Genomic DNA, 56,608 nt, shown 5'->3' with positions numbered 1-56,608 from the left:
GCGCCTGGGGCTGGCGCATTCCGTTCGTCGTCTCGATCCTCCTGCTGGCCGTGTCGGTGTGGATTCGCCTGCAACTGCATGAATCGCCGGTATTCGAGCGTATCAAGGCCGAAGGCAAGACCTCCAAGGCGCCGCTGACCGAAGCCTTCGGCCAGTGGAAGAACCTGAAGATCGTGATTCTCGCGCTGATCGGCCTCACCGCCGGCCAGGCCGTGGTCTGGTACACGGGCCAGTTCTACACGCTGTTCTTCCTGACGCAGACGCTGAAGGTGGACGGCAGCAGCGCCAACATCATGATCGCGATCGCGCTGCTGATCGGCACACCGTTCTTCCTGTTTTTCGGCTCGCTGTCGGATCGTATCGGCCGTAAGCCGATCATCATGGCCGGCCTGCTGATCGCCGCGTGCACGTATTTCCCGCTGTTCAAGGCGCTGGCGCACTACACCAACCCGGCGCTGGAAACAGCGACCGCGAAGGCGCCGATCGTCGTGATCGCGAATCCGGACGAGTGCTCGTTCCAGTTCAACCCGGTCGGCACTTCGAAGTTCACGAGTTCCTGCGACATCGCCAAGAGCGCGCTCTCGAAGGCCGGCTTGAACTACGAGAACGTCGCCGCGCCGGCGGGCACGCTGGCGGAGATCAAGGTCGGCGATACGGTGATCAACACGTATGACGGCAAGGCCGCCGACGCCAAGGATCAAGGCAAGGCGTTCGACAAGACGCTCGCGACCACACTGAAGACCGCGGGCTATTCGCCGAAGGCCGATCCCTCGCAGATCAACTGGCCGATGACCGTGGTGATTCTGACGATCATGATGATCTACGTGACGATGGTCTACGGTCCGATCGCGGCGATGCTGGTGGAAATGTTCCCGACGCGCATCCGCTACACCTCGATGTCGCTGCCGTATCACATCGGCAACGGCTGGTTCGGCGGCTTCCTGCCGGCCACCGCGTTCGCGATCGTGGCGGCGAAGGGCAATATCTTTTCGGGACTGTGGTATCCGATCGTGATCGCGCTCGTCACCTTCGTGATCGGCATGCTGTTCGTGCGGGAAACCAAGGACTCGGACATCTACGCGAAGGACTGAAACGTCTGATGACCGGAACAACTTCTTGAAAAAGTTGCGCGCCGGGGGTTGACAGCCTCCCGCGCCATCCGCATAATCTCGCTTCTTTCGGCGAATTAGCTCAGTTGGTTAGAGCGACGGAATCATAATCCGCAGGTCCGGGGTTCGAGTCCCTGATTCGCCACCAGTTGCAAGAAAAAGCCGCTGATCCGCAAGGTTCAGCGGCTTTTTTGTTTTGGCATCCCAAATCGCAACTTCAAGGAGGTTTCTTGATGACGTTCCGCACCGCCACGCTCGCCGTGGCCACCGCTTCTATCGCGCTTCTCAGTGGCGCCGCCGCATTCGCCGCTCAGGCCCAGACATCGCCCGACAGTCAGTGGCGCGCCAGCGCGACCACGCTGTCCACGCTGCTGCAGGACGGCTACAAGATAGTCGCCGTCGTGAACGGCGCCCATGGCAGCGCTGGCCCGGCCGACACGATTTTCGTCCAGCGCGATCAGAGCGCCTTCAAATGTATCGACCCGCAGCAGCCGGACGGGAAAACGAGAACGTCCGTCGCGCCACCGGCATGTTTCGAGCTGGTGCCGCCGTCGGGTGCGTCGGGGACTCCCGAGTCGAAGTAGTCGGCACGCGGCGGGTGCGCGCGTGAGATCGAGCTTCCTGCCGGGAAGCCAACAGTCCGGCATTCATGGTTCTGGGACCCGCGCCGCAAACGCCGCACTGCTCAACTCACCTGCGCGCCGCCTGTCACCGGTCCACCAACCGGCTCAGATTCCCACGCACCCGCTGCAACAGCGCAATCAACTGCTTCGCTTCTTCGTCGGTGAAGCCGTTCAGCGCTTCGCGCGCGACTTCGTCGCCGACCTTGCGCGCCTTGCCGAGCGTGCGCTCGGCCTTCGGCGTCATGTGCACCTGGCGCTCGCGACGGTCCTGCGGATTGGCAGTCCGCTCGATCCAACCACCCTCTTCCATCCGGTCGAGCAAACGACCCGCTGAAATCGGCGCGACTTCGAGCAGGTCCGCGAGCCGCGCCTGATTGGTGTCGCCGTAATGCGCGAGATAGGCCAGCACGCGGCACTGCGCGCGCGTCAGATCGACCGAAGACTTCGCGAGGTCGTCGAAACGCTTGCCTGTCAGACGGCCGACATCGGAAATCAGAAAGCCGAAGCGCTCATCGAGTTGGGTTTTCATGCGCGGATTATACGAAAGGCCTTCGTTTTCCAGTGCTGAAACGGGCGGGATTCAGTCTCCGCATAATTCCGGATGGCAGGCGCGTGCACAACCGATATACTAAGCATGCTTACTATATCGACGACCCCGCTCACTCATGTCTTCCGACACCCCGGCGGCCAGTTCCGCCGCGCCGCTCAACCGGCCGATGATCACCGTCTCGATCATGCTGGCGACGTTGATCCAGACGCTCGACAGCACGATTGCCAACGTGGCGCTGCCGCATATGCAGGGCACGCTGTCCGCGTCGCAGGATGAGATCACATGGGTCTTGACTTCGTACATCGTCGCCGCCGCGATCGCCACGCCGCTCACCGGCTGGCTGTCCGACCGGCTGAGCGTCAAGCGCCTGCTGATCTTCGCGATCGGCGGCTTCACGGTGTCGTCGGCGCTGTGCGGTATGTCGGAGACGCTCACGCAGATCGTCGCGTCGCGCTTGCTGCAGGGGATTTTCGGCGCGTCGCTGGTGCCGCTGTCGCAGTCCATCCTGCTCGACATCAACCCGCGCGAGAAGCAGGGCCAGGCCATGGCGGTGTGGGGCATGGGCGTGATGGTCGGACCGATTCTCGGGCCGACGCTCGGCGGCTGGCTCACCGACAGCTACAACTGGCGCTGGGTGTTTTTCATCAACGTGCCGATCGGCGCGTTCGCGCTGTTCGGCGTGGCGACCTTCCTGCCTTCGCGCGAGCCGAAACACGACGCGAAGTTCGACGCGTTCGGCTTCGCCACGCTTGGGCTGGCCATCGGCGCATTGCAGGCCATGCTCGATCGCGGCGAGCAACTCGACTGGTTCGGCTCGAACGAAATCATCGTCGAGGCGCTGCTCGCGTCCATCAGCTTTGCGTTTTTTCTCGTGCATACGGCCACGGTCGGCAAGAAATCGTTCTTCAAGTACGAACTGCTGAAAGACCCGAACTTCGCCACGGGGACGTTTTTTATCTTCGTGATCGGCGCGGTGATGTATGCGACGCGCGCGTTGCTGCCGCCCATGCTGCAGAACCTGATGAACTATCCGGTTGCGACCACCGGCCTCGTCACCGCGCCGAGCGGCGCGGGCACGATGGTCGCCATGCTGTTCGCCGGACGCCTGCTGAAGCGGATCGACGCGCGGCTCCTGTTGCTCGCGGGCTTCCTGATCTCGGCATTCGCGCTATGGCAGATGATGCATTACACGATCGTGCTGTCGGAATCGGACATTGTCTGGCCTGGGGTGATTCAGGGCTTCGGGCTCGGTCTCGTGTTCGTGCCGCTGAGCGCGCTGACCTTCTCGACGCTCACGCCGGAACTGCGCGCGGACGGCACCGCGACGTACAGCCTGATGCGCAATATCGGCAGCAGTATCGGCATTTCGATCGTGCAAACGCTGATGACGCGCAACACGCAGGTTTCGCACGCGGACCTCGCGGCGAATATCACGCCCTTCAATCCCACCATCCAGCCGATGCTCAGTAGCGGCTCGAACTACGACATGGCCGCACTGAATGCGTCGATCACACAGCAGGCGTCGATGATCGCTTATCTGAACGACTTCAAACTGATGTTCATGGCAACGCTGCTGGTCATTCCGCTTCTGTTGTTGATCCGCCCCGCGCATAAGGCGGCGGATGCGTCAGTGGCGCATGCCGCGATGGATTGAAAACGCAATGGCCGATGTGCCGCGCTTATTCCGGGGCGGCGCGCACTGGCAATGCAGGAAGATTTCGACGCGGCGCCGAGCCGGATCGCCACCGCCTGACCACGCGAGCGCCACCGTGGCCAGCCGCCAGGCCGTCGTCTAGCCTTCGATCCGGCCGCGTGTCACAGCCAACAGTCCTGCCATCGCCGCACGCGCCGCAGCAGCGTCGCGATCGCGAATCGCCTCGAACACCGCCGTATGCTCGGCCAGCGATGCATTGAACACGTCCGCGCGTTTCGCGTTCAGCCGCAGTTGCGCTTCGAGCGTGCGCTCGATCAGCGTGCCGAGCGGAATCAGCAATTCGTTGCTGCACGCGGTCAGCACGCTCAAGTGGAACTGCAGATCGGCGCGCACCCATTCGTCGACATTGCGCGCCGCCACCATCGCGGTATGGGCCGCCGCGAGTGCGTAGAAGGTGTCGTCCGTGTGCGAGGCCGCCGCCAGACTCGCGGCATACGGCTCGATCATCTCGCGCATTTCCTGCAACTTGAGCGCGAACGCCATCGGCTCCGCGACCCGCGAGTACCAGTCGAGCACGTCGACATCGAGCAGATTCCACGCGTGTTTCGGCCGCACTCGCGTGCCCACGCGCGGACGCGATTCGATCAAGCCTTTCGACGTCAGCGTGCGCAATGCCTCGCGCAACACCGTGCGGCTCACGCCGAAGGTCTCCATCAACTCCGCTTCGCGCGGCAGGATCGAATCGGGCGCGTAGTCGCCGCGCAGAATCGCGGTCGCCAGCAGATGGGCGACACGCCCATGCAGATCGTGCTGAATAGCTTTCTCCTAGCGGCCTTGCGGCGCTTGTCGATATTGGAACTGAGGCCGAACGAGGCGCGATTATCCAGCATCGCGACTTCGACACCCACGGCCTCGGCCGCGCCGTCGTGGGACAAACGTGCTCACCACTATCTGGCAAATAGTACTATTAATAGTACTTAAACGCGCTTTTGTTGTAGCATGTGAATCCTCGAAATATTTCGCAGACGCCCAAGGCCGATGCTTTGCATGGGGCCGGAGTAAGCGCTAAAGCGTTAACTCAGGGCGACAAAGGAGACGCACACCATGAAAATCACCAAGCTCGAAACCTTCATCGTTCCGCCGCGCTGGTGCTTCCTGAAAATCGAAACCGACGAAGGCATCGTCGGCTGGGGCGAGCCGGTGATCGAAGGCCGCGCGCATACGGTGGCGGCCGCCGTGGAAGAACTGTCCGACTATCTGATCGGCAAAGACCCGCTTCTGATCGAAGACCATTGGCAGGTCATGTACCGCTCGGGCTTCTATCGCGGCGGCCCGATCACCATGAGCGCGATCGCCGGGGTCGACCAGGCGCTGTGGGACATCAAGGGCAAGCATCATGGCGTGCCGGTTCACGCGCTGCTCGGCGGCCAGGTGCGCGACAGGATCAAGGTGTATTCGTGGATCGGCGGCGACCGTCCGAGCGACGTGGCCAATAACGCGCGCGCCGTGGTCGAACGCGGCTTCAAGGCCGTGAAGATGAACGGCTCGGAAGAGCTGCAGATCATCGACACCTTCGACAAGGTGCAAGGCGTCATCAATAACGTCGCGGCCGTGCGCGAGGCGGTCGGACCGAACATCGGCATCGGCGTGGACTTCCACGGCCGCGTGCACAAGCCGATGGCCAAGGTGCTGGCGAAAGAACTCGACCCGTACAAGCTGCTCTTCATCGAAGAGCCGGTGCTGTCGGAGAACGCGGAAGCGCTGCGCGACATCGTCAATCAAACCAACACGCCGATCGCGCTGGGCGAGCGTCTGTATTCGCGCTGGGACTTCAAGCACATTCTGTCGGGCGGCTATGTCGACATCATTCAGCCGGATGCGTCGCACGCGGGCGGCATTACGGAGTGCCGCAAGATCGCGTCGATGGCCGAAGCCTACGACGTCGCGCTCGCGTTGCATTGCCCACTCGGACCGATCGCGCTCGCTACCTGCCTGCAGATCGACGCGGTGAGCTACAACGCGTTCATCCAGGAACAGAGCCTGGGCATTCACTACAACCAGGGCAACGACCTGCTCGACTACATCAGGAATCCGGAAGTCTTCAAATACGAAGACGGCTTCGTGTCGATTCCGCAAGGCCCGGGCCTCGGCATCGAGGTCAACGAAGAGAAAGTGCGGGAGATGGCGAAGGTCGGCCATCGTTGGCGCAATCCGGTGTGGCGTCACGAAGACGGCAGCGTCGCCGAATGGTGATTGCGTGAAGAGACGCCGCCCGTGGCGGTGATTCTGTTCATGGCGGTCGAAATCGAGCGGATCGGTTGAAGCAGCCCCGCCCAGCGCTTCGCGGTGCGGCCCGCGCGTTACGGCGACGTGACGCGCGGGCCGTCGCAGTAACGTGACATCCCGGACCAAATGGACTGAAACAGGTGGTTTTCCGGGCGCTTTCCCACCTCGCAGCTATCTCCGCAAAGCCTTATCCGGAAAGGCTTTCAAGCCATTTGTTCGACATCAGACATACGTATGGCCCGTTCCTTGCTGAAATGCATTCAAACGAAAATGCATCGGGGAAAATATGGGCGAATTCCTGCCAGACTATCTGCTCCGCGAACAGGCCGCCGTCGGCGCGTTGGTGGTCTTCGGCGTGCTGCGGATCATCGGCGCGGCACTCGCATTCGAACGCGGCTGGCGCATCCCGGTCGTCGAGAAATGCTTCATCGGCGCCGCGGTGGTCTACTGCCTCCCGCAACTGTTCGATCTGCTGACGCATATGTACGGCTCGCGCGCCGCGGCGGCCGAACTCGAAGGCAAAGCCGCGGGCTGCGCCATCGCGCTCTTTTGCGCGCCGATCCTCGGACATCGGCTCGGCCTCGAATAAACGGATGCCATCATGCGACTGGACAAGCGGCTCATGAGGCGAGGCAAGGCCGCGTTTCGCACGGGCGACGTACTGAAGCTCAAGTCAGGCGGCCGCCCAATGACCGTGACCTGGAGCGGGCCGGTGCTGTTCGCGCCGGGCAACTGGCTGATCTGCCAGTGGTTCAGCGACGCCGGCGAGTTACAGCAGGAGATGTTTGCGGAGGAGACACTGGAGCGGACCAGCCACGCGCTCGCCGTCTGAAAAGAGCAGCAACGGATTGCTGGTCACCGCCACGCGACCGTGTGTATTGCGCCGCACGCCGTTTGCTGTGCGGCGCTTTTTTGTGTGGCTGATGTCGCGCTTGCGAGACGTTGCAGATCTGAACCGCTACGGACGCGGTTGCGATTCAGGTCCCGCCGATCATGCCGCCCGCCCCGCGCGACCGCGTGCCATGCATGGCATCAGCCGAGCGCGGCGAACGCCGGCACGCTATGCGACAGCGCGGCCGCCGTGACGAACACGCCGATCATCGCCAGCGCTTCGAGATACAGCACGTTGACGAAGGTGTGAGCATCCATCGTCGAGGCCGTGCGGCGCAGGCGCGGCAGCGCCAGAAAACGGTTGAGTCCGCCGAGCACGAGCGCGAGCGCGACCAGCGCAAGCTTGAGCATCAGCACGTGACCCCAGGTGCTGAGTTCGATCGCCTCCAGCGAGCCACCCGAACCGCGCACCGCGTTGAAGATGCCGGACAGCAGCACCAGCGCGACCGCCACCACTGACACATTCGACACCTGAGTCGCCGTGCGGATCAACATGCCGCGTGCGGTCGAGGTGCCGAGCGCCGGCAGAACCGAGAGCCCTGCTGCCATCGCCAGACCGCCCCACACGCTGGTGACGAGCACGTGCAGCGTTTGCATGGCGATCGCGGCCGAGGCGGGCCCGGCATCGGCGGCGTGACCTAGCGACGCCTTGCCCGCGGCGATCGCGATCACGGCGAGCCACAGCAGCGCATTGCGCAGCATGCCCGTATGACTGGCCATGGCCGTGCCCAGCAGCACCAGCGCGCCGGCAAACGCAAGGCTCCAGCCATAACCGACATGGGTTTGCGTCAGCACGGTTGGCACCACGCCGATGGCGGCCGGCAACGCGACACCGCTCATCGACGCCGCCTGATACAGCAGCCAGCCGAGATCCGCGAGCACCAGCACGACGGTGGCCGTCAGCATCGAGCGTTGCGCGCGCAACCAGGCGGGGCGCGCGGGCGACACCTTCTGCCGGGCGTCCTTCGCAAGCCACGCGCCGAGCAACGCCGAACCGACGGCAAACGCAAACGCGACGTTCATGAGCGCGGCCATGGCGACCTGCCCGATCCAGAGTCCGTCGATGCTCATTTGACGATGAACGCGAAGTCGCCTTGGGTGCGGTGGCCGTCCGTGGCTACCGCGGTCCAGTGCACCGCATAGCGGCCGGCGCTCAGCTGCGGCAGCGGCAGATGCATGACCTTGGCGTCGTCCTTATCCACCAGCGACTGAGCCGGCGCAGCCGCCTTGCCGCTCATGTCGGCAAGCGCGATCTTGCTGAAAGCCGGCTCGAGCGGCTCGGTGAAATGGATCGTCACTTCTGTGGGCGCGACGACTTCGGCGTTGGCCGCCGGCTCGCTCGACGCCAGATGCGCGTGAGCGAATGCCGTGGACGTCACAACCAGCGCCACGGCGCCGAGCATCGACGCTCGCAACGCCGGACGGGAAAAATTGAGTAGCTTCATGTAGGGCCGATAGCGGATGATCAGGAAAACGGCGGGCGTCGGACCGGGCACGCGGAGTCGGACAAAGGCCGGCGCGCCCGGAAGTGTACGCTTCGATGGTTCGCGCGGGCGTCGGTTCAACCTGGTTTATGGATAGATTGCCCGGGCCCGAGGCTTGCACCGTTGATCACGCAGACAAATTTGCGATGGCACGCGGGTCGCTTGAACCAGATGACTGCGGCAAACTGTCGCGTGGCTGTGACAACGGGAACCTTCTCGCATGCGTCAAATAGTCACCATCACCCTTCGATGATAGAATGCTGCGTCGCCGCAGCGCCGGCTGCCCTTCACACCGAGCCGCTCGAAGTTCGGTCAGGTCCCCGATTTTGATGGAGTTACGCGTGTCTTCAAGACGCATTTTCCGCCCGTTGCTCGCCCTTCTGCTGATCGGCTCTGCGGGCGTTTATAGCGCTGCGAAAGCGCAGACTCAACCGAAGGCCCCTGACACGATGGAAGCGCGCGTGCAAGGCTGCACGGCCTGCCACGGCTCGCATGGCCAAGGTACGGACAACGACTACTTCCCTCGCCTCGCGGGCAAGCCGGCCGACTATCTGTACAACCAGTTGCAGAACTTCCGCGAAGGGCGCCGCAAGTACCCGCCCATGAACTACCTCGTCACGTATCTCTCGGACGACTACCTCCATCAGATCGCCACGTACTTCTCGCAGCAGCGGCCTCCGTATCCGCAGCCGGCCAAGCCGACGGTGTCGTCGAGCACGCTTGCGCGCGGCCAGCAGATCGTGCTGAACGGCGACGCCTCGAAGCAGATTCCGGCTTGCGCGGCCTGCCACGGCAAGACGTTGACCGGTATGCAACCCGCTATCCCGGGTCTGGTCGGTCTGCACTCCGACTACATCAGCGCACAGCTCGGCGCATGGCGCTCGGGGTCGCGCCATGCCATCGCGCCTGATTGCATGCACACCATCGCCACGCGTCTGACCGACGAAGACGTGAACGCCGTTGCCGCCTGGCTTTCCACGCAACAGGCTCCACAAAACCCCGTGCCGGCTCCGGCCCGCTCGATGAAGACTCCGCTTGCCTGCGGCAGCGAACCGCAATAAGGCACCGGGAGAGACACTCAAATGAAACGCAAGTCTTTGTTCGCCCTCTCGGCAGTCGTCGTCGTTGCGGCTGCCGCACTCGTTCCCGTCCTGTGGTCGGGCGGCGACAACCTGCATAACGGCACGGCCATGGCGGCAACGCCCGCCGACCAGGCCGCGCTGATCAAGCAAGGCGAGTATCTCGCCCGCGCCGGCGACTGTATCGCCTGCCACACGGTGCGCGGCGGCAAGCAGTTTGCCGGCGGTCTGCCCATGGCCACGCCGTTCGGCACGATGTTCACGCCGAACATCACGCCTGACGATCAGTACGGCATCGGCAAGTGGACGCAGGACGACTTCTACCGCGCCATGCACACCGGCCGTTCCAAAGACGGCAGCCTGCTGTATCCGGGCTTCCCGTTCACCAGCTACACGAAGGTCACGCGCGCCGACTCGGACGCGATCTACGCGTACCTGCGTTCGGTCACGCCGGTCAACGTGCCGAGCCGTCCGCACGAACTGAAATTCCCGTTCAACCAGCGCAACATGCTGATCGGCTGGCGCACGCTGTTCTTCCGTGAAGGCGAGTACAAGCCGGATCCGACCAAGTCGGTCGAATGGAACCGCGGCGCGTACCTGATCGAAGGCCTCGGCCACTGCGGCATGTGCCACACGTCGATCAACGCCATGGGCGGCCCGGTGAGCTCGGCGGCGTTTGCCGGCGGCCTGATCCCGCTGCAGAACTGGTACGCACCGTCGCTCACGTCGAACAAGGAAGCCGGCCTCGGCGACTGGGAAACCAAAGACATCGCCGATCTGCTGAAGACCGGCGTGTCGAACCGCGGCGCCGTATTCGGTCCGATGGCTGAAGTGGTTCACAACAGCCTGCAGTACATGTCTGACGCGGACATCAACGCGATGGCCACGTACCTGAAGACGATTCCGCAGAAGAGCGAAGCACCGGAACAGCTGCAACTCGAAACGTCGGAAAAGTTCGGCGGCGAATTGTTGAAGCAAGGTCAGAAGATCTACGCTGACAACTGCGCGAAGTGCCACGCGGACAATGGCCTCGGCATGCCGCCGAACTTCCCGCCGCTCGCGAACAATCAGTCGATCCAGATGCCGTCGGCGGTCAACCCGATCCGTATGGTGCTGAACGGCGGCTACCCGCCGAGCACGGATGGCAACCCGCATCCGTACGGCATGCCGCCGTTCGCGCAAGCGCTGTCGAATCAGGAAGTCGCGGCGGTTGTGACGTACATCCGTATGTCGTGGGGCAACCACGGTACGGCGGTGTCACCGCAGCAGGTGTCCGATCTGCGTTCGGCGCCGCTCGACTAAGCAGCGTTCGTTGCACCCGGGGCGCGGCCTGCGAAATTCGCGGCCGCGCCCTTCGTTTTTTCAGGACCGGTATCATGGGCATGATTTAGCCTCGTGAGAAAACGCCGGGTCGCCCCAAGTTTCTCACACCCCCTCGGGGGGCCTGCCGCGAAGCGACAGGTTTGGGGCGCCCATTATTCCGCGCAGGAGAGAAGAGTCGTGCATATCGGGGAGCGTTTCAACAGCATTACCCACCTCGTCGGCGCCGTACTGTCGGTGGCGGGTCTTGCAACGCTCGTGACGATGGGCGCGCTCGAAGGCGACGCGTACAAGGTGGTCAGCTTCAGCGTGTACGGTGCGATGCTGTTCGTGCTGTATGCTATCTCGACGCTTTACCACAGCGTGCGCAATCCTCGCGTGAAAGCGGTTCTGCAGAAATGCGACCATTCGGCGATCTACCTGCTGATCGCCGGCAGCTACACACCGTTCACGCTCGTCACATTGCGCGGACCGTGGGGCTGGTCGCTATTCGGCGTAAGCTGGGGGCTTGCCGCTCTCGGCATCGTGCAGGAATTAACGCTGGGGCGACGCACCCGCAGCGTTTCGATGGTGCTGTATGTCTTGATGGGATGGCTCGCGCTCGTTGCCGTCCGCCCGCTGGTGCAAGCCTTACCGGCAGCGGGTACCGCCTGGCTCGTGGCCGGCGGAGTCATCTACAGCGTCGGCATCTACTTCTTCATCAACGACGAGCGCATCCGGCACGGACATGGTATCTGGCACCTGTTCGTACTGGCGGGCAGTCTGTGTCAATTCGTCAGTGTTGCGCGCTACGTCGCGTGACACCCCACGGCGGCGAAATGCAACTTAAGGCCAGTCAACGTGTCTGCATAGCGCGTTGAAGCATTCGGCACGCGTTTCCCGCGTGCCGCCGATTTCTCTGCGACCGGAACAGGGCTTCGGCCTCGAACACGCCACACCGGCGTGTTCATGCCGCCTTTGTGGCTGGCTGGGCCATGTGTGCCGTTCGCGAAACTGCATTGCAAAGAGTTTTTATGTCTTTTGATTCCCTCGGCTTGTCCGAACCGTTGGTCCGCGCTGTACACGAACTCGGCTACACCACTCCGACTCCGATCCAGACGCAAGCGATTCCCGCCGTGCTCAACGGCGGCGACCTGCTGGCCGGCGCGCAAACCGGCACCGGCAAGACCGCCGGCTTCACGTTGCCGATCCTGCAACGTCTGAACTCCATGCCCGCCCCCGCGACCGGCTCGGGCAAGCGCGCGGTGCGCGCGCTGATCCTCACGCCCACGCGTGAACTGGCCGCCCAGGTCGAAGAAAGCGTGCGCGCCTACGGCAAATATCTGAAGCTGAAGTCGACCGTTATGTTCGGCGGCGTCGGCATCAATCCGCAGATCGGCGCGTTGCGCAGCGGCGTGGATATCGTCGTCGCGACGCCGGGCCGCTTGCTCGACCACATGCAGCAGAAAACCATCGACCTGTCGCATCTCGAGATTCTCGTGCTCGACGAGGCCGACCGCATGCTCGACATGGGCTTCATCCACGACATCAAGCGCGTGCTCGCGAAGCTGCCGCCGAAGCGCCAGAACCTGCTGTTCTCGGCCACCTTCTCCGACGAGATCAAGACGCTCGCCGACAATCTGCTCGACTCGCCGGCGCTGATCGAAGTCGCGCGCCGCAATACCACGGCGGAAACGGTCGCGCAGAAGATTCACCCGGTGGACCGCGACAAGAAGCGCGAACTGCTCACGCATCTGATCAAGCAGCACAACTGGTTCCAGGTACTGGTGTTCACGCGCACCAAGCACGGCGCCAACCGTCTTGCCGAACAGCTGACCAAGGACGGCATCAGCGCCCTGGCGATTCACGGCAACAAGAGCCAGTCGGCCCGTACGCGCGCGCTCGCCGAGTTCAAGGACGGCACGCTGCAGGTGCTGGTCGCGACCGATATCGCCGCGCGCGGCATCGATATCGATCAGTTGCCGCACGTGGTCAACTACGACCTGCCGAACGTGCCGGAAGACTACGTGCACCGCATCGGCCGCACGGGCCGGGCGGGCGCGACGGGCGAAGCGATCTCGCTGGTATGCGTCGACGAACTGCAGTTGTTGAAGGACATCGAGAAGCTGATCAAGCGCCCGGTGCCGCAGGAAGTGATCGCCGGCTTCGAACCGGACCCGACCGCGAAGCCGGAACCGATTCTGCGCCGCGGCCAGGGCGGCGGCGGCGGTGGCGGTCGTTCGCCGCGTCAAGGTCAAGGCGCACCGAAGCGTGACGAAGCCCGGCGCGACGGCGCGGGTTCCGCGAAACCGGCGCAGCGCTCGGGTCAACGTCCCACGAATGGTCAACAGCAGCCGAAGCCGCATGCTGCGAAGCCGGCCGGCAATGGCGGCCAGCCGCGTCGTGACGGTCAGCGCCAGGACGACCGGCCGCGCGCCGTCGCGCATGAAGGCAGCGCCGCGCAGCATGCGCCGCGCAAGCCGCAAGGCGCGAAACCGCAAGGCGGCAATCCCGGTGCGTTGCTGGGCGGCGCCAAGCCGCGCAACGACGCGCCGCGCGGTGGCCAGCCTACGCGCAGCGGCCAGCGCGGCCGTTAAGCTTCAAGTTTCTGGCCGCAGTCCCTGAGCTAAGGACTGCCGGCCGGCAGCAGCGGTCGGCGCGGCCGCCAAGCCTGAAAGCCGCTCACTTGTCGTTGGCCGTTGTCCTTGCGTCGAGGACTACCGGCCTGCCGAAGCGGCGGCTTGCTTCAGGTGCTCGATCTGCCGTTCCCACCGATCGAGCACCGCCTCACCATCCCCTTCCAACTCGAACGTAATGCCGCTCGTCAGGCGCGCATAACGGACGCTTTGCGCCTCCGCCGTGTCAATCGAACCGTGCAGATAGACAAGCCCACTGGCGTCGCCAGCAACGCTCGCCAGCGGCGTCATGAGCAACTGCACCTGATAGAACGCCTCGTCGCAGACAAAGGTAAGCGCTGCGCGTCCGCTTTGCGCGATGGCGCGCGTCGTCCTCGCTTGCGGCCATAACGCGATACATAACGTGCGCGAATCAGGCGCATACAACTCGCCGACGCCGAGCAGCGACGTGCGCACATGGTCATTCGTATCGACGCTCAGCAGCGACGCCGTAAATCCCTTCTTGCTCGCGAGCGACGAACCGTCGAACAACGCGCGCACGGCATCGGGCCATTCATCGAACACGTTTTGTTCGAGCGGACGTTCGGGTGCGGGGGAATCGCTCATCATATCGATCCGGTAAGAAGAGAGCCAGCCTGCATCATGCCTCGAAAAGCAAATGGCCCGCATAAGCGAGCCATTTTGCTTTTCAACACCACGCGTTCACACAGCAAACAATCAGCGAAAGAACACGTGCTGCGTGATCTTGGCGAGCGGGTAATGCACGCCCGGTTGAATCCGCGCCGGCAGGTCGAGCGGCTTGAGCAGCATCTTCACGCACATGTCGGCCGACAGATTGCGCCGCACCAACGCATTGATCCGCGCCGCACGTTCACGGTTATAGGCCGAGTCGTGCACGCGCTCCGGATAGCGAACCGCGAAAACATGCCGCAGGGCGATCTCCGAGTCCTCGTTCTTGATTTCCATGACGCGGCGCATCAGCGCACCGAGCACAGCGAGCCGGCCATTGCCTTCGATCTTGTTGTACTTCTTGAAATACTTGAAAAAGTGCTTGTAGTGACGCACTTCATCAGTGCGGATGTTGTCGGTGATCTGCTTGAGCACCGGCTCGTCCGAGCATTCGCCGATCGCGCGATACAAGGTCGCCGTGCCGGTTTCCACCACGCAGCGCGCGACCATCTCGAGCGCGCGCGTCTTTTCGAAGTCCTCCACGGAACAGGTCAGCGAATACTCTTCCATGAAATTGCGAAATGCCGTGTCCCAGTCGAACTCGGGCCACACGTAAGCGACATACGTCTTGAGCGCGCGGCCATGCTGCAATTCTTCCGGCTCCCACTCCTGATTGAGCCAGGCCGAGACTTCGGGATCGCCGTTAAAAAAAGTACTCAGATTGCTGGTGTAAACATCGGAGCCGCTTTCGATAAACGAAGACGCGCACAGCAGCAGCAGCAAATCTTCGTTAGCGACGGCCTTTTGCCGATCAATGCGGGTGAGGTCGATATCCTCGATCCGCCAGGGCATGACATGGTTCAGCTCTGTGTGCATCGTGTGTTGCTCCGAAAACTGTATCGACTTGCGGAGCATGCTCGAAACCGCCCGCTGTCGACCGGGCCGGTCCGCCGTGTCTGATACAGCGCCGTGAATTAGAGTTAACCCCTTGTATCTTGCATCTTAGCCGGTGTTTCACAACTCTGCAGATAACCCAGCACAGACCATGCCGAGCGGCCGCAGTTCCAATTGCGAGATAGTCGGATTATTCAGCCGGACAAAAGCCAGGCGCGCGAGGCGCAAAAAAAGCCAGCTCGATGAGCTGGCTTGAGTCTGCGACGATGCCTCGTCGAGCGGGTTTGGCGGGGCCGGTGGCGCTTTGATTCAGCGGCGCGAGGCTTGCGGTCAGGCGGTCTGCATGCCTTGCGTCAGACGCACGCGGCGCATACGCCAGCCCACGATGACGAGCGAAAAACCCGACAGCACCGCGGCGATCAACACGTAGTAACTTGGCGCAAGTTTGTCGCCGGTCAAGTGAATGAAGGTCTCGACGATCGTGGGCGCGAAGCCGCCGAAGATTGTCACGCCGATGCTGTAACCGATTGAAAGACCCGTTGAGCGTACCTGGGTCGGAAAGATTTCGGACATCAATGCGGGCATCGGGCCGGAATACGCCGCCTTGAAAATGCCCGCCGTGCCCTGCAACAACAGCAACCAGCCGATGGTCGGATGAGACTGCAGCAGCGCGAACATCGGATAGATCAGGACACCCATCAGAATCGACGTGGTTAGCATGATGCGAATCCGGCCGATGCGATCGGACAATGCGCCCATCACCGGCGAGAGCAGGAATTGCAGGCCGCCGTTGAGCACCACCACGCCGAACGATGCCGCCGCCGGCATGTGCAGTTGCTTGACGGCGTACATCGGCATGTAGAGCTGCAGCACATACACGCCCACCGTGGATTGCGCGACGATGCCGACGGCGAGCAGCAGGTTCACCCACTGGCTGGCGAACGACGCCTCGTTCGCTTCGCTAACTGTCGAGCGTGTGCCGGCCGCTTCACGCGCCTCGCGCAATGCGAGGAACTCCGGCGTCTCGTCGAGATGCGAGCGGATGTAGTAGCCCACCGGGCCGACCAGCAAACCGAACACGAACGGAATGCGCCAGCCCCAGTCATTCAGTTGCGCGGGCGGCAGCCACGCCGTCAGCAGCGAGCCAAACGCGGCTGCGGTGATCGCGGCGAGCCCCTGGCTCGCGAACTGCCAACTGGCGTAGTAGCCGCGGCGCGACGCGCTATGTTCGACCATGAAGGCGGTCGCGCTGCCGAACTCGCCGCCCACTGCGAAGCCTTGCACGAGTCGCGCGAGCAGGATCAGCACCGGCGCCGCGATACCGATCGACGCATACGGCGGCATCGCCGCCATCGTGAAGGTGCCGACCATCATCAGCGCGATGGCGAGCGTCAGCGCGGCCTTGCGGCCCTTTCGGTCGCCGTAGACGCCCAGCACTACCGCGCCCAGCGGCCGCATCAGAAACGAAATGCCGAAGGTGGCGATGGCGAGCAGCGTAGAGAGCCACTCGTCCTGCATCGGGAAAAACTGTTTGGCGATGATGGTCGCGAAGTAGCCGTAGACCAGGAAGTCGAACCACTCGAGCGCATTGCCGACCGACGACGAAAACACGATCCGCCGCACCATCGCTTTGGAAAGCGGTGCGGGCGAGGAATGAGGGGAAGCTGTCGCCGATGGCGACGCGTGGGTCTGCATGATGTCTCCTGCTCTGTCTGATGCTCGATACCTGATGCCTGGCGTGCGGGAAGCGCCGCCGGCAACCGGTGTATTTGATCTGTGCCAAGCCTTCTGGCGCGCCGCAGGCAATGGCCGCGGCATCGCCTGCGGCGCGCCAGAAGCGCCGCTTCGAACGGCGCCGCGCCTCGCGCGCGGACGGCTTCCTTAGAACCCGGCGGCCAACCCGTCCCGGCGGCTGTCGCTTGCCGCCACATAGCCGCGCTCCGGATCGTTGCGATCGAGCTTCCAGATGTACTGGCCCGAGCCGAAGTCCATGTACGGATCGTCGACCGACTTGATCGTGTGGCCGCGCTTCTGCAAGGCCTCGGCGGTCTTCGGATCGAGCGTCGATTCGATGTCGATCGTGAAGTCGCGATTGACCTTCCAGCGCGGCGCGTCGCACGCGGCCTGCGGCTGCTGACCGTAGTCGAGCATCCGCACGATGGATTGCAGGTGACCTTGCGGCTGCATGTCGCCACCCATCACGCCGAAGCTCATCACCGCTTCCTGCTGGCCGTCCACCTGCTGCGTGAGGAACGACGGGATGATCGTGTGGAACGGCCGCTTGCCGCCTTCCACCACGTTCGGCGACTTCGGGTCCATCGAGAACCCGCAGCCGCGGTTCTGCATGGCAATGCCGCTATCCGGCACCACGATGCCCGAGCCAAAGCCCATGTAGTTCGACTGGATGAAGCTCACCATCATGCCGCGCTCGTCGGCCACCGACATGTAGATCGTGCCACCCGCCTTCGGCATGCCGAAGGCGAACTGCGTGGCGCGCTTGTGATCGATCAGTTTGGCGCGCGAGGTGAGGTACGCGTCGTCGAGCATCTGCTCGGGCGTGACTTCCATGGAACGCGGATCCGCGACGTAGCGGTAGACGTCGGCGAAAGCCAGCTTCATGGCTTCGATCTGCAGATGCTGCGATTCAACGTTGTCGACCGCCAGTTCCTTCACATCGAATTTTTCGAGGATCCCAAGCGCGATCAGCGCCGCGATACCCTGGCCGTTCGGCGGAATCTCGTGCACCGTGTAGCCGCGATAGTCCTTGCCGATCGGCTCGACCCAATCCGCGCGATAGTTGCGCAGATCGTCGGCGGTGAGCGCACCGCCGCCTTCACGGGCGAACGCGGCGATCCGCTCGGCGATCTCGCCCTCGTAGTAGGCGCGCGGGCCCTGCTCGGCGAGCTTGCGCAGCGTCTTCGCGTGGCCGGGAAAGCGCACCAGTTCGCTCACTTCCGGCGCGCGGCCGCGCGGCATGAAGGTTTGCGCGAAGCCCGGCAGGTCCTTCAGTTCCGGCACGGCGGCCGCCCATTTATAGGCCACGATGCTCGCCACCGCGTGACCACGCTCGGCGATTTCGATGGCCGGCTCCATCAGGTCCGCGAACGGCAGCGTGCCGAATTTCTGATGCAGCGCTTCCCAGCCGGCGATCACGCCGGGCACCGTCACCGCGTCCCAGCCGCGCTTGGGCTGTTTCGCGAAACCGTTTTCTTCGCCGTATTTGCGCTTGAAGTAGTCGACGTTCCAGGCCGCCGGCGACACGCCCGAGGCGTTCAGGCCATGCAGTTTCTTGCCGTCCCACACCAGCGCGAAGGCGTCGCCACCAAGCCCGCACGATACCGGCTCGACCACCGTGATGGCGGCGGCTGCCGCGATCGCCGCATCGACGGCATTGCCGCCTTTCCACAGCATGCGCAGCCCGGCTTGCGCGGCGAGCGGATGCGAAGTCGAAACGATATTGCGCGCGAATACAGGCAGACGCGGCGTCGGGTAAGGGTTTTGCCAGTTGAAGCCAGTCATGTAGAACACTCTCGAAAGCGCGGCCCGGCACGCGGAAACGCCGGAAACCATTGGAAGCAGGTTGAACGCGGGATGAAACGTGGTGATGCATGAATCAACCGCAGAACCTTGGATTGCATCTTGATCCGACCCAAAAAACAAATTCATTTGTCAAATGAATAAATGCGTAAACGGCCTGAATGGGTCGCCGCGTGGTCGTCTCATCCTATGCATGTCACACGAGTTGGCAGACAAGGCGCGCGATGGTCTTACAATACGCTCACCCCCGTTCGCATCTCAGCCGCTTACCGGCTTTGCCTGGCGCGTCGGCAGCGGGCAACGCAGACAAGAACCCACGAACCGAAACACATGACCCGAGACCCCCGCCTGACTCTCAATGCCCGGCAACAGGAACTGCTGGAATGGGTGCAACGCGACGGCTTCGTGACCGTGGACGACCTCGCGGCTCACTTCGACGTGACGCCGCAGACGATCCGCCGCGACGTCAACTGGCTCGCCGACATGAACCTGCTGCGCCGCTATCACGGCGGCGCGAGTCTGCCCACCAGCTCCGAAAACGTCTCCTACACGGCGCGTCAGCGCATGTTCCATGACGAGAAGCGGCGCATTGCGGCGCTAGTGGCCACTCACATTCCGGATCAGGCCTCGCTCTTCATCAACCTCGGCACCACCACCGAAGAAGTCGCTCGCGCGCTCAATCGCCACCGCGGCCTGCGCGTGATCACCAACAATCTGAACGTCGCCAGCATGATGAGCGGCTATCCGGATTGCGAGGTGCTGGTGACGGGCGGCATCGTGCGGCCGTGGGACAAAGGAATCGTCGGCGAACTGGCGATCGATTTCATCCGCCAGTTCAAGGTGGACTTCGCGATCATCGGCACGTCGAGCATCGAAACGGACGGCACGCTGCGCGATTTCGACACGCGCGAAGTGCGCGTGGCCGAGGCAATCATGCAGCATGCTCGCACCGTGTTCCTCGCCGCCGACAACTCGAAATTCGGCCGGCCAGCGCTAGTTCGCCAAGGCCATCTCGATCAGATCGACGCCTTGTTCACCGACGTCGCACCGCCCGCCGAGATGACCGAAACGCTCACAGCCGCCAACTGCCAGGTGTATATCGCCGAGTAATGCCAGGCGTTCTCCGCCATGTTGCAGCGCACGCAAAACTTCGAGTGAAATCAAGGATCTGGCCGCGGCTGCCAACCGCCGATGAGGCGCCCAATTGTCAAAGGGAGAATTTACTGGGGCGGATTTGGTGTTTAACGTGCGGTTGACTACACTCCAGTTCCCCGGCGTACGTTCCGCATTCTGCGTAGAGCCGGTACGTGAAACTGTCGCGTGAAGCCGTACCTCCCGCTTGATCCTCTGCGGACTCACTGGTTTGAGCCAGTCGCCCACAAGGCCGTCCGCGTTTGCTTGACATGGAGAGAACGATGCTGAGTCCGCATGAATTCGCCACGTTGTTGCTCGTCAAAGACGCTCCCAATCAGGTCGACATGGAGCGAGAAGAACTCGACGCCCTTCTGGAACGCCAATTGGTGCAACTCGAACGGCTCGCGTCGGGCAACGAACAATGGCGCGTGACTGAAAGCGGCGATAGCGCATTGCGGGCGATCAAGCGTCTTTCCTAGTTTTCCCATGGTTTCATTGTGTCTCGCGGCCGGACGGGCAGGCGACGTCCGGCGCTGTGACAGCGGGTGCGCCGCGCTTTGATTGTGCGCGCCCTCACTACTTTGAAATCTCTCTCTTCGTTCGAAAAGCAGGACGCCACCTGGCGTCCGCTTGATTGTGCCCAAATCATTTACACAGTAAATTGACGCGACGGACTTTCAGCCTTCGCGCATGCCCAAAACCCTCTCCCCCGACGACGTCCAGCAATTCCGCGAGGCCATGCGGCGCGTGGCCGAGAACGCGTTCGCCACGCGTGGCGCACAGGGTGTGACGATGCGTGAACTGGCCAAGGAGTTGGGTTGCAGCGCGATGACGCCCTATCGCTACTTCCGCGACAAGGACGAGATTCTCGCGATGGTGCGCGCCGCGGCGTTCAATCGCTTTGCGGCGCGCCTCGAAGCGGCCGCGAAGACCGCCGCCGGCACGGATCACTCCGTGGTGAGCGACGCCTACGTGGCGTTCGCATTCGACGAACCGCACGCCTATCGGCTGATGTTCGATCTGGCTCAGCAGGCAGGCGTCTATCCGGAACTCGCCAGCGCTTCACAGCGCGCGTGGCGCATGCTCGGTGAGCACTTCGAGCAGCTGGTCGCAGCGGGCATTCTGGAAGGCGATCCGCAACTGATTGGTTACGCGTATTGGGCGAGTCTGCATGGCTTCACCATGCTGGCGCTGGCCAATCAGTTGCCGTTGCCACAGGCGCAGCAATCCGCCGACGCCGGCAACGCACTGACGCGCGAAGCCGTGTTCGCGCAGATTCGCCGCATGCTGTGGCGCGGCGCGCAGCCGCAGCGCGGCTAGCACCGACCGCGCGGGTCTCGGTTCGGCAATAGGCAACCAGCGGACCAGCGGCCTCGACGAAGCCGGCCAACCCGGCCTCACCCGTTGCGCAAGGTCGGATCGACGGCCGAGCGCCAGCTCAACGCCTTGGCCCGCTGGTCGGTGAAGAACGTCACCCACTGATTACGCAGTTGCGGATCGGTGCTCGCGCCCTGACTCGCGTAACGCTGCGCGATCGACGTCTGAAACGCGCAGAAATCGTCCTTCGACAACTTTCCGTGCCGGTTCGCCACGTACGCGTCGAACATCGCTGCGTAGACGCCTTGCGCGTCGTTGCCGTAGTCGACCGGCTGGGCACTGCACATCTGCTGCAACGCCACGAACGATGGCGCACCCATCGTTCCGCTCAGGCTCGGCGAGCTGACACATCCCGCGAGAAGCGTAGCGGCACCGATCATCAAAAGTCCACGCATGAGTTCACCTCGAAATGGCTGCTGCCGAGAGTATCGTCCGTGGCCGCGCGTTGCGCCACTACCCGATGGATCGCTAGAAGGTCGTCCAGACAAAGCGAACTTTACTTTTTCGAATATGTTCATTAAAGTTCGAAAACGAACACTATTGCTTCGATAGAGTTTCCAACGCCTTTCAGATATGACGCAGGGGACACAGCAGGTGACGCAAGGCTCGAGATACGATTTGCTCGTCGTGGGCGGCGGGATCAACGGCGCAGGCATCGCTCGCGATGCGGCGGGCCGCGGCCTGTCGGTGCTGCTCTGCGAACAGGACGATCTGGCGGCGCACACGTCGTCGGCCAGCACGAAGCTGATTCACGGCGGTCTGCGCTATCTGGAATATCGCGAGTTCGGCCTGGTGCGCAAAGCGCTGCAGGAGCGCGAAACGCTGCTGCGCGCCGCGCCGCACATCATGTGGCCGCTGCGCTTCGTGATGCCGCACATGCCCGATCTGCGCCCGGCGTGGCTGATCCGCGCCGGCCTCTTTCTGTACGACCATCTCGCCAAACGCGAACTGCTGCCCGGTTCGCGCGGCATCGTGATGCGCAATCATGCGGCGGGCGCGCCGCTGATCGATTCGATCAAGCGCGGCTTCGTGTACTCGGACGGCTGGGTCAACGACGCGCGTCTGGTCGTGTTAAACGCGCTGGATGCCCAGGAGCACGGCGCGAAAATTCTCACGCGCACGAAACTGCTGAGCGCCGTGCGCGCGGGCGGTGAATGGCGCGCGCAACTCAAGCGTGCGGACGGCACGATTCTGGACGTGCGCGCCGCCTCGATTGCGAACGCCGCGGGCCCGTGGGTCGGCGAACTGCTGCAAGGCGCGCTCGGCCGCGCCGCGTCACACAGCGTGCGGCTGGTGAAAGGCAGCCACATCGTCACGCGGCGTCTGTTCGATCACGACCACGCGTACATCTTCCAGAATCCCGACAAGCGCATCATCTTCGCCATTCCGTACGAACACGACTACACGCTGATCGGCACGACGGATATCGAATATCGCGGCGACCCGTCGCAAGTGGCGATCAACGCCGAAGAAACGCAGTACCTGTGCGACTCGATCAATCGTTATTTCAAGCAGAAGATCGCGCCGGCCGACGTGCGCTGGACTTATTCGGGCGTGCGTCCGCTGCTCGAAGAAGAAGGCGCGGACAACCCCTCAGCGGTCACGCGCGACTACTCGCTCGAACTCGACGCGCCCGCAGGCGAAGCGCCGCTGCTGTCGGTGTTCGGCGGCAAGATCACGACCTTCCGCAAACTCGCGGAAGAAGCCGTCGACAAACTCGCGGATGCGCTGCACCACGGCGCGTCTTCGTGGACGGCCGGCGCGCCGTTGCCCGGCGGCGACATTCCGAACGCCAACTTCGAGCGTTTTCTCAGCGAATTCGAGCAGCAGCATGCCTGGCTGCCGGCCGCTCTGGCGTACCGCCTTGCGCGAGCCTACGGCACGCGCGTCAAGCATGTGGTCGGCAACGCGCGTTCCGTGGCGGATCTCGGCCGCGCCTTCGCGCCAGGCCTGTACGAAGCGGAACTGACTTACCTGCGCGACACCGAATGGGCGCGCAGCGCGCAGGACGTGCTGTGGCGCCGTTCGAAACTCGGCCTGCACGTCGAACCCGGCACGCTCGATTCGATCACACGCGATATCGACGCGTGGTTCGCTCGCGAACCCGAGCGACAGAGCGCATAGTCAGACATCGCCACGCGGCGCGCGCTGCTTCCGAACGAACCGGATCGATTCACCTCTCGGCTGGACCAGGCCGGGCCGCACCGTCACACGAGTTGCGGCCCGCTTAAAACTACAAGCCGTTCCCGTCGCCGGCTATCCGTCCGGCGATTCATAAAACGCATGGAGAAGAGACAATGCAGGACCAGTACATCCTCGCGCTTGACCAAGGCACCACCAGCTCCCGCGCGATGCTGTTCGACCGGCTCGGCAATATCGTGTCGACCGCTCAGAAGGAGTTCGAGCAAATCTATCCGCGTCCGGGCTGGGTCGAACACGATCCGCAGGAAATCTGGTCGACCCAGGCGGGCGTCGCCGCCGAAGCCGTGACGCGCGCCGGCATGAATGGCGCCTCGATCGCCGCGATCGGCATCACCAATCAGCGCGAAACCACCATTGTTTGGGATCGCGAAACCGGCCATCCGATCTATAACGCGATCGTCTGGCAGGACCGCCGCACCGCCGACTTCTGCGACCAGTTGAAGGAACAGGGCCTTGAGGAAAAAGTCCGCGCCAAAACCGGTCTGCCGATCGATTCGTACTTCTCCGCGACCAAGATCCGCTGGATTCTCGACAACGTCGAAGGCGCGCGCGAAAAAGCCAAACACGGGCGTCTCGCGTTCGGCACCGTCGATAGCTGGCTGGTGTGGAATTTCACCAAAGGCGGCCTGCATGTCACCGACGTCACCAACGCGTCGCGCACGATGCTCTTCAACATCCACTCGCTGAAGTGGGACGACGAACTGCTCGAAGCGCTCGACATTCCGCGCAGCATGCTGCCGGAAGTGCGGCCTTCGTCGGAAGTGTACGGGCCGACCAAGACCACCGTGTTCGCTTCGAAGATTCCGCTCGCGGGCATCGCCGGCGATCAGCACGCCGCCCTCTTCGGCCAGATGTGCACGGAGTCGGGCATGGTGAAGAACACCTACGGCACCGGCTGCTTCCTCGTGATGAACACCGGCGACAAGCCGATCGAATCGAAGAACAATCTCGTCACCACGATTGCGTGGCAGATCGGCGAGCAGATCAATTACGCGCTCGAAGGCAGCATCTTCATTGGCGGCGCGGTGGTGCAATGGCTGCGCGACGGCCTCGGCATCATCAAGAACGCCGCTGAAATCGAAACGCTGGCGCGCAGCGTGTCCCACTCCGACGGCGTGTATCTGGTGCCTGCCTTCGCCGGCCTCGGCGCGCCGCATTGGAATGCGCGTGCTCGCGGCACGCTGTTCGGCGTGACACGCGGCACGACCTCGGCGCATATCGCGCGCGCCGCGCTCGACTCGATCGCCTATCAGGCGCTCGACGTGTTGAAGGCGATGGAAGCCGACTCCGGCATTCGCATCGGCGAATTGCGCGTGGACGGCGGCGCCTGCGCGAATAATCTGCTGATGCAATTCCAGGCGGACATTCTTGGCGTCGACGCAGTGCGCCCCAAGGTGGCGGAAACGACCGCGTTGGGCGCGGCTTATCTGGCCGGACTCGCGGTCGGTTACTGGAAAGACGTCGACGAACTGCAAAGCCAGTGGAAGCTCGACCGCCGCTTTACACCCGCCCTGCCGCATGCCGAAGTCAGGGAATGCCTCGACGGCTGGCAGCGCGCGATTCGCGCCGCGAAGGCCTGGGCCGATACGCCCTGAGCGCGTCTTTCACCACTTCTCTTTCGACAATAAAGAAGCCGCTTATCCCGCGGCTTCCCTAATAACGTTATTTCGGATAACAAACGATGTCCCCTTATATTGCTGAATTCATCGGCACGGCGCTCGTGGTGCTGCTCGGCGACGGCGCCGTCGCCAACGTGCTGCTCGCGCGAACCAAGGGCAAAGGCGCGGACCTGATCGTGATCGTCATGGGCTGGGCGATGGCCGTGTTCATCGCCGTGTACGTCACCGCGTCGTTCAGCGGCGCTCATCTGAATCCCGTCGTGACCATCAGCCTCGCGTTGGCCGGCAAATTCGCCTGGGCCAAAGTGCCCGGCTATGTGACGGCGCAAATGCTCGGCGGCATGGCCGGCGCGCTGCTCGTGTGGATGGCGTACCGCCAGCACTTCGCAAAAGAAGGCGATGCCGACGTGAAACTCGGTGTGTTCTGCACGTCGCCCGCGATTCGCAGCGTGCCGCATAACTTGGTCACGGAAATGATCGCCACGTTCGTGCTGATTCTGGGCGTGCTGTATCTCGCTTCGCCACAAGTCGGTCTCGGCGCGCTCGACGCGCTGCCGGTCGGCCTGCTGGTTCTCGGCATCGGCATCTCGCTCGGCGGCCCGACCGGTTACGCGATGAGTCCCGCGCGCGATCTGTCGCCGCGTTTGATGCACGCGCTGCTGCCGATTCCGGGCAAGCGCGATAGCGACTGGCACTATGCGTGGATTCCGGTTTGTGGTCCGCTGCTGGGCGGCGCGGCGGCAGCGTGTCTGTATCTTTACCTGCACGTGCGCTGATCTGGCCGCGTGTGTGGAACTCGCCTCAGGCGTACATCGCGGTGCGCCTGAGAAGGAGTCACGGAAAGCGGCGGCGCCGCGCAACCGGCGCCAAAGCACGTATCATGACGCTTTCACTCTCCGCGCATAGGCTTGCCCATGCGCCTAGTTTTTCGTTTTCAGGCATGATCGACCACCTCATCTGTGACTGCGACGGCGTGCTCGTCGACAGCGAAATCATCGCTGACCGCGTGATGCTCGAAACACTGACCGCGACCTTCCCCGGCCTCGACTTCGAACCCATCGTCAAAACGGCTTTTGGTCAGCAAACGTCGCGCTTTCTCGAAAGCATCGAGAAGTCATTCGACATCACGCTGCCCGCGAACTTTTTCGACACCATCGAACACAACGTCGAGCTGGAGCTCGCGGCTTCGCTCAGCCCGATCAACGGCGTGCGCGATGCCTTGCAACGCGTCACCCTGCCGGCCGCCGTCGTATCGAACAGCCGCATGAAGCGCGTGAACGCGTCGGTGCGGCGCGCGGGTTTGCAGCAGATTTTCGGCGAGCGCATTTTCAGCGCGGAACAAGTGGCGCGGCCGAAGCCTTACCCCGATGTGTATCTGTTCGCCGCGAAAACGCTGGGCGTGCAGCCATCACGATGTGTGGTGGTGGAAGACAGCGTGGCAGGTTTGAATGCCGCGCGCGCGGCGGGGATGAAGACAATCGCTTTCGTCGGCGCGAGCCACATTCCCGATGGCTATGCGGACGCGCTGCGCAAGATGGGCATGACGCGGATCATGCAGCACATGGATGAATTGCCCGCGTTGGTCGAAGCGGGCGTGCGTGGCGAGTTCGGCGACGTGCAGTCGTAGGCGTTCGCGGCATCCGGAAAGCCGGCTGCATTGCCCGTGTGCGCAGCGGATTTGACGACATACAACCGCGGCCGTTCGCGGCAATAGAAAAAGTGACTGGAATTCCGGTGTGCGCGGCGAATTCAACGACAGCAATCGTTGCCGTTCGCGCCCAAAAAAGAAAAGCCGGCTGCGCAAGCCGGCTTTTTCACATCATCACTGCACGCGAGTGCACGCGTCATGCCACGCGTTCGCACTCGCCTCGCATCACGCCTCGTCAGCCACGCATTCGCGCGCCTGCGCCAGCGCCTGACGAAACTCCACCAGCTCGGCGATGGTCAGCATCGGCAGATTGTGTTGCGCAGCGAAGCGCTCCACATCCGCGCCGCGCGTCATCGTGCCGTCCGGGTTCATCAGTTCGCACAGCACGCCGGCCGGCTTCAGACCCGCGAGAATCGCGAGGTCGACCGTACCTTCGGTGTGGCCACGACGTGCCAGCACACCGCCGGGTTGCGCGCGCAACGGGAACACATGACCTGGACGCACGATATCGGCGGGCTTAGCCGTATCGGCAATCGCGGCGCGAATCGTCGTCACGCGATCGAGCGCGGACACGCCGGTGGTCACGCCGTCGCGTGCTTCGATCGAGACCGTGAACGCGGTGCCGTGACGGCTTTCGTTGTTGACGGCCATTGGCGGCAGTTCGAGCGCGCGGATCTTTTCGTCGGGCAGGCACAGGCACACGATGCCGCTGCATTCGCGGATCAGCAACGCCATGGTTTCGACGGACAGACGCTCGGCGGACACGATCAGATCGGCTTCGTTCTCGCGATCGTGGTCGTCTTGCAGAACGACAGCGCGGCCATCGCGCATGGCTTGCAACGCGGCGGCGATACGCGGCGGAACGGCTTCGGTGTCGAGCAGCGGAAGATCGAGGAATGCGCTATCCGCAATCGTCGACGGAGCAGGAAAAGTAGCAAAGGTCATGAATGAAACGCTCATCGCAAAAGTTGGGCGAGAAACGTTTCAGGGCATTGCAAACAGACAAAGACGCGCCGTTGAACGCCGCGCAAAGCGACGCTCGCGCACCGCCCGAACCTGCAAGCGGCGCCACGGAAACGAACATGACTATCTGCACATCTTCTTCCATCCGGACTCTGACCGTCGGCTCTGGCTTCTCACCAGATCTGCTGACCCCGTGTCGACCTTTCCTGTTCGGAAGGCCGTACGACGCGGGCGCTCGCGGGCTCACCGGCTCACGCTTTCGCGCTGCCGGCATACCGCCGGTGGGGAATTTCACCCCGCCCTGAAGACGCACTGATTGCCGGATCAACCGGCTGGCAGAGCATACAACAGTCGCGCCGCACGTGCAGCGCAACCCTACTGGTCAGACGGAAATCACCGATTTCAGGCACATCCGTCCGTAAAAGATGCAGATCAAACCGGTGCGGCCTCGCGCGCCGGCTCGTGGTGGGCGGGCACGTCCCAGCGCGGCGGCGTCTCCGCCTTCAGCGTCACACGAAACGCGCGCGCTTCCGTGTCGCCGGGATTGCGCAGGCTATGCGGCTGGTCGGCGTCGAACACGATCGCGTCGCCGGTGGCGAGCAACTGGCGTTGATCGTGCACGCTGACTTCCAGCGTGCCTTCGCTCACCACCAGATTCACCGTCGTGCCCGGTGCGCGGCGTGTGCCGGCTTCGGTATGCAACGGCGCGATACGCAGCTCGTGAAACTCGGCGGCGGTCGGCTCGGTGTCGGGATAAAGCGGCCTGGCCGAATAACGTCCATTCGAACTGACGACGCGCGACGAGCGCTCCGCCGGCAAATGCTCGAAGCCGTTGGTCGCGTGACGCCGCAAAAAGGCGGCCACCGACACTTTCAACGCAGCGGCTACTTTGCACAGCACCTTGATGGACGGCACGCTGCGCGCCGACTCGATCTGCGCGAGCATCGCACGCGACACGCCGGACGCGCGGGCCAAAGCGTCGAGCGACAATTGCCGCTCGGCGCGCAAACGGGCGAGATTCACGCCGACCAGATGTTCGAGTGCATCGAAGGGATCGGCGGCACGCGGCAACGCATCGGTGTCAGCCGTGGGATCGCGTACCAGCGCAAGCGGGGAATGCATGATTGCCTCCAGGAGCGCCGCCAGACGGCGGGCAAGCGGTTAGTGGAAGCAAGATAGCATCGCGCCCCGCCGTGCCCAACGAAGTTATCTTCACACTGTTATCAGCATTGCGGAGGAGGTTTTCCGCAATGCTTGTGCGAATTTTTCATAAGGGCGCAGGCGCGGCCGGTTCACGGCCATGCGTCCTCACGCCCCCTGCGCCACCGTCGCCGCCGGCGCATCCATACGCGCCGCGAACCACGTCAGCAACAACGCCGCCACGCTGACCGCGGCCGCCACCCACGGCAAGGTATCGAGCGAATGGCCGTGATTGATCACCAGACCGCCGAGCCACGCGCCGCCCGCATTGCCGACATTGAACGCGCCGATGTTCAACGTCGAAGCCAGATTCGGCGCCGCAGCCGCCTTCTCGACCACGCGCATCTGCAACGGCGGCACGGTGGCGAACGCAGCAATGCCCCACGCGAAGATAGTGACCGCCGCGGCCACCTGCGAATGGCTGGTGCGCGCGAAGATCGCCATCACGACCGCGAGCGCGACCAGAATGCCCATCAGCGAAGGCATCAACGCACGGTCCGCCAGCTTGCCGCCGACCGTATTGCCGATCGTCAGGCCCACGCCGAACAACACCAGAATCAGCGTGACGCCGCGCGGCGAGAAGCCGCTTACCTGCTCCAGAATCGGCGCGATGTAGGTGAACACGACGAACACGCCGCCGAAGCCGAGCACCGTCATCGCGAGCGCGGTCCAGACTTGCGGGTCCTTCAACACGCGCACTTCGTGACCGAGGCCGACCGGGCCGGCGTCATGACGATTCGGCACCAGCGCCGTGACGCCCGCGAGCGAGAGCACGCCGAACGCGCTGACGATCCAGAACGCCGCGCGCCAGCCGAACTCCTGGCCGACGAAGGTGCCGAACGGCACGCCGAGCACGTTCGCCAGCGTCAGGCCGGTGAACATGAGCGCAATCGCGCTGGCGCGCTTGTCGGCCGGCACGAGCGAAGCCGCCACCACGGCGCCGATGCCGAAGAACGAACCGTGCGCGAACGACGTCACCACGCGCGCGATCATCAGCAGGGAATAGCTGGACGCGATCGCGCACAGCGTATTGCCGACGATGAACACGCCCATCAGCAACTGCAGCGCCAGTTTGCGCGGCATCTTGCTGGTCACCACCGCCAGCAGCGGCGCGCCGACCGCGACGCCGAGCGCGTAGCCGCTCACCAGCAAACCCGCCGACGGAATCGACACCGCCAGATCGTGCGCGACCTCGGGCAGCAGGCCCATGATGACGAATTCGGTCGTGCCGATCGCGAAGGCGCTGATCGCCAGCGCCAATAGTGGAATGGGCATTCTTCTTCTCCAGGATTTAAGGTTGAGCGTGATGCAGCGCCGTCACGAATTCGACGACGACGCCCGGCGCGAGCGCCACGAACAGTTGCGCCTGCGCCTCGTGCGGCCCCATCTGCGGCACGTAGGCGGTTTGATAGTCGACGCCGTGCGCATGCAGGCGACCGAGCAGCGCCTGCCATTCGGCGGCGCTCTCCAGCCGGAACGCGATGTGATCGATGCGCGGCGCCGTCCGACCCGTCGCGGCGGGCACCGTCGCGTCGATCAGATGGATCAGCGGGCGGCCGTTCGCGTACAGCCAGTAGCCGCCGATTGAAAACGGCGGCCGCGAGCCCTCGGTCAGCCCGGCGACATCGACGAAAAAATGTCGGGCGGAATCGAGGTCGGCGGTGACGATCGTCGCGTGGTCGAGTTGCATGGCGTGGGCCGCATCAGGGTTTTCCGTGAGCGCATTGTCATGGCTCCGCGTCGATTTGATAATTGGCGTAGCATTTGAAGCATTTTCAAATCTCATTTGAAAGATCCGCCATGGACAACCTCGGTGACATCCGCCTCTTCGTCGAAGCGGCGCAGCAGGGCAGCCTGTCGGCGGCGGGCCGCAAGATGGGCCTGACGCCGGCCGCCGCCAGCGCGCGCCTTGCCAAACTCGAAGCCGGCCTGAAAGCGCGCTTGTTCGAGCGCACCACCCGCCAACTCAGGCTCACCGACGAAGGCCGCCTGTACCTGAATTGCTGCCGTCAGGCGCTGCAATCGCTCGACGACGCCGAAGCCGCCCTGCAAGCAGGCCAGGGCGTCGTGCGCGGCAAGGTGCGGGTCTCGGCGACCTCGGATTTCGGCCGCAATCTGCTGATGCACTGGCTCGACGAATTCAACGCGCTGTATCCGGAAGTCACCTTCGCGCTCACGCTGTCGGACTCGCTGTCGAATCTGGTGCAGGAGGACATCGATCTGGCGATCCGCTTCGGCGTGCCGCAGGACAGTTCGCTGGTCGCCCGCAAGCTGGCGCCAAACCGGCGCGTGCTGTGCGCGTCGCCGGACTACATCGCGCGCAAGGGCGAGCCGAAGGATCCGCACGATCTGGCGAATTTCGACTGCATCGTGCTCGCCACCGCCTCCGGGCTGGCGAACGAGTGGCGCTTCACGCGCGGCGACGAGGTGCAGCACTACACCGTGCCGTTCGAAGCCGCCCGCGAGACCAACGACGGCGCCGTCGCCCGCGAATGGGCACTGCGCGGTTACGGCATCGCGATCAAGTCGATGTGGGATGTGGAAGCAGATCTGCGCGCCGACGGCCTGAAAATCCTGCTGCCGGAATGGCGCTATCCGGACGCGCCGCTGCACGCGCTCTACCATCGCAATCGCTTCATGGCGCCGCGTGTGCGCGTGCTGCTGGATTTCCTGAGCGAGCGTTTCGCGCAGGTATCGGACGAACTGGAAGGTCTGCTGGGCTTGCCGCCGGAGCGGCCGCGCGGCCAGGCGGCCGGGGAAACCGCATCGCGCGAAGGGCTATAATATTGAGCTACGCTGCAAACGTGCCCCGATAGTTGCCCACAGTGGCCAGAAGCGCCGCTCCGCGGCCCGCTCGCACGTTTCGCCCTGTTCACCCCTTAAACGACGCCCCCAGGTTAACCACTGCGACCGGCGAAATTCGATGACCAAGAAAGTTTATGTAAAGACCTTTGGCTGCCAGATGAACGAGTACGACTCCGACAAGATGGTCGACGTACTCGGCGCAGCTGAAGGACTCGTCAAGACCGACACACCGGAAGACGCGGACGTCATTCTGTTCAACACGTGCTCGGTGCGCGAAAAGGCGCAGGAAAAAGTGTTCTCCGACCTCGGCCGCGTGCGCGAGCTGAAGGAAGCGAATCCCAATCTGATCATCGGCGTGGGTGGTTGCGTGGCGAGCCAGGAAGGCGCGGCCATCGTGTCGCGCGCGCCGTATGTCGATCTGGTGTTCGGTCCGCAAACGCTGCACCGCCTGCCGCAAATGATCGACAAGCGCCGCGAAAGCGGCCGCGCGCAAGTGGACATCTCGTTCCCGGAAATCGAAAAGTTCGATCACCTTCCGCCGGCTCGCGTGGACGGCCCGAGCGCGTTCGTGTCGATCATGGAAGGCTGCAGCAAGTACTGCAGCTATTGCGTCGTGCCGTACACGCGCGGTGAAGAAGTGTCGCGTCCGCTGGACGACGTGCTGACCGAAATTGCCGGCCTCGCCGACCAGGGCGTGCGTGAAGTCACGCTGCTCGGCCAGAACGTGAACGCCTATCGCGCCGGCCTCACACTGGGTTCGACGGAAATCGCCGACTTCGCTCAGCTGATCGAATACGTCGCGGATATTCCGGGCATCGAACGGATTCGCTACACCACGTCGCATCCGAAGGAATTCACGCAGCGCCTGATCGACACCTACGCGAAGGTGCCGAAGCTCGTCAGCCACCTGCATCTGCCGGTGCAGCACGGCTCGGACCGTATCCTGATGGCGATGAAGCGTGGCTACACGGTGCTCGAATACAAGTCCGTGATCCGCAAGCTGCGCGCGATCCGCCCCGATCTGTCGCTCTCCACGGACATGATCGTCGGCTTCCCCGGCGAGACGGAAGAAGACTTCGACAAGATGATGGCGCTCGTGCACGAGATGAAGTACGACACCAGCTTCTCGTTCATCTACAGTCCGCGCCCCGGCACGCCCGCCGCGAATCTGCACGACGACACGCCGCGTGAAGTGAAGCTCAAGCGTCTGCAACATTTGCAGGCCACCATCGAGGAAAACGTGCAGCGCATCAGCGATTCGATGGTCGGCAAGATCGAGCGTATTCTGGTTGAGCGCCCGGCCCGCAAGGATCCGAATGAACTCGCCGGCCGCACCGAGAACAACCGCGTGGTGAATTTCCCAGCGCCGGTGGCATCGCACGCAAGGCTGATCGGCCAGATGGTCGACGTGAAAATCGTCCATGCGTACCCACATTCGCTACGTGGCGAGCTCGTGCTGGTTCATGACGACGCCCCGGCCACGACCCACTAAGCGTATCGAAACCGACAGGATCGAACCACCGCCTTGAAGACCACTCAGCAGCATCTGGAATTCACCGCACCGCGCGAAGACAACGCGCGGCTCGCCAACCTCTGCGGCCCGCTCGACGAAAATCTGCGCCAGATCGAGCAGGCGCTCGACGTGACGCTGCAACGCCGTGGCCACCGCATCACGATTCGCGGGCGCGGCGCGAAACTCGCGCTCACCGCGCTCGAGAACTTCTACAACAATGCCCGCGAGCCGCTGTCGGTCGACGACATCCAGCTCGCGCTGGTCGAAGTGCGCCACCCGGCGCGCCATCGCACGAACGGCAACGGCAATGGTCACAGCGATGCAACGGGCGACGCGCGTTTCCCCGGCAATCCGGATCATCCGTTCGACCAGCCCGCGGACGCCGGCGACGACGATCTCGAAGAACTCGGCCCGAAGCTGTACACGCGGCGCGCGGATTTGCGCGGCCGCACGCCGGCGCAGCGCGACTACCTGAAGCAGATCATTTCGCACGACGTGACCTTCGGCATCGGTCCAGCCGGCACCGGCAAGACCTATCTCGCGGTGGCTTGCGCAGTGGATGCGCTCGAACGCGATCAGGTCAAGCGCATCGTGCTGACCCGTCCGGCGGTCGAAGCAGGCGAGCGTCTCGGCTTCCTGCCGGGCGATCTGGCGCAAAAGGTCGATCCGTACCTGCGTCCTTTGTACGACGCGCTGTACGACCTGCTCGGTTTCGACAAGACCGCCAAGATGTTCGAGCGGCAGATGATCGAAATCGCGCCGCTTGCGTACATGCGCGGCCGCACGTTGAACCACGCGTTCATCATCCTCGACGAGGCGCAGAACACCACGCCCGAACAGATGAAGATGTTCCTCACGCGGATCGGCTTCGGCTCGAAGGCGGTGGTTACCGGCGACACGACCCAGGTCGACTTGCCGCGCGGCCACAAGAGCGGGCTGATCGAAGCGCAACAGGTGCTGGCCGACGTGCGGGGCATTGCGCTCACGCGCTTTACCAGCGCCGACGTGGTGCGGCATCCGCTGGTCGCGCGAATTGTGGAGGCGTACGATGCGCATTCGCAGAAAACCGCCGGCCCGGTGGATTCGCGCTGATCGCCGGCCGCCGCAACCAAAGCAACAAACCGAAACCGCATGAGCCGCACCCCGAAACTGACGTTGAATCTGCAATTCCCCGCCGCCAAGGCCTGGCCGGAACACAAGGCGCTGCTATCGCGCGCCACCGTGGCCGGCTGGATCAAGGCGGCGCTCTTCGCGGACGGCGAACTGACGGTGCGTTTCGTCGATGCCGAAGAAGGCCGCACGCTGAACCGCACCTATCGCGGCAAGGATTATTCGACCAACGTGCTGACTTTCGCCTATGCCGAATCGGAAGACGATCCGGTAACGGGCGACCTGATCCTGTGCTGCCCGGTGGTCGAGAGAGAAGCCGTTGAGCAAGGCAAGCCGCTCATCGCGCACTACGCGCATCTGCTCGTGCACGGCACGCTCCATGCCCAGGGCTACGACCACGAAGTCGAGGAGGAAGCCGAGGAAATGGAAGCGATCGAAACGGAAATCCTCGGCAAGCTTGGCTTTCCCGATCCTTACCAATAGGCGCCGGCTTCGATAACCATCCACGCGTCGCCAACGTCCAATCCGTGCAAAACCCAATCGTGAGCACCTCTTCCCCCGAAGCCGACACCCGAACGCCCTGCCCGGACTATCCGCCGACGCTCGGCGAATCGCGGCTCCTGACAGACGAGGAACTGCGGGCGTCGCTCGACTGCACGCTGCGCGACTGGGACCGCAAGAGCGATCTCTGGCTGTTCGGCTATGGTTCACTGATCTGGAATCCCGGCCTGCCCACCGTCGAAGCCACCCGCTCGAAAGTCCACGGTTATCACCGTGGGCTCTACCTGTGGTCGCGCGTGAACCGCGGCACGCCCGAGCAGCCAGGTCTCGTGCTCGCGCTCGATCGCGGCGGCTCGTGCACCGGCATTGCGTTCCGGCTCGCAGCCGAAGGCTCGATGCCACACCTCGAAGCGCTCTGGCGCCGCGAGATGGCAATGGGTTCGTATCGTCCCGCGTGGCTACCGTGCGTGCTCGCCGACGGCCGACGCGTCGATGCGCTCGCCTTCGTAATGCGCCGCGACGTGCCGAGCTACACCGGCAAGTTGCGCGACGACATCGTCAAAACCGTGTTCGGCTGCGCGTCCGGGCGCTACGGCACGACGCTCGACTACGTCAGCCGTACGGTGCATGCGCTGCGTGAGAGCGGCATGCCCGACCGCGCGCTCGAAGCGCTGCTCGAACGCTGCCGCGAGGAAAGCCGCGAAGCAGACCTGAAAGCAGCGCGAAAATCAGACCAGAAATAACCGCCACGAGCAGCGCTTTTTTTCCTGGGAACGCTTTTCCGCGCGTAATCAGTTAGGATTGACCCACGCCCGCCCTTGCGGCGGAGCCGCTTCACCCCTGCTTCACTCATCGCCCAGCCGGGCGGGACACGGTCCTGCCATGTGCCTGGTGTATCCTTAATGCTCTGCAACAGCGCGCCCAGTCTTGCCGGGCGCACTACCATGAACGACACGTATCCCAGTCGACGCCAAACCGACAAACCGCAGGAAAAACGCTCACTTCTCGAGCGTCTGACCGACTTCATCTCGCCTGAGCCCGACTCGCGCGCCGAACTTCTGGAAATTCTGCAGGACGCCCACGAGCGCAACCTGATCGACGCCGACTCGCTGTCGATGATCGAAGGCGTATTCCAGGTGTCCGAACTCAGCGCGCGCGACATCATGGTGCCGCGCGCGCAAATGGACGCGATCAACATCGCCGACAATCCCGCCGAATTCATTCCTTACGTGCTGGAAAAAGCGCACTCGCGCTATCCGGTCTATGAGGGCAACCGCGACAACATCATCGGCGTGCTGCTGGCCAAAGACCTGCTGCGCTACTACGCCGAAGAAGAGTTCGATGTGCGCGGCATGCTGCGCCCCGCCGTGTTCATCCCCGAATCGAAGCGCCTGAACGTGCTGCTGCACGACTTCCGTGTGAATCGCAATCACCTCGCGGTGGTGGTCGACGAATACGGCGGCGTGGCCGGCCTGATCACGATTGAAGACGTGCTGGAACAGATCGTCGGCGACATCGAAGACGAATACGATTTCGACGAGGAAAGCGGCAATATCATCGCCTCGCCGGACGGACGTTTCCGCGTGCGCGCGCTGACCGAAATCGAACAGTTCAACGAGGCCTTCGGCACGCACTACTCGGACGATGAAGTCGACACGATCGGCGGACTCGTCACGCATCACTTCGGACGGGTGCCGCATCGCGGCGAAAAAGTCCGCCTCGACGATCTGATCTTCGAGATTCTGCGCGGCGACGCCCGCCAGATTCACATGCTGCTGGTGCGCCGCGATCCGCTCGCCGGCCAGCGCGAGCGCGAAGCGCAGCACGTGCAGACCTGATCCGGTTGCGGCCGGTTCCCGCTTCGCTTACTCCACACGCTTTTCAACCCGCTGTTCAACCTTTCACGCCGACCGCGCAACGATGGCCGACCCGATGACTTCCCGTTCGCGCCGCGGCGTGAGCGCTTCTGCCGCCCAGCAAACGCGCGGGCGCACGCTGCCGCGCTGGCACTACCTCGTCGCGCTGGCCGCCGGCGCGGCCAATACGCTCTCGTTCGCGCCGACGCCGCACGGCGGCTGGCTCGAGCTCGCCATCTTCGTGTTCTTCTTCGCCTGGCTCACGCGCAGCACCGGCTGGAAGAGCGCGGCGCTGACGGGCGGCGCGTTCGGCTTCGGCAATTTCGTGACCGGCGTGTGGTGGCTCTACGTCAGCATGCATTTCTACGGCGGCATGGCCGCGCCGCTCGCCGGCGCGGCGGTCGTGCTGTTTTCGCTGTATCTGGCCGTTTATCCGGCGCTCGCGGCGGGCATCTGGTCGTTCTGCGCCGGTCACGCGCGCAATGGCGCAGCAGTCGACGACACGCCCTTCTCGCCGACCTGGCACGGCGCGCTGGCGTTCGCGAGCGCGTGGGCGATCGGTGAATGGCTGCGCGGCACGGTGTTCACGGGTTTTCCGTGGCTTGCGAGCGGTTACGCCCAGGTGGACGGCCCGTTCGCCGGCTTTGCGCCGGTGGCGGGTGTGTATGGCGTCGGCTGGATGCTGGCGCTCGCCGCCGCACTGATCGTGCAGGCGTTGCTGCCGCTCATGTCCTCGCGCAAACCTCGCAACAACGGCGACACCCGCCTTAACACAAACGGCGCGAAACCCGCCGCAGCGCGCGTCGTCGTGCCGGGCGCCATCGCGTTGGCGCTGATCGCCGCCGGCCTGCTGCTGCCGCTCGTGCAATGGACCGTGCCGGCTAACGCGCCGCTTACCGTGCGCCTGTTGCAAGGCAACGTCAAACAGGAAATGAAGTTCGAGGAATCCGGCATGCGCGCCGCGATCGATCAGTATCAGCAGATGATCACCTCGAAGCCGGCCGATCTGATCGTCACGCCGGAAACCGCCATTCCGGTGCTCGCGCAGCAATTGCCGGCGCCGTTCGCGTCGGCGGTGCGCAACTTCTCGGACTCGACCGGCAGCGCGATCCTGTTCGGCGCGATCGGCGGCACGATCACGCCGGAAGGCCGGGTGATCGACTATACGAACAGCCTGTTCGGCGTCACGCCCGGCACGCGCGACGTGTATCGCTACGACAAGCACCACCTCGTGCCGTTCGGCGAATTCGTGCCGTGGGGCTTTCGCTGGTTCGTCAACCTGATGAGCATTCCGCTCGGCGATTTTTTCCGTGGCGCACCGGTGCAGAAGCCGTTCATCGTGCATAACCAGCCGGTCGCCGTGGACATCTGCTACGAGGACATTTTCGGCGAAGAGATTGCGCGGACCATTCGCGAAAGCGATACGCCCGCCGGCGTGCTGGTCAATTCCACCAATCTGGCCTGGTTCGGCGACACCATCGCGCTCGACCAGCATCTGCAGATCGCGCGCATGCGTTCGCTGGAAACCGGCCGCCCGATGCTGCGCGCGACCAACACCGGCATGACGGCCGCGATCGACGCGAACGGCAAGGTGCTCGGACGCCTGACGCCGTACACGATCGGCTCGCTCGATGTCACCGTGCAGGGCACGGCCGGCAGCACGCCTTATGTCACGAGCGGCAACAACACCGTACTGGCGGTTTCGTTGCTGCTGCTGGCGTTCGGCTTTGCGTTCGGGCCGGGCATTACGCGGCGCCGCAACGGCAAGCAATAAGCCGCGCGATTAAATCACACCGGTCGCGCGCACCGCCTATGTGAAAGCGGCGCGCGCGAATCAAGCCGCCAGACAAAACACTGGAAATAAAAAACGCGCGCCGTGCGGAATACCCCGAGCGCGCGTTTTAGCCCAAATCAAACTTTACCGATTCGAAGCAATGCGCTGCTGAATATGCTGCGCACGCGCCGGCGACGCCGGATGCGAACTCAACATACTCGACTTACCGCCATCCAATGCGGAGAGCTTGTTGAATGCGGTCACCAATCCCGACGGATCGAGATTCTTCTTTTTCTGCAAGTCGAACGAATAATCGTCGGCTGCGCTTTCCTGCGTTTGCGAGAATTGCGCGTTAATCAGCTTCTCCGAAAAATCGCCGAGTTGCGAAGCGGACAGCGCGCCCGCCACGCCACCCGCCGACGACGCCACCGAACGCGCCGCCGAAGTCGCATACGCGACCTGCATCGCCTTTTTCGTGTGGCCAAGCGCCACGTGGCCCATTTCATGGCCGACCACGCCGCGCACTTCGTTGTCGTTCATCATGTCCATCAGACCGCTGTAGACGCGCACGCAGCCGTTGGCCATGGCCCATGCGTTGACGTCCTTGGTCATGTACACCTTGTAGTTCACCGGCGTGCCGTTGATGTTGTCGCCCAACTGCGCGGCAATCTTGTTCAGGCGCTGCTGGTACTTGCTGTTCGCGGCGGCAATCTTGTTTTCGCTATCGAGTTGCGCACACGACTTGTCGGTCAAGGCACGCACGTCGGCATCGCTCAGCGTGGCGGCCTGGGTGGCCATCTGGCCGGACTTGATCAGCGCGGACGGATCAACGTTGCCGACGTTCGAGCACGCTGCAAATAAAGCGCAGGCGGAAGCGGCAATGGCAAAGCGATACGATTTCATGGTGGAAGTCTCTGCGATGTTATTGATTTCAGCGACGCACTTTTAATGCACCGCCTGTTCGCAACAGGTTTCATATCGCCGGCAACAGAAGCCGGAAATTTGAATTGCATAAATCTGCATAAACCCATTTGCGCCACGCGACAGACAAAAAAATGCGCCTGACGGGCAGGCGCATTTTTTACCACGAACGCAAGCTTCAATTCTTGATTCCGGAAGCTTAATGACACTATTTTACAAACCGACCACCATTTCGGACAAGGCTTATTCAGAACAGCGCCAAGCGGCGCCGAATGAGCCGCCTGCTCAGGCGGCCGGCATCGTATCAATGAACGACTGGCGCAGCGAGAGCTTCTGGAAATGTTTATCCAGATTCGGATACGGCTCGCGCCAGTTCAATTCGGGCATGCGGAAATCCAGATAACCCAATGCGCAACCCACCGCGATATCGGCGAGCGTGTAGCGATTGCCCGCGCACCACGTCTTGCTGCCCAATCCCTGCCCCATCGCAATCAAGGCTTCGTCGATCTTGCGCTGCTGGCGCGCCACCCACGCATCCACGCGCTGCTCCGGCGCGCGCTGCGTCCCTTCGAGGCGAATCAGCACCGCCGCGTCCAGCACGCCGTCGGCGAGCGCTTCCCAGCAGCGCACCTCGACGCGCTCGCGCCCCGACTGGGGAATCAACTTGCCGACTGGCGAGAGCGTATCCACGTATTCACAGATCACCCGTGAGTCGAACACCGCTTCGCCATCTTCCATCACGAGGCACGGCACCTTGCCGAGCGGATTGAAGGTGTGAATGCGGGTGTCTGGCGCCCAGACGTTCTCAGGCACCAGTTCGTAGTCGATCTTCTTGTCGGCCAGCACGATCCGCGCTTTGCGCACGAAGGGGCTGGAGAGCGAACCGATGAGTTTCATCATTACCATCTGCCTTTTCTTGAATCCGGCGAAAGTATAAGTGCTTGGCGGCGTTCACGAGCGTTCACGAGCGTCACACCGACGCTTCGCGAGCCGCGCGGGACTTGCTGTCGACGGATTGCAACAGCGTTGCGAGCGCGTTCGCCGCCACTTGCGCCAGTATCCCGCGCAAAATAACTCCGCGCATGGGCGCTACAATCGCACGATGAACCAGCTGACCGAACCCACCATCGCCATCGACGTCTACCGCACGCGCCGTGAGCGCGTAATCGCCGCGCTGCGGGCTGCGGGCGGCGGCGTCGCCATCGTCCCCACCGCGCCGGAGGCGTTGCGCAATCGGGACGCCGATTATCCCTACCGGCACGACAGCTACTTCTACTACCTGACCGGTTTCACCGAACCGGAAGCGCTGCTGGTGCTCGACGCCAGCGCCGCGCCCGGCGAGCCGGCTTCGGTCCTGTTTTGCCGCGAGAAAAATGTCGAGCGCGAAACGTGGGAAGGTTTCCGCTTCGGCCCTGAAGGCGCGCGCGCGGCATTTGGTTTCGACGCCGCGTTCGCCGTCGGCGAAATCGATACGCAACTGCCGCGTCTGCTCGCCGACAAGCCGTCGCTGCATTACGCGCTCGGCGCCTCGGCGCAACTGGACGAACGGGTGCGCGGCTGGCTCGACGCCGTGCGGGCGCAGAGCCGTGGCGGCGTCGCCGCGCCGGCGGCCGCGCGCGATCTCGTCCCGCTGCTCGACGAGATGCGGCTCATCAAGGACGAACACGAACTCGCCATCATGCGGCGCGCCGGGCAGATTTCCGCGCAGGCGCATCGCCGCGCCATGGCCGCGTGCCACTCCGGCGTGCGCGAGTACGAACTCGAAGCCGAACTGCTCTATACGTTCCGCAAGTTCGGCGCGCAGGCGCCGGCTTACACGTCGATCGTCGCGGCGGGCGCGAACGCCTGCGTGCTGCATTATCCGGCTGGCAACGCGATTGCCCAGGACGGCGACCTGATCCTGATCGACGCGGCTTGCGAACTTGACGGCTACGCCTCCGACATCACCCGCACCTTCCCCGCGAGCGGCCGCTTCACGCCGGCGCAGCGCGAGCTGTACGACATCGTGCTGGCCGCGCAGCAGGCAGCGATCGACGCCACCCGCGCCGGCGCCACCTTCGACGACCCACACCAGGCCGCCGTGCGCGTGCTGTCGCAGGGCTTGCTCGACACCGGCATCATCGAGCGCGCGAAGTTCGCCTCGGTCGCCGACGTGATCGCCGAACGCGCCTACGCGCCCTTCTATATGCACCGCACCGGCCATTGGCTCGGCATGGACGTGCACGATGTCGGCGACTACCGCGAACGCGGCGCGCCGCGCGACGAAGCGGGCGCGCTGCCGTGGCGCACGCTGCAGGCGTCGATGACGCTGACCATCGAGCCCGGCCTGTATATCCGGCCGACCGAAGGCGTGCCCGAGCGCTACTGGAACATCGGCATCCGCATCGAGGACGACGCCATCGTCACGCCGACCGGTTGCGAACTGATGACACGCGACGTGCCGGTCGCCGCCGACGAGATCGAGGCGCTGATGCAGGAAGCCCGCGCGGCCCACGAAACAAGGAAGTAATTCGCAATGAACGACGTTTCCCAGTCGACGGTGATCCTGAAGCCCGCCGCGGCCGGCCATCCCTTCGATTTCGACGTGACGATCGTCGGCGCCGGTCCGGTCGGGCTGGCGCTGGCCGGCTGGCTGGCGCGCCGCAGCGCGACGCGGGCGCTGAAGATCGCGCTCGTCGACGCGCGCGAACCGGAAGATTCGATCGCCGATCCGCGCGCCATCGCCGTGTCGCACGGCAGCCGGATGATCCTGGAGCCGCTGCGCTGGCCCGCCGACGCCACCGCGATCCAGCGCATCCACGTCTCGCAGCGCGGCCACTTCGGCCGCACGCTGATCGATCACGGCGAGCACGGTTTGCCGGCGCTCGGCTATGTGCTGCGCTACGGCTCGATCGTGCACGGTCTCGCCGAGGCAGTGCACGCCACCCCGGTGCATTGGTTCCGCTCGACCTCCGCTGCGGCGCCGACGCAGGAACTCGACGGCGTCACGCTGCCGATCGAAACCGCGGGCGTCACGCGTCGGTTGCGCACGCGCATTCTGGTGAATGCCGAAGGCGGTCTGTTTGGCGATCAGAAGTCGGGTAAAGACGCGGGCAAACGCGCCGCCAAAGGCGCCAGAACGAGTGCGGACAGGCAAGTCGGCCACGGCGCCGACGAGGACAATGCCGAGAGCCAAGCCGCCAACAGCGCGGCGAAAAGCGCTGATCAGCGAACCGGCCGGGACGGCGGCGCGCCACGGCGCGCTGGCAGAGGCGTCGCCGAAACCGGCACCCGCGACTACGGCCAGACCGCGCTCGTCGGTACGGTGACCGTATCCGCACCGCAACCGCACGTGGCGTGGGAGCGCTTCACGTCGCAAGGTCCGATCGCCTTGCTGCCGATGGGCGGCGTGCGCGGCGCCGACTACGCGCTCGTCTGGTGCTGCGCCCCCGAAGAAGCCGCGCGCCGCGCGCAACTCTCCGACGAAGCTTTCCTGCGCGAACTCGGCGCCGCGTTCGGCGACCGCATGGGCCGCTTCACGCACATCAAGGGACGCGCCTCGTTCCCATTGGGGCTGAACGCGGTGGAAACGCTGGTGAACGGCCACGTCGTCGCGATCGGCAACGCGGCGCAGACGCTGCATCCGGTCGCGGGCCAAGGGCTGAACCTGGGTCTGCGCGACGCGCTCGCGCTCGCCGACGCCTTGTCGGCGGAAGGCCCGACCCAGCTCGCGCTGGCCACTTTCGCACAACGCCGCGCGCTCGACCGCCGCATGACGATCGGCGCCACCGACACGCTCGCGCGCCTTTTCACCGTCGACTTCGCGCCGCTCGCGATCATGCGCGGTCTCGCCCTCACCGCGCTCGAATTCCTGCCACCGGTGAAAACCGCGCTGGCACGGCAAATGATGTTCGGACAGCGCCGCTAGGCGCGCCGCCCGCTCGCGCCGCACGGCCTTTTCGCTGCGCGCGGAAGGTGCTGCGCGAAGCGCGCCGGTTCTATGAATCGGCGCACTTTCATAGAAGATTTAATGGGTTACAAGAGGCACATGTCGGGTGCCGGCTATCCGTTAACGCTAAAATAGCGATTTTCTCTCGCATTTCGCGAACGCTCCGATTGACAGAAATTGACCAATCGGCCGCGCGCGCGTCCACCGCGTCTCACGTTATGCCCACTCTCGGCTCCCACAATCTGCGTAATAACCTGTTCGTCGCGCCCATGGCCGGCGTGACCGACCGGCCGTTCCGGCAATTGTGCAAACGGCTGGGCGCGGGCTATGCGGTGTCGGAGATGGTCGCCTCGAACGCGCAGTTGTGGAAGAGCGAGAAGACCATGCGCCGCGCCAACCACGCGGGCGAGGTCGAGCCGATCGCCGTGCAGATCGCCGGCGCCGATCCGGCCATGATGGCCGAAGCCGCCCGCTACAACGTGGCGAACGGCGCGCAGATCATCGACATCAACATGGGCTGCCCGGCCAAGAAGGTGTGCAACGTGGCGGCAGGGTCGGCTCTGCTGCAGAACGAGCCGCTGGTGCAGCGCATCGTCGAGGCGGTGGTCAGCGCGGTGGGCGTCGGCCCCGACGCGGTGCCCGTCACGCTCAAGATCCGCACGGGCTGGGATCGCGAGAACAAGAACGCGCTGAATGTCGCGCGTCTGGCTGAGGCGGCCGGCATTTCCATGCTGACCGTGCACGGTCGCACGCGCGCCGACCTGTATCACGGCGACGCCGAATACGAGACCATCGCCGCGGTGAAAGCGGCCGTGCGCATTCCAGTGGTCGCCAACGGCGACATTACCTCGCCGCAAAAAGCACGCGAGGTATTGGCCGCCACCGGCGCCGACGCCATCATGATCGGCCGCGCGGCGCAGGGGCGCCCGTGGCTGTTCCGCGAGATCGAGCATTTCCTGCAAACGGGCGAGTTGCTGCCGCCGCCGCGCATCGACGAAATCCAGCAGGTGATGAACGAGCATCTGGAAGACCACTACGCTTTCTACGGCGAATTTACCGGTGTCCGCACAGCGCGTAAGCACATCGGCTGGTACACTCGCGGCCTTTCTGGCGCCAACGTGTTCCGGCATCGCATGAATACGCTGGACACCACGCGCGAACAACTCCTCGCCGTCAACGAGTTCTTCGACGCACAAAAGGCGATCTCCGACCGCCTCGTCTACGTCGACGAAACGCTCGACAACCAGGGCGAGGGCCCAACCGACCGACTGGCAGCATGAGCAAGAACAATATCGAACAATCTGTCCGCGACAGCCTGGGGATGTATTTCCAGGATCTCGACGGCTCCAATCCGCACGACGTCTACGACATGGTGATTTCCTGCGTAGAAAAACCTCTGCTCGAAGTGGTGCTCGAGCAGGCCGGTGGCAATCAGTCGCTGGCCGCCGAGTATCTCGGCATCAACCGCAATACGCTGCGCAAGAAGCTGCAACAGCACGGTTTGCTGTAGCCCGTTGTAATTCGTTGTAGTTTCTCGCGCCCTGCCACGTTTCCCTTCGGCTTTTCGTCTTCATCATGATCAAGCAAGCGCTCATCTCCGTTTCCGACAAGTCCGGCATCGTCGACTTCGCCAAATCGCTGTCGGATCTCGGCGTCAAGATCCTGTCGACCGGCGGCACCGCGAAACTGCTCGCGGACGCGGGTCTCTCCGTCACCGAAGTCGCCGACTACACGGGCTTCCCGGAAATGCTGGACGGGCGCGTGAAAACGCTGCATCCGAAGGTGCACGGCGGCATTCTCGCGCGCCGCGACCTGCCGGAACACATGGCAGCGCTTGAGAAGCACGACATTCCGACCATCGACCTGCTGGTCGTCAATCTGTACCCGTTCGTGCAGACCGTGTCGAAAGAAGAATGCTCGCTGGAAGACGCGATCGAGAACATCGACATTGGCGGGCCGACCATGCTGCGTTCGGCCGCGAAGAACCATCGCGACGTCACGGTGGTGGTCGATCCGGCCGACTACGCGGTCGTGCTCGACGAGATGCGCGCGAACAGCAATGCCGTGTCGTACAAGACGAATTTCCGCCTCGCCACCAAGGTGTTCGCGCACACCGCGCAATACGACGGCGCGATCACGAACTACCTGACGAGCCTGACCGACGAGCTCCAACATTCGTCGCGCAACGCTTACCCGGCCACGTTCAACCTGGCCTTCGACAAGGTGCAAGACCTGCGCTACGGCGAAAACCCGCATCAGAGCGCGGCGTTCTACCGTGACCTGTCGGTGCCGGCCGGCGCACTGGCGAACTACAACCAGTTGCAGGGCAAGGAACTGTCGTACAACAACATCGCGGATTCGGACGCGGCGTGGGAATGCGTGAAGACCTTCGACGTGCCGGCCTGCGTGATCGTCAAGCACGCGAATCCGTGCGGCGTGGCAGTCGGCGCGGACGCCAACGAAGCGTACGCCAAGGCGTTCCAAACCGACCCGACCTCGGCGTTCGGCGGCATCATCGCCTTTAACCGCGAAGTGGACGAGGCAGCGGCGCAAGCTGTGGCCAAGCAGTTCGTCGAAGTGCTGATCGCGCCGTCGTTCAGCGCCGAAGCGCGCCAGGTGTTCGCCGCGAAGCAGAACGTACGTCTGCTGGAAATCGCGCTGGGCGAAGGCCATAACGCGTTCGATCTGAAGCGCGTGGGCGGCGGCCTGCTGGTGCAATCGCTCGACTCGAAGAACGTGCAGCCGCGCGAATTGCGCGTGGTCACGAAGCGTCATCCGACGCCGAAGGAAATGAACGATCTGCTGTTCGCATGGCGCGTGGCGAAGTACGTGAAGTCGAACGCCATCGTGTTCTGCGGCAACGGCATGACGCTCGGCGTCGGCGCGGGCCAGATGAGCCGCGTGGACTCGGCGCGCATCGCCAGCATCAAGGCGCAGAACGCCGGTTTGACGCTGGCCGGTTCGGCCGTGGCGTCGGACGCGTTCTTCCCGTTCCGCGATGGCCTCGACGTGGTGGTTGCGGCGGGCGCAACCTGCGTGATCCAGCCGGGCGGCTCGATGCGCGACGACGAAGTGGTCAGCGCGGCGGACGAGCACAACATCGCGATGGTGCTGACCGGCGTGCGTCACTTCCGGCATTGATTCGGAGTAAAGCGACGGCGACTGGTTCGTGGTGAAACCGGGTTGCTGCTTTGAGCTTTAGAGAAACGGCCTGGCGGGATTTTTCCGCTGGGCCGTTTTTCTTTGGTGTCACGCTTGTGTCGCTTGTGTCGCTTGTGCGGTGTCTGTCCCGCGCTTCACGCACCGCTCAGTCGTCCGGTTCCTTTCTCGCGTAGCCTCCGCTCACGTCCGCGTGCTGGCTGATATATGTGCTGAGCCCCTGCCCGCATCGTGCGAGACGCTTGAGCGCGGCGACGTGCCGTGCGCCGACGCTCGCCTCGGTGTACCAATACACTACGCCCGGCCTGAAGCGGACCGCGACGAAGTCGTCGCCGATTTCATAAGCCACAACGCCCGAGTCGCCGCTAAGATTCCGATAGCGCTCCATGTGCGGATACCTCCTTGCAGCACACACAGCAGTTTTTATTCCGCTGACAACGCCACGCGCCGACCGCCGCGTGGCGCGCGTGTTGTAGTATCGCAAGCACCTGGTTTTTACCGCGTCTGCGGCACCTCATGAGAATTCTCGGCATCGACCCCGGCCTGCGCGTGACCGGTTTTGGCGTGATCGACCAAACCGGCCACACGCTCAGCTATGTCGCGAGCGGCGTCATCAAAACCGCCGACGCCGATCTACCGTCGCGCCTCGGCACCATCTTCGAAGGCATCTCCACATTGATCCGTCAGCATTCGCCGGATCAGTCGGCGATTGAAAAAGTGTTCGTCAACGTGAACCCGCAATCTACTTTGCTGCTCGGCCAGGCGCGCGGCGCGGCAATCTGCGGACTGGTTGCGGGCGGCGTGCCGGTCGCCGAATACACCGCCCTGCAATTGAAGCAGGCCGTGGTGGGTTACGGCCGCGCAACCAAGGAACAGATGCAACAGATGGTCGTGCGCCTGCTCAATCTCTCCGGCGTGCCCGGCACGGACGCCGCCGATGCGCTCGGGATGGCGATTTGCCACGCGCACGGCGGCACGACGCTGAGCACGCTGGGCGGCATCGCGCCTTCGCTGGCGAAGAAGGGGCTGCGCGTGAGGCGCGGACGTTTGGTCGGATAGTGCGGCGAACGCGGCCCGTTGGCCGCCTTCGTACCGCGCATGCGTGGCCTCACGGCTCACGGCTCACGGCTCACGGCTCACGGCTCACGGCTCACGGCTCACGGCTCACGGCTCACGGCTCACGGCTCACGGCTCACGGCTCACGGCTCACGGCTCACGGCTCACGCAAGATGGTACGCAACGGCTTTACACCGCGCACTCGCCCCGATCAATTTCGACTCGTCTGCACAAGACGGCGGGCCAATCCCGCCAACACCATCCCCAGCAGATACTGCGGCAGCAACGACGGCCGACGCCCCGCCAACAATTTGCAGCTCAGCCGGGCGAGTGGAATGAGAACCCGCCAAAAGGGATCTCGGTCTATGGGTCGGCCTCGCGCGGGCCAACCGCGATGACGCATAACTCGCAGACCACTCGGCGCTCACGCGCTGCGCTACACTCGCCCTTTCTCTCGAGATTGAATTCGCCATGATCGGTCGCATTGCCGGCGTTCTGCTGGAAAAAAACCCGCCGCATCTGCTCATCGACTGCAACGGCGTCGGTTACGAAGTCGATGTGCCGATGAGCACGTTCTACAACCTGCCCTCCACCGGCGAACGCGTCGTGTTGCTCACGCAGATGATCGTGCGCGAAGACGCTCATCTGCTGTACGGCTTCGGCACCGCCGAGGAACGCTCGACCTTCCGCGAACTGCTGAAAATTTCCGGCATCGGCGCGCGCATGGCGCTGGCGGTGTTGTCGGGCATGAGCGTGCACGAACTCGCGCAGACCGTCACGATGCAGGACGCGGCGCGTCTCACGCGTGTGCCGGGCATCGGCAAGAAAACGGCAGAGCGGCTGCTCCTCGAACTGAAGGGCAAGATCGGCGCCGACCTGGGCGCGATGGCGGGCGCGGCGTCGGCATCCGACCACGCCTCCGATATCCTGAACGCACTGCTCGCATTGGGCTACTCCGAAAAAGAAGCACTGGCCGCCGTCAAAAACGTGCCGGCCGGCACCGGCGTTTCCGAAGGCATCAAGCTCGCGTTGAAGGCGCTGTCAAAAGGCTGACACTCGACCCTCGGGTTCGACATGCACGCGATGGGTAAAGCTTCTCACAAGCCCGCGTGCCGCGCACCCTGGCCATTCGGCCGAGTTTCGCAATGGGCGGCGCGCGGTACAATGAGCCCATGATCGAAACCGACAAACTCGCCGCCGAGCGCATCATCGCGGCCACGCCCGTCTCGCCGAACGAAGAAGCGTTCGAACGCGCGTTGCGCCCGCGCCAGCTCGAAGAATATGTCGGGCAGGAAAAAGTGCGCGGCCAGTTGGAAATCTTTATCGAGGCCGCCAAACGCCGCTCTGAATCGCTCGACCATGTCTTGCTGTTCGGGCCGCCGGGCCTCGGCAAAACCACGCTCGCGCACATCATCGCGCGGGAAATGGGCGTCAATCTGAGGCAAACGTCCGGACCGGTGCTCGAACGCGCCGGCGACCTCGCCGCACTGCTCACCAATCTCGAAGCGAACGACGTGCTGTTCATCGACGAAATCCACCGGCTCTCGCCGGTCGTCGAAGAAATTCTGTACCCAGCGCTGGAGGATTATCAGATCGACATCATGATCGGCGAAGGGCCGGCCGCGCGCAGCGTGAAGCTGGACCTGCAGCCGTTCACGCTGGTCGGCGCGACCACGCGCGCGGGCATGCTGACCAACCCGCTGCGCGACCGCTTCGGCATCGTGGCGCGGCTTGAGTTTTATAACGCTGAGGAACTGGCGCGCATCGTCACGCGTTCGGCGTCGCTGCTCCATGCGCAGATCCACCCGGACGGCGCGTTTGAGATCGCCAAGCGCGCGCGCGGCACGCCGCGGATCGCGAACCGCCTGCTGCGGCGCGTGCGTGACTTCGCCGAAGTAAAGGCCGACGGCAACATCACCGCGCAAGTGGCCGACGCCGCGCTCAAGATGCTCGACGTGGATGCAGTCGGCTTCGATCTGATGGACCGCAAGCTGCTCGAAGCAATCCTGCACAAGTTCGACGGCGGCCCGGTCGGCGTCGACAATCTGGCTGCGGCTATCGGCGAAGAACGCGACACGATTGAAGACGTGCTCGAGCCGTATCTGATCCAGCAAGGCTTCCTGCAGCGTACGCCGCGCGGCCGGGTCGCCACACTGCTTACGTACCGGCATTTCGGCCTCGCCGCGCCGGATTCGTCGAGCGGCCTGCCCGGTCTGTGGGATTCGGCCGCGACCTGAGCCGACACACGTCACGTCCCACGAAACCGGATCAGGATGTCCGACCCAACCAGGCAGCCCAACTCATCCCGCGGTGTTTCGCAACTTCTCACCGGCAGGCTGCGCTCGAAAGTGGCCGCCGGCGTGACGCATCTGACAACTGGCAGCGGTCCTACCCTCGACTATTCGTCCCCTCCGGGCGACCCCGGCCTGTTCGGGCCGGACTCGGTATGCTGGAAAGTCCACGCCGATTTCACGTCGATGATGACGGGCGGCATCAGCGCGCTATTGCTGCAAGCGTTGCACCCGCTCGCGCTCGCCGGCGTGTGGGACCATTCGACGTTTCGCACCGACATTCTTGGCCGCCTGCGACGCACCGCGACTTTTATCGCCGGTACTACGTTCGGAAGCCGGCACGACGCGCTGGCGCTGGTCGAGCGTGTCAAGCGCATCCATCTCGGCGTGAGCGGCGTCGCGCCTGACGGCCGGCCGTATCGCGCAAGCGAATCTGCGCTGCTGAGGTGGGTGCATGTCGCCGAAGTGTCGAGTTTCATGACCGCGCACTTGCGCTATGTGAATCCGTCGCTGCCAGTTGTCTCGCAGGATCAGTACTTCGCGGAAACCGCGCGCATTGCCGAGATGCTCGGCGCGTCGAACGTGCCGCGCTCGCGAGCCGAGATCGACGCTTACTTGTCCGCGATGCGGCCTGAACTCGTAGCCAGCGAGCGCGCGCGTGAAGTCGTGAAGGTTCTGATGGATGCGCCCGCGCCTAGCGTTTCGATGCGGCCAGCCGGTGTGCTGATGTTCAACGCCGGCGTCGATCTGCTGCCCGATTGGGCGCAGGCGATGTTGGGATTCGAGCGCTATGCGGCGCTTCGCCGTGCGCTGGCAAGGCCGGGGGTGCGTCTGGTCGCGCCGATGATCCGTTGGGCGCTGGTGAATGGCGTATCGAAACGCGCGCGCCGTCGCGTGGCGGCGGGGATACGCGAGCCAGAATAACGCGAGCGACGGTGACAGAGCCCGCGCAACGCGGCCTATCAATCTTCAGCGACTGGAGCCGCGCGGAATATGTGTGCAATCCGCCGCGCCGATTGCCAGTTACGCGAAACACGCGCGCAAAATGCCGCGCCCAATGCCGGCTACGTGACCACGCGGACCGCGAGCAAACGCCCTGCCCTGAGTCAGCCCCGCTAACGCACACCGGCCAGCCGAACCGCGCCAATCAACGCGCCGCCTCCGGCACCTTCTTGAAACTATCGTCCGCGCTCGGCGAGTCGAGGTGCGCGACGTCCGCCCACGACACGATCGTCGCCTTGCCATTGTCGAAATCCACCGCGTTCACGCTCGTGTTCAGCAGCGGGTAATCACGCGGCGCGTCGAGCGGCAGACCACAGGCAAAGCGCCGCACGCAATCGAGCACGCCGCCATGCGCGACACAGGCAATCCGCCCGCCGGGATGCGCGGCGACCAGCGGTTCGATCGCGTGCAGCACGCGATGGTAGAGCGCGCGTTGCGACTCGCCCTCCGGCGGTGCGAAACCCGCATCGCGAGTTTGCCAGTGCGCGTATTCATCGGGAAAACGCAGCGCGATCTCGTCGCTGTCATGGCCCTGGAACGCGCCGTAAGAACGCTCGCGCAGACCTTCGCGCAACTGCAGCGTCAAACCGAGCGCGTCGGCGATCGGCTGAGCGGTTTGCTGCGCGCGTTGCAGGTCGCTCGAGTAGATCGCGTCGAGCCGAGCGCCCTGCTTCGCCTCGTCGGCCATGCGGCGCGCAAGGCGTTGCGCCTGAGCCAGCCCCGTCGTGGCGAGCGGAATGTCGATGTGACCTTGAATGCGCTTGATGCGATTCCAGTCGGTCTCGCCGTGCCGGATGAACAGAATCTGCGTAGTCATGGAATGAAAGTGGGCGCCATTAGCCGGTTATCCCCAGCCGCCATTTTCGCAAAAAGCGGCTGGAGGGTAGATGCGCGGGCCGTGACGCGCATTGAAGGACAAAGTTCAGGCGTTCGTCTGCAACCAGAACGTGACCGGCCCGTCGTTGACGAGCGACACCTGCATGTCGGCACCGAACTCTCCGGTTTCGACGATCGGATGTTTCGCCCGCGCTGCCGCGACGAAATAATCGAACAGGCGCTTGCCTTCATCCGGCGGCGCGGCCGGCGTGAAGCTCGGGCGCAGCCCGCTGTTGGTGTCCGCGGCCAGCGTGAATTGCGACACGAGCAGCAATCCGCCCGCGCGCCCGGCGCCGTCGAGATTTTGCACGGAGAGATTCATCTTGCCGGCGACATCGCTGAAGACGCGATAGCCGAGCACCTTGGCGAGCAGCCGGTCGGCCGCCGCCTCGGTGTCGCCACGTTCGGCGCAGACCAGCGCGAGCAGGCCCGCCTCAATCGCGCCGGTCACGCGGTCGGCCACGCGCACTTCCGCGCGCCGCACGCGTTGGATCAGCGCGATCATCGGCTCGACTCCGGATACGGCGTTCGGCCCATCAGGCCGTCAGCGTGACGCGCGCAAAACGGCGTTTGCCGACCTGCACGACGTACTCGCCGGCTTCGACTTTCAGGCCCTTGTCGGACACGGTCGCGCCATCGATCTTCACGCCGCCCTGCTCGATGTTGCGCAGCGCTTCGCTGGTCGACGGCACGAGGTTAGCCTGCTTGAGCAACTGGCCGATCGCGAGCGGCGCGCCCGCGAGCGTCACGGTCGGAATATCGTCCGGCACGCCGCCCTTCGCGCGATGGTTGAAGTCCTCGAGCGCGCGTTCGGCATCGGCTTGCGAGTGGAAGCGCGCGACGATTTCCTGGCCGAGCATCACCTTGAAATCGCGCGGATTGCGGCCCGCTTCGATTTCCTTTTTGAAACCGGCGATCTCGTCCATCGGCCGGAACGACAGCAGTTCGAAGTAACGCCACATCAGCACGTCGGAAATGCTCATCAGCTTGCCGAACATGTCGGTCGGCTTTTCGCTGATGCCGATGTAGTTGTTCTTCGACTTCGACATCTTCTCGACGCCGTCGAGCCCTTCGAGCAGCGGCATCGTCAGGATGCACTGCTGTTCCTGGCCATATTGCTTCTGCAACTCACGGCCTACCAGCAAGTTGAACTTCTGGTCCGTACCGCCGAGTTCGAGGTCCGCGTTCAACGCGACCGAGTCGTAGCCTTGCATCAGCGGGTACAGGAACTCGTGGATCGAGATCGGCACGCCGCCCTGAAAACGCTTGGTGAAATCTTCGCGCTCCAGAATCCGTGCCACCGTGTAGCGCGACGCGAGCTTGATCATGCCGTCGGCGCCGAGCGGCATCGACCATTCGCTGTTGTAGCGGATTTCGGTCTTGTCGCGGTCGAGCACGAGCGCGGCCTGCTCGAAATACGTTTTCGCGTTCGATTCGATCTGCTCGCGCGTGAGCGGCGGGCGCGTGGCATTACGGCCCGACGGATCGCCGATCAGCGACGTGAAATCGCCGATCAGGAAGATCACGGTATGGCCGAGATCCTGCAACTGGCGCATCTTGTTCAGCACGACCGTATGGCCGATGTGGATGTCCGGCGCGGTCGGATCGAGCCCGAGCTTGATACGCAGCGGCTTGGCCGTAGCCGCGCTCCTCGCGAGCTTTTGCGCGAATTCGTCTTCGATCAGCAGTTCGTCGACACCGCGCCTGGTCACGGCGAGAGCGTGACGGACTTCGTCGGTGACCGGAAAGGCGGAAGCGGGGTTTGGCTTGGTGGACTCGGTGCTCATGCTGGAAACGTGAAGTCGCGAAAAAAAGAGATTGTCCCATAGATGCGCGCCGCCGCGCCCACTGACGCCGCCACAAGCGGCCCGCGAACGCACGATTTCTGTGCTCTCGGACGTGCCGCCGGTGTCGCGACGCTTTATATTCGACCGCGCTTCGCCCGATAATCTGCTACAACGGATCGCAATGACCCATCGAGAGGAGCAGCAACGTGGCGCAAGACCCCGCAGACGGCGTCTATTTTGGATTGATGTCCGGCACGAGTATGGATGGCGTGGATGGCGTGGCCGTCAGGTTCGCTCAAGGGAAACCGCCCGTGGTGCTGGCCGAGGCGTTTGTCGGCTTTGCCGCGGGCCTGCGCGACGCATTGTTCGCGCTCCAGCAACCGGGAGACAACGAAATTGAGCGCGAGGCGCTGGCCGCCAATGCGCTCGCCACCCGTTACGCGGTGTGCTGCCATGAACTGTTGCACGGCAGCCGCGTACCGGCTGCGGAGGTGCGTGCGATCGGCGTGCATGGGCAGACCGTGCGGCATCGGCCGGAAAAGGGTTACACGCGGCAGATCAATAACCCAGCGCTGCTCGCGGAAATGATGCATATCGATGTAATCGCCGATTTCCGCAGTCGCGATGTCGCGGCTGGCGGCCAGGGCGCGCCGCTCGTGCCGGCTTTTCACGCCACGGTGTTCGGCGCGAAAAACGAAACGCGGGTGGTCTGCAATCTGGGCGGGATCAGCAATATCACGATTCTGAACGCGACCGGCAGCGTGCGCGGCTTCGACTGCGGACCGGCCAACGCGCTACTCGATGAGTGGGCGCAGCGTCATCTCGGCAAGCCTTTCGACGAAAACGGCCATTTCGCGGCGGGCGGGCAGGTGGATCGCACGCTGCTGAACGCCTTGCTCGACGAGGTCTATTTCAGCCAACAGCCGCCGAAGAGTACCGGCCGCGACCTGTTCAATGCGGAATGGCTCGATGCGAAGCTGCAGCCGTTCGCCGGACTCGACCCCGCCGACGTACAAGCGACGCTGGTCGCGCTTACCGCGGTGACCGTCGCGCGCGAAATCGAACGGCATGCATCGGACGCGAGAGCGGTCTATGTCTGCGGCGGCGGCGCGCGCAATCCGGAGATTCTGAAGGCCTTGCAGCAGGCGTTGGAGGAGAGCGGCGTCAGCGGCGTACCGGTAATGACGACCGATGCGCTCGGCGTGCCGCCGAGCCAGGTCGAGCCGCTGGCGTTCGCCTGGCTTGCGATGCGCTGCGTAGCGCGTCTGCCGGGCAATCTGCCGGCGGTGACGGGCGCGTCGGCCGAGCGCGTGCTCGGAGCGATTTATCCACGCTGATCACGACGGCGAATTCAATGCCGGAAACAAAAAACGGGGCCGAAGCCCCGTTTCACCTACTGTCGATCAAGCGGCCATCACACTGAGAACGACGAGCCGCAACCACAGGTGGTCGTAGCATTCGGGTTCTTGATGACGAACTGCGCGCCGTTGATGTCGTCCTTGTAGTCGATCTCAGCGCCCACCAGATACTGGTAGCTCATCGAATCGATCAGCAACTGGACGCCGCTCTTGTTCATGACAGTGTCGTCTTCATTGACGGCTTCGTCGAACGTAAAACCGTATTGAAAGCCCGAGCAGCCGCCGCCCTGCACGAAAACGCGCAGTTTGAGGTCCGCATTGCCTTCTTCTTCGATCAGTTGCTTGACCTTGTCAGCCGCTGCGTCGGTAAAAACGAAAGGGGCGGGCATCTCGGTCACGGGTGTATCGGTGACTGCGTTCATTCGAACTCTCCAAAAAGCTTCTAACCGCTATTGTAGGGCTGATCTCAATATCGTGCTGAAGCCCACAAAATCAATGGGTTCTTCCAGGAAATCAATGGGTGGCACGTTCCGCCACTACGAGCCCGGTTAAGCGAGGTCTATCGCCGCTTTGGCGACGAGTTCGTTGCTGGAACACCGACCCGCAACGAATCGCGATCCCATGAAAAAAGCCGCCTTCGCGAAAGCGTCGGCGGCTTTTGCAGCGCTCCAGCCCGAAGGCCGGCTCGCACCCGAGGCGATTAACGCTTCGAGAATTGCTTCCTGCGACGTGCCTTGTGGAAGCCGACCTTCTTACGTTCGACTTCACGAGCGTCACGCGTCACGAAGCCAGCGTTCGACAGTTGCGGCTTCAGCGTTGCGTCGTAGTCCATCAGCGCGCGGGTGATGCCGTGGCGAACCGCACCGGCTTGACCCGTTTCACCGCCACCCGTCACGTTGACTTTGATGTCGAACGTAACGCCGTGGTTCGTGAGTTCCAGCGGCTGACGCACGATCATCAACGACGTTTCGCGCGAGAAGTAATCGGCGATAGGCTTGCCGTTCACAACGATATCGCCCTTGCCTGCCTTGATGAAGACGCGTGCGACGGCGCTCTTGCGGCGGCCCGTGCCGTAATTCCAGTTACCGATCATGTGGGCTCCCCTTAGATCTCGAGCGCTTTCGGCTGTTGTGCCGAATGCGGATGCGTTGCTTCAGCGTAGACCTTCAGCTTCTTGATCATCGCGTAGCCGAGCGGGCCCTTCGGCAGCATGCCCTTGACCGCTTTCTCGAGCGCGCGGCCCGGGAAGCGTTCTTGCATCTTGCCGAACGTCGTTTCATAGATACCGCCCGGGTAACCCGAGTGACGGTAGTACTTCTTGTCAGTAGCCTTGTTGCCCGTGACGCGCAACTTACCCGCGTTGATAACGATGATGAAATCACCGGTGTCGACGTGCGGAGTGAATTCAGGCTTGTGCTTGCCGCGAAGACGGTGTGCCACTTCGCTGGCGACACGCCCGAGAACCTTATCCGTCGCGTCAATCACGTACCATTCACGCGTAACCTCATGGGCTTTTGCGGAAAACGTCTTCATGATCGATCCAAAAAAATTGCTGCGCCCAATGTGTTTTTTCCTGCTTGTAATGTGCGCATCGAGGCGCGTGCAGGCTCTCCCTGGTTCTTCCTCCGCGGGCGCGGATGCGGAAAAGCCCTGAATTATAAAGGAATTTGCTACGGCGAGTCAAAACGAATGGGAGTTTGCGCGGATTTCCCAACGATCCGGCAGTCGGGAGCGTGATTTACCGCCCGATTGCCTTCGACCTGGCTGTGTTCCGGCATGGCGCGGGCGAAAAAAAACCCGAACGAGCGGTTCGGGTT

Annotated in this window: 56 protein-coding genes, 1 tRNA gene and 1 riboswitch (1 of these 58 only partly in view); of the genes, 35 read left to right on the top strand and 22 right to left on the bottom strand. The window is 63.6% G+C overall.

From position 1 onward, the window contains the following. The 3 genes from RI103_RS03200 to RI103_RS03190 all read left to right on the top strand — a co-directional run. Positions 1-1,091, top strand: partial view of an MFS transporter gene (locus RI103_RS03200; protein ID WP_310813977.1) — the 3' portion only. The gene continues 568 nt to the left of window position 1, outside the view; only the last 1,091 of its 1,659 coding nucleotides appear in the window; its start codon lies beyond the left edge, outside the window; its stop codon occupies positions 1,089-1,091. A gap of 89 nt (positions 1,092-1,180) precedes the next feature. Then, positions 1,181-1,257, top strand: a tRNA-Met gene (locus RI103_RS03195). A gap of 85 nt (positions 1,258-1,342) precedes the next feature. Continuing rightward, positions 1,343-1,693, top strand: coding sequence for a hypothetical protein (locus tag RI103_RS03190; RefSeq protein WP_310813976.1), 351 nt, complete (start codon positions 1,343-1,345; stop codon positions 1,691-1,693). Positions 1,694-1,817: 124 nt separating this feature from the next. Here the strand turns inward: RI103_RS03190 and RI103_RS03185 are convergent, their stop codons facing one another. Further along, complete coding sequence (locus RI103_RS03185; RefSeq protein WP_310813975.1) at positions 1,818-2,261, bottom strand: MarR family transcriptional regulator; 444 nt, start codon at positions 2,259-2,261, stop codon at positions 1,818-1,820. A 136-nt stretch (positions 2,262-2,397) separates the two neighbouring features. Here RI103_RS03185 and RI103_RS03180 point away from each other — a divergent pair, with 136 nt between their 5' ends. After that, positions 2,398-3,936: a DHA2 family efflux MFS transporter permease subunit gene (locus RI103_RS03180; RefSeq protein WP_310813974.1), complete on the top strand. Its 1,539-nt coding sequence runs from the start codon at positions 2,398-2,400 to the stop codon at positions 3,934-3,936. Positions 3,937-4,074: 138 nt separating this feature from the next. On the opposite strand, the gene RI103_RS03175 is transcribed toward RI103_RS03180, so the two are convergent. Beyond that, complete coding sequence (locus RI103_RS03175; protein WP_310815160.1) at positions 4,075-4,752, bottom strand: FCD domain-containing protein; 678 nt, start codon at positions 4,750-4,752, stop codon at positions 4,075-4,077. A 288-nt stretch (positions 4,753-5,040) separates the two neighbouring features. Here RI103_RS03175 and dgoD point away from each other — a divergent pair, with 288 nt between their 5' ends. The 3 genes from dgoD (at position 5,041) to RI103_RS03160 (ending at position 7,054) form a co-directional block, all read left to right on the top strand. Then, positions 5,041-6,189 (top strand): galactonate dehydratase, encoded by a 1,149-nt coding sequence (dgoD, locus tag RI103_RS03170; protein WP_310813973.1) that lies wholly within the window; start codon positions 5,041-5,043, stop codon positions 6,187-6,189. A gap of 319 nt (positions 6,190-6,508) precedes the next feature. Then, a complete protein-coding gene (locus RI103_RS03165) occupies positions 6,509-6,811 on the top strand; it encodes a hypothetical protein (protein WP_310813972.1) in 303 nt (100 codons plus the stop codon). 12 nt (positions 6,812-6,823) lie between these two features. After that, complete coding sequence (locus RI103_RS03160; RefSeq protein ID WP_310813971.1) at positions 6,824-7,054, top strand: YodC family protein; 231 nt, start codon at positions 6,824-6,826, stop codon at positions 7,052-7,054. 200 nt (positions 7,055-7,254) lie between these two features. On the opposite strand, the gene RI103_RS03155 is transcribed toward RI103_RS03160, so the two are convergent. Together RI103_RS03155 and copC are read right to left on the bottom strand one after the other, a co-directional pair. Then, entirely contained in the window at positions 7,255-8,184 is a 930-nt protein-coding gene (locus RI103_RS03155; RefSeq protein WP_310813970.1) for a CopD family protein, read from the bottom strand. Then, positions 8,181-8,558, bottom strand: coding sequence for a copper homeostasis periplasmic binding protein CopC (gene copC / locus RI103_RS03150; RefSeq protein ID WP_310815159.1), 378 nt, complete (start codon positions 8,556-8,558; stop codon positions 8,181-8,183). The genes RI103_RS03155 and copC overlap by 4 nt, the downstream gene beginning before the upstream one ends. Before the next feature lie 368 nt (positions 8,559-8,926). Between copC and RI103_RS03145 the strand changes: the two genes are divergently transcribed. The 4 genes from RI103_RS03145 to RI103_RS03130 all read left to right on the top strand — a co-directional run bounded on the left by RI103_RS03145 (position 8,927) and on the right by RI103_RS03130 (position 13,572). Beyond that, positions 8,927-9,658: a c-type cytochrome gene (locus RI103_RS03145; RefSeq protein ID WP_310813969.1), complete on the top strand. Its 732-nt coding sequence runs from the start codon at positions 8,927-8,929 to the stop codon at positions 9,656-9,658. A gap of 21 nt (positions 9,659-9,679) precedes the next feature. Further along, positions 9,680-10,978, top strand: coding sequence for a cytochrome c (locus tag RI103_RS03140; protein WP_310813968.1), 1,299 nt, complete (start codon positions 9,680-9,682; stop codon positions 10,976-10,978). 198 nt (positions 10,979-11,176) lie between these two features. Next, a complete protein-coding gene (gene trhA / locus RI103_RS03135) occupies positions 11,177-11,797 on the top strand; it encodes a PAQR family membrane homeostasis protein TrhA (protein WP_310813967.1) in 621 nt (206 codons plus the stop codon). Positions 11,798-12,009: 212 nt separating this feature from the next. After that, entirely contained in the window at positions 12,010-13,572 is a 1,563-nt protein-coding gene (locus tag RI103_RS03130; RefSeq protein ID WP_310813966.1) for a DEAD/DEAH box helicase, read from the top strand. A 120-nt stretch (positions 13,573-13,692) separates the two neighbouring features. Here RI103_RS03130 and RI103_RS03125 read toward each other — a convergent pair whose 3' ends face one another. From RI103_RS03125 to ggt, 4 genes are all read right to left on the bottom strand, one after another. Continuing rightward, the gene (locus RI103_RS03125; protein WP_310815158.1) at positions 13,693-14,217 is read right to left on the bottom strand and encodes a hypothetical protein; all 525 of its coding nucleotides are present in this window, start codon (positions 14,215-14,217) and stop codon (positions 13,693-13,695) included. Positions 14,218-14,328: 111 nt separating this feature from the next. Further along, positions 14,329-15,156 (bottom strand): ferritin-like domain-containing protein, encoded by an 828-nt coding sequence (locus RI103_RS03120; protein ID WP_310813965.1) that lies wholly within the window; start codon positions 15,154-15,156, stop codon positions 14,329-14,331. 348 nt (positions 15,157-15,504) lie between these two features. Beyond that, positions 15,505-16,869: an MFS transporter gene (locus RI103_RS03115; protein ID WP_310813964.1), complete on the bottom strand. Its 1,365-nt coding sequence runs from the start codon at positions 16,867-16,869 to the stop codon at positions 15,505-15,507. 186 nt (positions 16,870-17,055) lie between these two features. After that, entirely contained in the window at positions 17,056-18,693 is a 1,638-nt protein-coding gene (ggt, locus tag RI103_RS03110; protein WP_310813963.1) for a gamma-glutamyltransferase, read from the bottom strand. Positions 18,694-19,041: 348 nt separating this feature from the next. Between ggt and RI103_RS03105 the strand changes: the two genes are divergently transcribed. From RI103_RS03105 to RI103_RS03095, 3 genes are all read left to right on the top strand, one after another. Next, a complete protein-coding gene (locus tag RI103_RS03105) occupies positions 19,042-19,821 on the top strand; it encodes a DeoR/GlpR family DNA-binding transcription regulator (RefSeq protein ID WP_310813962.1) in 780 nt (259 codons plus the stop codon). A 305-nt stretch (positions 19,822-20,126) separates the two neighbouring features. Next, entirely contained in the window at positions 20,127-20,324 is a 198-nt protein-coding gene (locus tag RI103_RS03100; RefSeq protein ID WP_006049938.1) for a hypothetical protein, read from the top strand. Positions 20,325-20,535: 211 nt separating this feature from the next. Beyond that, a complete protein-coding gene (locus RI103_RS03095) occupies positions 20,536-21,165 on the top strand; it encodes a TetR/AcrR family transcriptional regulator (protein WP_310813961.1) in 630 nt (209 codons plus the stop codon). Between the two features lie 77 nt (positions 21,166-21,242). Here the strand turns inward: RI103_RS03095 and RI103_RS03090 are convergent, their stop codons facing one another. Beyond that, a complete protein-coding gene (locus RI103_RS03090) occupies positions 21,243-21,617 on the bottom strand; it encodes a hypothetical protein (RefSeq protein ID WP_310813960.1) in 375 nt (124 codons plus the stop codon). A 199-nt stretch (positions 21,618-21,816) separates the two neighbouring features. Here RI103_RS03090 and glpD point away from each other — a divergent pair, with 199 nt between their 5' ends. The 4 genes from glpD (at position 21,817) to RI103_RS03070 (ending at position 26,670) form a co-directional block, all read left to right on the top strand. Beyond that, on the top strand, positions 21,817-23,346 hold the full coding sequence (glpD, locus tag RI103_RS03085; protein WP_310815157.1) for a glycerol-3-phosphate dehydrogenase: 1,530 nt from the start codon (positions 21,817-21,819) through the stop codon (positions 23,344-23,346). A gap of 173 nt (positions 23,347-23,519) precedes the next feature. Next, a complete protein-coding gene (gene glpK, locus RI103_RS03080) occupies positions 23,520-25,019 on the top strand; it encodes a glycerol kinase GlpK (RefSeq protein ID WP_310813959.1) in 1,500 nt (499 codons plus the stop codon). 86 nt (positions 25,020-25,105) lie between these two features. After that, positions 25,106-25,819 carry an MIP/aquaporin family protein gene (locus RI103_RS03075; protein ID WP_310813958.1) on the top strand — a complete coding sequence of 238 codons (714 nt, stop codon included), beginning with the start codon at positions 25,106-25,108 and terminating at the stop codon, positions 25,817-25,819. Between the two features lie 164 nt (positions 25,820-25,983). Next, positions 25,984-26,670 carry an HAD family hydrolase gene (locus tag RI103_RS03070; protein ID WP_310815156.1) on the top strand — a complete coding sequence of 229 codons (687 nt, stop codon included), beginning with the start codon at positions 25,984-25,986 and terminating at the stop codon, positions 26,668-26,670. A gap of 246 nt (positions 26,671-26,916) precedes the next feature. On the opposite strand, the gene ribB is transcribed toward RI103_RS03070, so the two are convergent. The 4 genes from ribB to RI103_RS03050 form a co-directional block, all read right to left on the bottom strand. Continuing rightward, positions 26,917-27,636 carry a 3,4-dihydroxy-2-butanone-4-phosphate synthase gene (gene ribB, locus RI103_RS03065; RefSeq protein WP_134457854.1) on the bottom strand — a complete coding sequence of 240 codons (720 nt, stop codon included), beginning with the start codon at positions 27,634-27,636 and terminating at the stop codon, positions 26,917-26,919. Positions 27,637-27,783: 147 nt separating this feature from the next. After that, positions 27,784-27,967: riboswitch (FMN riboswitch) on the bottom strand. 119 nt (positions 27,968-28,086) lie between these two features. Continuing rightward, positions 28,087-28,776 carry an XRE family transcriptional regulator gene (locus RI103_RS03060; RefSeq protein WP_310813957.1) on the bottom strand — a complete coding sequence of 230 codons (690 nt, stop codon included), beginning with the start codon at positions 28,774-28,776 and terminating at the stop codon, positions 28,087-28,089. 186 nt (positions 28,777-28,962) lie between these two features. Beyond that, the gene (locus RI103_RS03055; protein ID WP_310813956.1) at positions 28,963-30,129 is read right to left on the bottom strand and encodes an MFS transporter; all 1,167 of its coding nucleotides are present in this window, start codon (positions 30,127-30,129) and stop codon (positions 28,963-28,965) included. A gap of 16 nt (positions 30,130-30,145) precedes the next feature. Then, positions 30,146-30,544: a VOC family protein gene (locus tag RI103_RS03050; protein ID WP_310813955.1), complete on the bottom strand. Its 399-nt coding sequence runs from the start codon at positions 30,542-30,544 to the stop codon at positions 30,146-30,148. 110 nt (positions 30,545-30,654) lie between these two features. Between RI103_RS03050 and RI103_RS03045 the strand changes: the two genes are divergently transcribed. From RI103_RS03045 to lnt, 7 genes are all read left to right on the top strand, one after another. Then, positions 30,655-31,638: a LysR family transcriptional regulator gene (locus RI103_RS03045; protein ID WP_310813954.1), complete on the top strand. Its 984-nt coding sequence runs from the start codon at positions 30,655-30,657 to the stop codon at positions 31,636-31,638. 139 nt (positions 31,639-31,777) lie between these two features. After that, the gene (gene miaB, locus RI103_RS03040; RefSeq protein ID WP_310813953.1) at positions 31,778-33,151 is read left to right on the top strand and encodes a tRNA (N6-isopentenyl adenosine(37)-C2)-methylthiotransferase MiaB; all 1,374 of its coding nucleotides are present in this window, start codon (positions 31,778-31,780) and stop codon (positions 33,149-33,151) included. 33 nt (positions 33,152-33,184) lie between these two features. After that, complete coding sequence (locus RI103_RS03035; RefSeq protein ID WP_310813952.1) at positions 33,185-34,264, top strand: PhoH family protein; 1,080 nt, start codon at positions 33,185-33,187, stop codon at positions 34,262-34,264. A gap of 39 nt (positions 34,265-34,303) precedes the next feature. Then, positions 34,304-34,765, top strand: a complete 462-nt coding sequence (gene ybeY, locus RI103_RS03030) for an rRNA maturation RNase YbeY (RefSeq protein WP_310813951.1) — start codon at positions 34,304-34,306, stop codon at positions 34,763-34,765. A gap of 59 nt (positions 34,766-34,824) precedes the next feature. Then, a complete protein-coding gene (locus RI103_RS03025) occupies positions 34,825-35,526 on the top strand; it encodes a gamma-glutamylcyclotransferase (RefSeq protein WP_310813950.1) in 702 nt (233 codons plus the stop codon). A 201-nt stretch (positions 35,527-35,727) separates the two neighbouring features. Then, on the top strand, positions 35,728-36,621 hold the full coding sequence (locus tag RI103_RS03020; protein ID WP_091799238.1) for an HlyC/CorC family transporter: 894 nt from the start codon (positions 35,728-35,730) through the stop codon (positions 36,619-36,621). A gap of 82 nt (positions 36,622-36,703) precedes the next feature. Next, positions 36,704-38,413 carry an apolipoprotein N-acyltransferase gene (gene lnt, locus RI103_RS03015; RefSeq protein ID WP_310813949.1) on the top strand — a complete coding sequence of 570 codons (1,710 nt, stop codon included), beginning with the start codon at positions 36,704-36,706 and terminating at the stop codon, positions 38,411-38,413. A gap of 144 nt (positions 38,414-38,557) precedes the next feature. On the opposite strand, the gene RI103_RS03010 is transcribed toward lnt, so the two are convergent. Continuing rightward, positions 38,558-39,316: a M48 family metallopeptidase gene (locus RI103_RS03010; RefSeq protein ID WP_310813948.1), complete on the bottom strand. Its 759-nt coding sequence runs from the start codon at positions 39,314-39,316 to the stop codon at positions 38,558-38,560. A gap of 303 nt (positions 39,317-39,619) precedes the next feature. Continuing rightward, positions 39,620-40,234: a glutathione S-transferase C-terminal domain-containing protein gene (locus RI103_RS03005; RefSeq protein WP_310813947.1), complete on the bottom strand. Its 615-nt coding sequence runs from the start codon at positions 40,232-40,234 to the stop codon at positions 39,620-39,622. Between the two features lie 202 nt (positions 40,235-40,436). Between RI103_RS03005 and RI103_RS03000 the strand changes: the two genes are divergently transcribed. The 5 genes from RI103_RS03000 to purH all read left to right on the top strand — a co-directional run bounded on the left by RI103_RS03000 (position 40,437) and on the right by purH (position 46,403). Continuing rightward, the gene (locus tag RI103_RS03000) at positions 40,437-41,843 is read left to right on the top strand and encodes an aminopeptidase P N-terminal domain-containing protein (protein WP_310813946.1); all 1,407 of its coding nucleotides are present in this window, start codon (positions 40,437-40,439) and stop codon (positions 41,841-41,843) included. A gap of 6 nt (positions 41,844-41,849) precedes the next feature. Further along, a complete protein-coding gene (locus RI103_RS02995) occupies positions 41,850-43,241 on the top strand; it encodes a UbiH/UbiF/VisC/COQ6 family ubiquinone biosynthesis hydroxylase (protein WP_310813945.1) in 1,392 nt (463 codons plus the stop codon). A gap of 239 nt (positions 43,242-43,480) precedes the next feature. Beyond that, positions 43,481-44,542 (top strand): tRNA dihydrouridine synthase DusB, encoded by a 1,062-nt coding sequence (dusB, locus tag RI103_RS02990; RefSeq protein ID WP_310813944.1) that lies wholly within the window; start codon positions 43,481-43,483, stop codon positions 44,540-44,542. Continuing rightward, the gene (locus tag RI103_RS02985) at positions 44,539-44,772 is read left to right on the top strand and encodes a Fis family transcriptional regulator (protein WP_007180440.1); all 234 of its coding nucleotides are present in this window, start codon (positions 44,539-44,541) and stop codon (positions 44,770-44,772) included. The genes dusB and RI103_RS02985 overlap by 4 nt, the downstream gene beginning before the upstream one ends. 65 nt (positions 44,773-44,837) lie before the next feature. Next, positions 44,838-46,403, top strand: coding sequence for a bifunctional phosphoribosylaminoimidazolecarboxamide formyltransferase/IMP cyclohydrolase (gene purH / locus RI103_RS02980; protein ID WP_310813943.1), 1,566 nt, complete (start codon positions 44,838-44,840; stop codon positions 46,401-46,403). A 166-nt stretch (positions 46,404-46,569) separates the two neighbouring features. Here purH and RI103_RS02975 read toward each other — a convergent pair whose 3' ends face one another. Then, entirely contained in the window at positions 46,570-46,809 is a 240-nt protein-coding gene (locus RI103_RS02975) for a hypothetical protein (protein ID WP_310813942.1), read from the bottom strand. Positions 46,810-46,937: 128 nt separating this feature from the next. Here RI103_RS02975 and ruvC point away from each other — a divergent pair, with 128 nt between their 5' ends. From ruvC to RI103_RS02955, 4 genes are all read left to right on the top strand, one after another. Then, on the top strand, positions 46,938-47,480 hold the full coding sequence (ruvC, locus tag RI103_RS02970) for a crossover junction endodeoxyribonuclease RuvC (protein ID WP_063497310.1): 543 nt from the start codon (positions 46,938-46,940) through the stop codon (positions 47,478-47,480). Positions 47,481-47,948: 468 nt separating this feature from the next. Next, the gene (gene ruvA / locus RI103_RS02965; protein WP_106284023.1) at positions 47,949-48,530 is read left to right on the top strand and encodes a Holliday junction branch migration protein RuvA; all 582 of its coding nucleotides are present in this window, start codon (positions 47,949-47,951) and stop codon (positions 48,528-48,530) included. Between the two features lie 119 nt (positions 48,531-48,649). Next, positions 48,650-49,714, top strand: coding sequence for a Holliday junction branch migration DNA helicase RuvB (gene ruvB / locus RI103_RS02960; RefSeq protein ID WP_106284022.1), 1,065 nt, complete (start codon positions 48,650-48,652; stop codon positions 49,712-49,714). A 36-nt stretch (positions 49,715-49,750) separates the two neighbouring features. Further along, on the top strand, positions 49,751-50,692 hold the full coding sequence (locus RI103_RS02955) for an oxygenase MpaB family protein (protein ID WP_310813941.1): 942 nt from the start codon (positions 49,751-49,753) through the stop codon (positions 50,690-50,692). A gap of 223 nt (positions 50,693-50,915) precedes the next feature. Here the strand turns inward: RI103_RS02955 and RI103_RS02950 are convergent, their stop codons facing one another. The 3 genes from RI103_RS02950 to tyrS all read right to left on the bottom strand — a co-directional run bounded on the left by RI103_RS02950 (position 50,916) and on the right by tyrS (position 53,433). Then, entirely contained in the window at positions 50,916-51,587 is a 672-nt protein-coding gene (locus RI103_RS02950; protein WP_310813940.1) for a histidine phosphatase family protein, read from the bottom strand. Positions 51,588-51,692: 105 nt separating this feature from the next. Beyond that, entirely contained in the window at positions 51,693-52,151 is a 459-nt protein-coding gene (gene dtd / locus RI103_RS02945; protein ID WP_310813939.1) for a D-aminoacyl-tRNA deacylase, read from the bottom strand. A 31-nt stretch (positions 52,152-52,182) separates the two neighbouring features. Continuing rightward, positions 52,183-53,433 (bottom strand): tyrosine--tRNA ligase, encoded by a 1,251-nt coding sequence (gene tyrS, locus RI103_RS02940; protein WP_310813938.1) that lies wholly within the window; start codon positions 53,431-53,433, stop codon positions 52,183-52,185. Positions 53,434-53,639: 206 nt separating this feature from the next. Here tyrS and RI103_RS02935 point away from each other — a divergent pair, with 206 nt between their 5' ends. Then, the gene (locus tag RI103_RS02935) at positions 53,640-54,770 is read left to right on the top strand and encodes an anhydro-N-acetylmuramic acid kinase (RefSeq protein ID WP_310813937.1); all 1,131 of its coding nucleotides are present in this window, start codon (positions 53,640-53,642) and stop codon (positions 54,768-54,770) included. A gap of 77 nt (positions 54,771-54,847) precedes the next feature. On the opposite strand, the gene erpA is transcribed toward RI103_RS02935, so the two are convergent. The 3 genes from erpA to rplM all read right to left on the bottom strand — a co-directional run bounded on the left by erpA (position 54,848) and on the right by rplM (position 56,324). Continuing rightward, positions 54,848-55,213 carry an iron-sulfur cluster insertion protein ErpA gene (gene erpA / locus RI103_RS02930; RefSeq protein ID WP_007180424.1) on the bottom strand — a complete coding sequence of 122 codons (366 nt, stop codon included), beginning with the start codon at positions 55,211-55,213 and terminating at the stop codon, positions 54,848-54,850. 278 nt (positions 55,214-55,491) lie between these two features. After that, positions 55,492-55,884, bottom strand: a complete 393-nt coding sequence (gene rpsI / locus RI103_RS02925; RefSeq protein WP_115781002.1) for a 30S ribosomal protein S9 — start codon at positions 55,882-55,884, stop codon at positions 55,492-55,494. 11 nt (positions 55,885-55,895) lie between these two features. After that, positions 55,896-56,324 carry a 50S ribosomal protein L13 gene (gene rplM, locus RI103_RS02920; RefSeq protein ID WP_007180422.1) on the bottom strand — a complete coding sequence of 143 codons (429 nt, stop codon included), beginning with the start codon at positions 56,322-56,324 and terminating at the stop codon, positions 55,896-55,898. Positions 56,325-56,608: the final 284 nt, after the last annotated feature.

The organism is Paraburkholderia sp. FT54, from assembly GCF_031585635.1.
Lineage (GTDB): Bacteria > Pseudomonadota > Gammaproteobacteria > Burkholderiales > Burkholderiaceae > Paraburkholderia.
This window is presented reverse-complemented; position numbering and strand designations above follow the sequence as displayed.

Coding starts and splice junctions, on each gene's coding strand:
- RI103_RS03130 (WP_310813966.1), top strand. CDS start 12,010: ATGTCTTTTGATTCCCTCGGCTTGTCCGAACCGTTGGTCCGCGCTGTA.
- RI103_RS03125 (WP_310815158.1), bottom strand. CDS start 14,217: ATGAGCGATTCCCCCGCACCCGAACGTCCGCTCGAACAAAACGTGTTC.
- RI103_RS03140 (WP_310813968.1), top strand. CDS start 9,680: ATGAAACGCAAGTCTTTGTTCGCCCTCTCGGCAGTCGTCGTCGTTGCG.
- RI103_RS03070 (WP_310815156.1), top strand. CDS start 25,984: ATGATCGACCACCTCATCTGTGACTGCGACGGCGTGCTCGTCGACAGC.
- RI103_RS03185 (WP_310813975.1), bottom strand. CDS start 2,261: ATGAAAACCCAACTCGATGAGCGCTTCGGCTTTCTGATTTCCGATGTC.
- ybeY (WP_310813951.1), top strand. CDS start 34,304: ATGAGCCGCACCCCGAAACTGACGTTGAATCTGCAATTCCCCGCCGCC.
- lnt (WP_310813949.1), top strand. CDS start 36,704: ATGGCCGACCCGATGACTTCCCGTTCGCGCCGCGGCGTGAGCGCTTCT.
- RI103_RS03075 (WP_310813958.1), top strand. CDS start 25,106: ATGTCCCCTTATATTGCTGAATTCATCGGCACGGCGCTCGTGGTGCTG.
- tyrS (WP_310813938.1), bottom strand. CDS start 53,433: ATGAGCACCGAGTCCACCAAGCCAAACCCCGCTTCCGCCTTTCCGGTC.
- RI103_RS03060 (WP_310813957.1), bottom strand. CDS start 28,776: ATGCATTCCCCGCTTGCGCTGGTACGCGATCCCACGGCTGACACCGAT.
- RI103_RS02995 (WP_310813945.1), top strand. CDS start 41,850: ATGAACGACGTTTCCCAGTCGACGGTGATCCTGAAGCCCGCCGCGGCC.
- glpK (WP_310813959.1), top strand. CDS start 23,520: ATGCAGGACCAGTACATCCTCGCGCTTGACCAAGGCACCACCAGCTCC.
- dgoD (WP_310813973.1), top strand. CDS start 5,041: ATGAAAATCACCAAGCTCGAAACCTTCATCGTTCCGCCGCGCTGGTGC.
- RI103_RS03120 (WP_310813965.1), bottom strand. CDS start 15,156: ATGCACACAGAGCTGAACCATGTCATGCCCTGGCGGATCGAGGATATC.
- dusB (WP_310813944.1), top strand. CDS start 43,481: ATGCCCACTCTCGGCTCCCACAATCTGCGTAATAACCTGTTCGTCGCG.
- ggt (WP_310813963.1), bottom strand. CDS start 18,693: ATGACTGGCTTCAACTGGCAAAACCCTTACCCGACGCCGCGTCTGCCT.
- RI103_RS03000 (WP_310813946.1), top strand. CDS start 40,437: ATGAACCAGCTGACCGAACCCACCATCGCCATCGACGTCTACCGCACG.
- RI103_RS03055 (WP_310813956.1), bottom strand. CDS start 30,129: ATGCCCATTCCACTATTGGCGCTGGCGATCAGCGCCTTCGCGATCGGC.
- dtd (WP_310813939.1), bottom strand. CDS start 52,151: ATGATCGCGCTGATCCAACGCGTGCGGCGCGCGGAAGTGCGCGTGGCC.
- RI103_RS03020 (WP_091799238.1), top strand. CDS start 35,728: ATGAACGACACGTATCCCAGTCGACGCCAAACCGACAAACCGCAGGAA.
- RI103_RS03045 (WP_310813954.1), top strand. CDS start 30,655: ATGGACAACCTCGGTGACATCCGCCTCTTCGTCGAAGCGGCGCAGCAG.
- ruvA (WP_106284023.1), top strand. CDS start 47,949: ATGATCGGTCGCATTGCCGGCGTTCTGCTGGAAAAAAACCCGCCGCAT.
- ribB (WP_134457854.1), bottom strand. CDS start 27,636: ATGACCTTTGCTACTTTTCCTGCTCCGTCGACGATTGCGGATAGCGCA.
- RI103_RS03180 (WP_310813974.1), top strand. CDS start 2,398: ATGTCTTCCGACACCCCGGCGGCCAGTTCCGCCGCGCCGCTCAACCGG.
- ruvC (WP_063497310.1), top strand. CDS start 46,938: ATGAGAATTCTCGGCATCGACCCCGGCCTGCGCGTGACCGGTTTTGGC.
- RI103_RS02975 (WP_310813942.1), bottom strand. CDS start 46,809: ATGGAGCGCTATCGGAATCTTAGCGGCGACTCGGGCGTTGTGGCTTAT.
- RI103_RS03155 (WP_310813970.1), bottom strand. CDS start 8,184: ATGAGCATCGACGGACTCTGGATCGGGCAGGTCGCCATGGCCGCGCTC.
- RI103_RS03005 (WP_310813947.1), bottom strand. CDS start 40,234: ATGATGAAACTCATCGGTTCGCTCTCCAGCCCCTTCGTGCGCAAAGCG.
- miaB (WP_310813953.1), top strand. CDS start 31,778: ATGACCAAGAAAGTTTATGTAAAGACCTTTGGCTGCCAGATGAACGAG.
- purH (WP_310813943.1), top strand. CDS start 44,838: ATGATCAAGCAAGCGCTCATCTCCGTTTCCGACAAGTCCGGCATCGTC.
- RI103_RS03105 (WP_310813962.1), top strand. CDS start 19,042: ATGACCCGAGACCCCCGCCTGACTCTCAATGCCCGGCAACAGGAACTG.
- erpA (WP_007180424.1), bottom strand. CDS start 55,213: ATGAACGCAGTCACCGATACACCCGTGACCGAGATGCCCGCCCCTTTC.
- RI103_RS03100 (WP_006049938.1), top strand. CDS start 20,127: ATGCTGAGTCCGCATGAATTCGCCACGTTGTTGCTCGTCAAAGACGCT.
- RI103_RS03090 (WP_310813960.1), bottom strand. CDS start 21,617: ATGCGTGGACTTTTGATGATCGGTGCCGCTACGCTTCTCGCGGGATGT.
- RI103_RS03165 (WP_310813972.1), top strand. CDS start 6,509: ATGGGCGAATTCCTGCCAGACTATCTGCTCCGCGAACAGGCCGCCGTC.
- RI103_RS03160 (WP_310813971.1), top strand. CDS start 6,824: ATGCGACTGGACAAGCGGCTCATGAGGCGAGGCAAGGCCGCGTTTCGC.
- RI103_RS03010 (WP_310813948.1), bottom strand. CDS start 39,316: ATGAAATCGTATCGCTTTGCCATTGCCGCTTCCGCCTGCGCTTTATTT.
- RI103_RS02955 (WP_310813941.1), top strand. CDS start 49,751: ATGTCCGACCCAACCAGGCAGCCCAACTCATCCCGCGGTGTTTCGCAA.
- RI103_RS02985 (WP_007180440.1), top strand. CDS start 44,539: ATGAGCAAGAACAATATCGAACAATCTGTCCGCGACAGCCTGGGGATG.
- rpsI (WP_115781002.1), bottom strand. CDS start 55,884: ATGATCGGTAACTGGAATTACGGCACGGGCCGCCGCAAGAGCGCCGTC.
- RI103_RS03145 (WP_310813969.1), top strand. CDS start 8,927: ATGGAGTTACGCGTGTCTTCAAGACGCATTTTCCGCCCGTTGCTCGCC.
- rplM (WP_007180422.1), bottom strand. CDS start 56,324: ATGAAGACGTTTTCCGCAAAAGCCCATGAGGTTACGCGTGAATGGTAC.
- RI103_RS02950 (WP_310813940.1), bottom strand. CDS start 51,587: ATGACTACGCAGATTCTGTTCATCCGGCACGGCGAGACCGACTGGAAT.
- ruvB (WP_106284022.1), top strand. CDS start 48,650: ATGATCGAAACCGACAAACTCGCCGCCGAGCGCATCATCGCGGCCACG.
- RI103_RS03190 (WP_310813976.1), top strand. CDS start 1,343: ATGACGTTCCGCACCGCCACGCTCGCCGTGGCCACCGCTTCTATCGCG.
- RI103_RS03115 (WP_310813964.1), bottom strand. CDS start 16,869: ATGCAGACCCACGCGTCGCCATCGGCGACAGCTTCCCCTCATTCCTCG.
- RI103_RS03050 (WP_310813955.1), bottom strand. CDS start 30,544: ATGCAACTCGACCACGCGACGATCGTCACCGCCGACCTCGATTCCGCC.
- copC (WP_310815159.1), bottom strand. CDS start 8,558: ATGAAGCTACTCAATTTTTCCCGTCCGGCGTTGCGAGCGTCGATGCTC.
- RI103_RS03095 (WP_310813961.1), top strand. CDS start 20,536: ATGCCCAAAACCCTCTCCCCCGACGACGTCCAGCAATTCCGCGAGGCC.